General features: G+C 57.9%; 53 protein-coding genes and 6 tRNA genes (2 of these 59 running past the window's edge). 37 read left to right on the forward strand and 22 right to left on the reverse strand.

Features of this window, described 5'->3' with window-relative positions:
- The 3 genes in view from EDC23_RS10805 to truA are tightly spaced (at most 28 nt apart) and all read left to right on the forward strand, a layout consistent with a single transcriptional unit that may run on beyond the window.
- Positions 1-1,541: the 3' portion of a FimV/HubP family polar landmark protein gene (locus tag EDC23_RS10805; protein WP_166668842.1), read on the forward strand. The gene continues 1,534 nt to the left of window position 1, outside the view; 1,541 of the gene's 3,075 nt are visible here — the last part of the coding sequence; its start codon lies off the left edge, out of view; its stop codon occupies positions 1,539-1,541.
- Between the two features lie 7 nt (positions 1,542-1,548).
- Positions 1,549-2,241 (forward strand): hypothetical protein, encoded by a 693-nt coding sequence (locus tag EDC23_RS10810; RefSeq protein ID WP_134084435.1) that lies wholly within the window; start codon positions 1,549-1,551, stop codon positions 2,239-2,241.
- Between the two features lie 28 nt (positions 2,242-2,269).
- Positions 2,270-3,061 carry a tRNA pseudouridine(38-40) synthase TruA gene (gene truA, locus EDC23_RS10815; protein ID WP_134084437.1) on the forward strand — a complete coding sequence of 264 codons (792 nt, stop codon included), beginning with the start codon at positions 2,270-2,272 and terminating at the stop codon, positions 3,059-3,061.
- A gap of 680 nt (positions 3,062-3,741) precedes the next feature.
- On the opposite strand, the gene EDC23_RS10820 is transcribed toward truA, so the two are convergent.
- Both EDC23_RS10820 and EDC23_RS10825 read right to left on the reverse strand, forming a co-directional pair.
- Positions 3,742-4,539, reverse strand: coding sequence for a hypothetical protein (locus EDC23_RS10820; protein ID WP_208321353.1), 798 nt, complete (start codon positions 4,537-4,539; stop codon positions 3,742-3,744).
- A complete protein-coding gene (locus tag EDC23_RS10825) occupies positions 4,536-5,975 on the reverse strand; it encodes a sensor domain-containing diguanylate cyclase (protein WP_134084439.1) in 1,440 nt (479 codons plus the stop codon). Before EDC23_RS10825 ends, EDC23_RS10820 begins: the two co-directional genes overlap by 4 nt.
- Before the next feature lie 447 nt (positions 5,976-6,422).
- Here EDC23_RS10825 and EDC23_RS10830 point away from each other — a divergent pair, with 447 nt between their 5' ends.
- The 10 genes from EDC23_RS10830 to EDC23_RS10875 all read left to right on the forward strand — a co-directional run bounded on the left by EDC23_RS10830 (position 6,423) and on the right by EDC23_RS10875 (position 16,098).
- A complete protein-coding gene (locus EDC23_RS10830; protein WP_134084441.1) occupies positions 6,423-7,049 on the forward strand; it encodes a phosphoribosylanthranilate isomerase in 627 nt (208 codons plus the stop codon).
- Entirely contained in the window at positions 6,994-8,247 is a 1,254-nt protein-coding gene (trpB, locus tag EDC23_RS10835) for a tryptophan synthase subunit beta (RefSeq protein ID WP_134084443.1), read from the forward strand. Before EDC23_RS10830 ends, trpB begins: the two co-directional genes overlap by 56 nt.
- Entirely contained in the window at positions 8,244-9,050 is an 807-nt protein-coding gene (trpA, locus tag EDC23_RS10840) for a tryptophan synthase subunit alpha (protein WP_134084445.1), read from the forward strand. Before trpB ends, trpA begins: the two co-directional genes overlap by 4 nt.
- A 34-nt stretch (positions 9,051-9,084) precedes the next feature.
- A complete protein-coding gene (accD, locus tag EDC23_RS10845; protein ID WP_134084448.1) occupies positions 9,085-9,945 on the forward strand; it encodes an acetyl-CoA carboxylase, carboxyltransferase subunit beta in 861 nt (286 codons plus the stop codon).
- A 93-nt stretch (positions 9,946-10,038) separates the two neighbouring features.
- On the forward strand, positions 10,039-11,310 hold the full coding sequence (folC, locus tag EDC23_RS10850; protein WP_134084450.1) for a bifunctional tetrahydrofolate synthase/dihydrofolate synthase: 1,272 nt from the start codon (positions 10,039-10,041) through the stop codon (positions 11,308-11,310).
- 36 nt (positions 11,311-11,346) lie between these two features.
- The gene (locus tag EDC23_RS10855) at positions 11,347-11,946 is read left to right on the forward strand and encodes an SPOR domain-containing protein (RefSeq protein WP_134084452.1); all 600 of its coding nucleotides are present in this window, start codon (positions 11,347-11,349) and stop codon (positions 11,944-11,946) included.
- Between the two features lie 25 nt (positions 11,947-11,971).
- Positions 11,972-12,463: a CvpA family protein gene (locus EDC23_RS10860; protein ID WP_134084454.1), complete on the forward strand. Its 492-nt coding sequence runs from the start codon at positions 11,972-11,974 to the stop codon at positions 12,461-12,463.
- Between the two features lie 72 nt (positions 12,464-12,535).
- Positions 12,536-14,047, forward strand: a complete 1,512-nt coding sequence (gene purF / locus EDC23_RS10865) for an amidophosphoribosyltransferase (protein ID WP_134084456.1) — start codon at positions 12,536-12,538, stop codon at positions 14,045-14,047.
- A 255-nt stretch (positions 14,048-14,302) separates the two neighbouring features.
- Complete coding sequence (locus EDC23_RS10870; RefSeq protein WP_134084458.1) at positions 14,303-15,484, forward strand: O-succinylhomoserine sulfhydrylase; 1,182 nt, start codon at positions 14,303-14,305, stop codon at positions 15,482-15,484.
- Positions 15,485-15,894: 410 nt separating this feature from the next.
- Positions 15,895-16,098, forward strand: a complete 204-nt coding sequence (locus EDC23_RS10875; protein ID WP_134084460.1) for a hypothetical protein — start codon at positions 15,895-15,897, stop codon at positions 16,096-16,098.
- Here EDC23_RS10875 and EDC23_RS10880 read toward each other — a convergent pair.
- Together EDC23_RS10880 and EDC23_RS10885 are read right to left on the reverse strand one after the other, a co-directional pair.
- Positions 16,039-16,509, reverse strand: coding sequence for an NUDIX hydrolase (locus tag EDC23_RS10880; protein WP_134084462.1), 471 nt, complete (start codon positions 16,507-16,509; stop codon positions 16,039-16,041). The two genes, EDC23_RS10875 and EDC23_RS10880, sit on opposite strands and share 60 nt — an antisense overlap.
- A 63-nt stretch (positions 16,510-16,572) precedes the next feature.
- Positions 16,573-16,773, reverse strand: coding sequence for a hypothetical protein (locus EDC23_RS10885; protein ID WP_134084464.1), 201 nt, complete (start codon positions 16,771-16,773; stop codon positions 16,573-16,575).
- A 158-nt stretch (positions 16,774-16,931) separates the two neighbouring features.
- On the opposite strand from EDC23_RS10885, the gene EDC23_RS10890 reads away from it, so the two are divergent.
- The 3 genes from EDC23_RS10890 to EDC23_RS10900 all read left to right on the forward strand — a co-directional run bounded on the left by EDC23_RS10890 (position 16,932) and on the right by EDC23_RS10900 (position 19,865).
- Positions 16,932-18,179: a glycerate kinase type-2 family protein gene (locus EDC23_RS10890; RefSeq protein WP_134084466.1), complete on the forward strand. Its 1,248-nt coding sequence runs from the start codon at positions 16,932-16,934 to the stop codon at positions 18,177-18,179.
- Positions 18,180-18,270: 91 nt separating this feature from the next.
- Positions 18,271-19,110, forward strand: coding sequence for a ferritin-like domain-containing protein (locus tag EDC23_RS10895; protein WP_134084468.1), 840 nt, complete (start codon positions 18,271-18,273; stop codon positions 19,108-19,110).
- Positions 19,110-19,865: a hypothetical protein gene (locus EDC23_RS10900; RefSeq protein ID WP_166668843.1), complete on the forward strand. Its 756-nt coding sequence runs from the start codon at positions 19,110-19,112 to the stop codon at positions 19,863-19,865. Before EDC23_RS10895 ends, EDC23_RS10900 begins: the two co-directional genes overlap by 1 nt.
- Before the next feature lie 296 nt (positions 19,866-20,161).
- On the opposite strand, the gene EDC23_RS10905 is transcribed toward EDC23_RS10900, so the two are convergent.
- Genes EDC23_RS10905 through EDC23_RS10915 form a run of 3 tightly spaced genes read right to left on the reverse strand, consistent with a single transcriptional unit; the run spans position 20,162 to position 21,993 of the window.
- A complete protein-coding gene (locus tag EDC23_RS10905; protein WP_134084472.1) occupies positions 20,162-20,881 on the reverse strand; it encodes a UDP-2,3-diacylglucosamine diphosphatase in 720 nt (239 codons plus the stop codon).
- 7 nt (positions 20,882-20,888) lie between these two features.
- Positions 20,889-21,380: a peptidylprolyl isomerase gene (locus EDC23_RS10910; protein WP_134084474.1), complete on the reverse strand. Its 492-nt coding sequence runs from the start codon at positions 21,378-21,380 to the stop codon at positions 20,889-20,891.
- Between the two features lie 13 nt (positions 21,381-21,393).
- Positions 21,394-21,993 (reverse strand): peptidylprolyl isomerase, encoded by a 600-nt coding sequence (locus EDC23_RS10915; RefSeq protein WP_208321354.1) that lies wholly within the window; start codon positions 21,991-21,993, stop codon positions 21,394-21,396.
- Between the two features lie 167 nt (positions 21,994-22,160).
- On the opposite strand from EDC23_RS10915, the gene cysS reads away from it, so the two are divergent.
- Both cysS and EDC23_RS10925 read left to right on the forward strand, forming a co-directional pair.
- Complete coding sequence (cysS, locus tag EDC23_RS10920; RefSeq protein WP_134084478.1) at positions 22,161-23,549, forward strand: cysteine--tRNA ligase; 1,389 nt, start codon at positions 22,161-22,163, stop codon at positions 23,547-23,549.
- Positions 23,550-23,602: 53 nt separating this feature from the next.
- Positions 23,603-24,247: a hypothetical protein gene (locus tag EDC23_RS10925; protein ID WP_134084480.1), complete on the forward strand. Its 645-nt coding sequence runs from the start codon at positions 23,603-23,605 to the stop codon at positions 24,245-24,247.
- A 54-nt stretch (positions 24,248-24,301) separates the two neighbouring features.
- Here EDC23_RS10925 and folD read toward each other — a convergent pair whose 3' ends face one another.
- Complete coding sequence (folD, locus tag EDC23_RS10930) at positions 24,302-25,159, reverse strand: bifunctional methylenetetrahydrofolate dehydrogenase/methenyltetrahydrofolate cyclohydrolase FolD (RefSeq protein WP_134084482.1); 858 nt, start codon at positions 25,157-25,159, stop codon at positions 24,302-24,304.
- A 144-nt stretch (positions 25,160-25,303) separates the two neighbouring features.
- Between folD and EDC23_RS10935 the strand changes: the two genes are divergently transcribed.
- The 4 genes from EDC23_RS10935 to EDC23_RS14335 all read left to right on the forward strand — a co-directional run bounded on the left by EDC23_RS10935 (position 25,304) and on the right by EDC23_RS14335 (position 27,281).
- Positions 25,304-25,380, forward strand: a tRNA-Pro gene (locus EDC23_RS10935).
- 589 nt (positions 25,381-25,969) lie between these two features.
- Positions 25,970-26,045 (forward strand) — tRNA-His (locus tag EDC23_RS10940).
- Between the two features lie 390 nt (positions 26,046-26,435).
- Positions 26,436-27,002 (forward strand): Spy/CpxP family protein refolding chaperone, encoded by a 567-nt coding sequence (locus EDC23_RS10945; RefSeq protein ID WP_134084484.1) that lies wholly within the window; start codon positions 26,436-26,438, stop codon positions 27,000-27,002.
- A 144-nt stretch (positions 27,003-27,146) separates the two neighbouring features.
- A complete protein-coding gene (locus tag EDC23_RS14335) occupies positions 27,147-27,281 on the forward strand; it encodes a VOC family protein (protein WP_279585925.1) in 135 nt (44 codons plus the stop codon).
- 321 nt (positions 27,282-27,602) lie between these two features.
- On the opposite strand, the gene hypD is transcribed toward EDC23_RS14335, so the two are convergent.
- From hypD to hypF, 13 genes are all read right to left on the reverse strand, one after another.
- A complete protein-coding gene (hypD, locus tag EDC23_RS10950; RefSeq protein ID WP_134084486.1) occupies positions 27,603-28,697 on the reverse strand; it encodes a hydrogenase formation protein HypD in 1,095 nt (364 codons plus the stop codon).
- A 15-nt stretch (positions 28,698-28,712) separates the two neighbouring features.
- The gene (gene hypB / locus EDC23_RS10955) at positions 28,713-29,543 is read right to left on the reverse strand and encodes a hydrogenase nickel incorporation protein HypB (RefSeq protein ID WP_134084488.1); all 831 of its coding nucleotides are present in this window, start codon (positions 29,541-29,543) and stop codon (positions 28,713-28,715) included.
- A 147-nt stretch (positions 29,544-29,690) separates the two neighbouring features.
- On the reverse strand, positions 29,691-30,065 hold the full coding sequence (gene hypA / locus EDC23_RS10960) for a hydrogenase maturation nickel metallochaperone HypA (RefSeq protein ID WP_134084490.1): 375 nt from the start codon (positions 30,063-30,065) through the stop codon (positions 29,691-29,693).
- Entirely contained in the window at positions 30,058-30,300 is a 243-nt protein-coding gene (locus tag EDC23_RS10965) for a HypC/HybG/HupF family hydrogenase formation chaperone (protein WP_134084493.1), read from the reverse strand. The genes hypA and EDC23_RS10965 overlap by 8 nt, the downstream gene beginning before the upstream one ends.
- Positions 30,301-30,302: 2 nt before the next feature.
- Positions 30,303-30,536 carry a HupE/UreJ family protein gene (locus EDC23_RS10970; protein WP_134084495.1) on the reverse strand — a complete coding sequence of 78 codons (234 nt, stop codon included), beginning with the start codon at positions 30,534-30,536 and terminating at the stop codon, positions 30,303-30,305.
- A gap of 14 nt (positions 30,537-30,550) precedes the next feature.
- A complete protein-coding gene (locus EDC23_RS10975) occupies positions 30,551-32,320 on the reverse strand; it encodes a nickel-dependent hydrogenase large subunit (protein WP_166668844.1) in 1,770 nt (589 codons plus the stop codon).
- Complete coding sequence (locus tag EDC23_RS10980; protein WP_134084499.1) at positions 32,313-32,603, reverse strand: hypothetical protein; 291 nt, start codon at positions 32,601-32,603, stop codon at positions 32,313-32,315. The genes EDC23_RS10975 and EDC23_RS10980 overlap by 8 nt, the downstream gene beginning before the upstream one ends.
- Positions 32,600-33,697 (reverse strand): hydrogenase small subunit, encoded by a 1,098-nt coding sequence (locus EDC23_RS10985; RefSeq protein WP_134084501.1) that lies wholly within the window; start codon positions 33,695-33,697, stop codon positions 32,600-32,602. The genes EDC23_RS10980 and EDC23_RS10985 overlap by 4 nt, the downstream gene beginning before the upstream one ends.
- 10 nt (positions 33,698-33,707) lie before the next feature.
- Positions 33,708-34,136 (reverse strand): hydrogenase expression/formation C-terminal domain-containing protein, encoded by a 429-nt coding sequence (locus tag EDC23_RS10990; protein ID WP_134084503.1) that lies wholly within the window; start codon positions 34,134-34,136, stop codon positions 33,708-33,710.
- Positions 34,133-34,600, reverse strand: a complete 468-nt coding sequence (locus EDC23_RS10995) for a HyaD/HybD family hydrogenase maturation endopeptidase (RefSeq protein WP_134084505.1) — start codon at positions 34,598-34,600, stop codon at positions 34,133-34,135. The genes EDC23_RS10990 and EDC23_RS10995 overlap by 4 nt, the downstream gene beginning before the upstream one ends.
- 7 nt (positions 34,601-34,607) lie before the next feature.
- Positions 34,608-34,874 (reverse strand): c-type cytochrome, encoded by a 267-nt coding sequence (locus EDC23_RS11000; protein WP_134084507.1) that lies wholly within the window; start codon positions 34,872-34,874, stop codon positions 34,608-34,610.
- 312 nt (positions 34,875-35,186) lie between these two features.
- Positions 35,187-36,197: a hydrogenase expression/formation protein HypE gene (hypE, locus tag EDC23_RS11005; RefSeq protein ID WP_134084670.1), complete on the reverse strand. Its 1,011-nt coding sequence runs from the start codon at positions 36,195-36,197 to the stop codon at positions 35,187-35,189.
- Between the two features lie 164 nt (positions 36,198-36,361).
- Complete coding sequence (gene hypF, locus EDC23_RS11010) at positions 36,362-38,611, reverse strand: carbamoyltransferase HypF (RefSeq protein ID WP_134084509.1); 2,250 nt, start codon at positions 38,609-38,611, stop codon at positions 36,362-36,364.
- 383 nt (positions 38,612-38,994) lie between these two features.
- Between hypF and EDC23_RS11015 the strand changes: the two genes are divergently transcribed.
- The 12 genes from EDC23_RS11015 (at position 38,995) to EDC23_RS11070 (ending at position 51,486) form a co-directional block, all read left to right on the forward strand.
- Positions 38,995-40,704, forward strand: coding sequence for a potassium/proton antiporter (locus EDC23_RS11015; protein ID WP_134084511.1), 1,710 nt, complete (start codon positions 38,995-38,997; stop codon positions 40,702-40,704).
- Between the two features lie 195 nt (positions 40,705-40,899).
- Positions 40,900-40,975, forward strand: a tRNA-Lys gene (locus EDC23_RS11020).
- A gap of 81 nt (positions 40,976-41,056) precedes the next feature.
- Positions 41,057-41,141, forward strand: a tRNA-Leu gene (locus EDC23_RS11025).
- A 59-nt stretch (positions 41,142-41,200) separates the two neighbouring features.
- Positions 41,201-42,514 (forward strand): trigger factor, encoded by a 1,314-nt coding sequence (gene tig, locus EDC23_RS11030; protein WP_134084513.1) that lies wholly within the window; start codon positions 41,201-41,203, stop codon positions 42,512-42,514.
- A 29-nt stretch (positions 42,515-42,543) separates the two neighbouring features.
- Complete coding sequence (gene clpP / locus EDC23_RS11035; protein ID WP_279585926.1) at positions 42,544-43,179, forward strand: ATP-dependent Clp endopeptidase proteolytic subunit ClpP; 636 nt, start codon at positions 42,544-42,546, stop codon at positions 43,177-43,179.
- Between the two features lie 138 nt (positions 43,180-43,317).
- Positions 43,318-44,598: an ATP-dependent Clp protease ATP-binding subunit ClpX gene (clpX, locus tag EDC23_RS11040; RefSeq protein WP_134084515.1), complete on the forward strand. Its 1,281-nt coding sequence runs from the start codon at positions 43,318-43,320 to the stop codon at positions 44,596-44,598.
- A 138-nt stretch (positions 44,599-44,736) separates the two neighbouring features.
- Entirely contained in the window at positions 44,737-47,160 is a 2,424-nt protein-coding gene (lon, locus tag EDC23_RS11045) for an endopeptidase La (RefSeq protein WP_134084517.1), read from the forward strand.
- 201 nt (positions 47,161-47,361) lie between these two features.
- Positions 47,362-47,634, forward strand: coding sequence for an HU family DNA-binding protein (locus EDC23_RS11050; protein ID WP_134084519.1), 273 nt, complete (start codon positions 47,362-47,364; stop codon positions 47,632-47,634).
- 13 nt (positions 47,635-47,647) lie between these two features.
- Positions 47,648-47,723: transfer RNA gene (locus EDC23_RS11055), tRNA-Val, on the forward strand.
- A 3-nt stretch (positions 47,724-47,726) separates the two neighbouring features.
- A tRNA-Asp gene (locus EDC23_RS11060) sits at positions 47,727-47,803 on the forward strand.
- 272 nt (positions 47,804-48,075) lie between these two features.
- Positions 48,076-49,995, forward strand: coding sequence for a SurA N-terminal domain-containing protein (locus EDC23_RS11065; RefSeq protein WP_134084521.1), 1,920 nt, complete (start codon positions 48,076-48,078; stop codon positions 49,993-49,995).
- Positions 49,996-50,178: 183 nt separating this feature from the next.
- Positions 50,179-51,486 carry a dicarboxylate/amino acid:cation symporter gene (locus EDC23_RS11070; protein WP_208321356.1) on the forward strand — a complete coding sequence of 436 codons (1,308 nt, stop codon included), beginning with the start codon at positions 50,179-50,181 and terminating at the stop codon, positions 51,484-51,486.
- A 144-nt stretch (positions 51,487-51,630) separates the two neighbouring features.
- Here EDC23_RS11070 and EDC23_RS11075 read toward each other — a convergent pair whose 3' ends face one another.
- The gene (locus EDC23_RS11075; protein WP_134084523.1) at positions 51,631-52,422 is read right to left on the reverse strand and encodes an enoyl-ACP reductase FabI; all 792 of its coding nucleotides are present in this window, start codon (positions 52,420-52,422) and stop codon (positions 51,631-51,633) included.
- Between the two features lie 308 nt (positions 52,423-52,730).
- Here EDC23_RS11075 and EDC23_RS11080 point away from each other — a divergent pair, with 308 nt between their 5' ends.
- The 3 genes in view from EDC23_RS11080 to EDC23_RS11090 are tightly spaced (at most 2 nt apart) and all read left to right on the forward strand, a layout consistent with a single transcriptional unit that may run on beyond the window.
- A complete protein-coding gene (locus EDC23_RS11080) occupies positions 52,731-54,875 on the forward strand; it encodes an ABC transporter substrate-binding protein (protein ID WP_134084525.1) in 2,145 nt (714 codons plus the stop codon).
- Positions 54,876-54,877: 2 nt separating this feature from the next.
- The gene (locus EDC23_RS11085) at positions 54,878-55,858 is read left to right on the forward strand and encodes an ABC transporter permease (protein WP_134084527.1); all 981 of its coding nucleotides are present in this window, start codon (positions 54,878-54,880) and stop codon (positions 55,856-55,858) included.
- Positions 55,858-56,679, forward strand: partial view of an ABC transporter permease gene (locus EDC23_RS11090; RefSeq protein WP_134084529.1) — the 5' portion only. Its footprint extends 687 nt past the window's final position; 822 of the gene's 1,509 nt are visible here — the first part of the coding sequence; it begins with the start codon at positions 55,858-55,860; its stop codon lies beyond the right edge, outside the window. Before EDC23_RS11085 ends, EDC23_RS11090 begins: the two co-directional genes overlap by 1 nt.

Below are 56,679 nucleotides of genomic sequence, written 5' to 3' on the forward strand. Positions count from 1 at the left end.
AGGCCGCCGCGGCAGCGGAAACCGGCGATGATGAACCCAAGGGGATGGTTGCTGAATACCTGGCCATGGCCAGGGATATCTTCAACAGCGCCGTCGGCGTGGTGACCGGCATGTTCAGCGCCTCCGGCAATTCGTTGCTGATGTATGTGGCGGCGCCGGTGTTACTGGTGCTGGTGATTTTGATGCTGATCGTAGTGCGTCGGCGTCGTCTGGCCGAAGGGAGCTACCAGGAGAGCATTCTCTCGGGCGGTCCCTCCACCATGACCAACAGCACGGAAACCGGGGCTGAATCCGGGGAGTCCTCTTTTCTGAGTGACTTTGCAGTCAGTGGTGCCGGCGCCATTCAGACCGAGGATTCGGAAGTGGATCCGTTGACCGAGGCGGATGTGTTCATCGCCTACGGCCGTCATGAGGCCGCCGAGGAGCGTCTGCAGGAAGCGATCGAGCAGGAACCGGGCCGCAAGGAACTCAAGCTCAAGTTGCTGGAGCTGTACAGCACGACCCAGAACACCAGTGCGTTTGAAAATCTGGCCGAGGAGTTTTATGCCAGCCTGGGCGGCGAGGCCGAATCGGATCCCATGTGGGAGAAGGTCGTGGGCATGGGTCGACAGATGGCTCCGGCTAATCCGTTGTTCGCCGCCGGCGCTGCGGCGGCTGCCGCCTCCTCTACGACGGCGAGTGAGGATCCTGGCGCAGGGCTCTCCGATAGCCAGGTGATGGATATCGGACTGGATAGCGGGATTTTCGATAGCAGTGATTTTGCCGACGCGGGTCAGGCCGAGTCCCAGGATTCGGACCTCGGCTTTAACCTCGATTTCGATACCGAGAGCGACACGTCAGGCTCTTCCGAACCGGCTGAGAGTGGTGGCCTGAATCTTAACCTGGATGTTGGTGGCGACACGACAGACTCCGGCCAGAGCCTGGAACCGGATTTCAGTCTGGATATGGACACCGAGTCTCCCGCCGAGAGCGAACCGCAGGGAATGGACTTTAACCTGGGTGGCAGTGATAGTTCGGAGTCCGCGGAAAGCGGACTGGATTTCAATCTCGGCGAGGAGAGCGATACCAGTGAGTCTCCTAATGATCTGGAATTCAATCTCGACGATATGGGCGGTGAATCGACTTCGGACGCCGGTGATCTGAGTCTCGATTTTGATAGCGGAAGCGACGAACAGCCGGCCGCCGGCGGTGATGCGGGGCTGGATTTCAATCTCGGTGACGACGAGACAGGAAGTACGTCGCTGGACTTCAGTCGTGCCGAGGAGAGCGCGGGCGAGGAGACCCTGTCTTTTGACGCCGGCGATCTCGACTTTGGCGGCGCGGATGAAGGCGGGATGGATCTGGATACGAGCCCGGATTCCGGCGAGTCGGACATGCCACTGGGCGGGGGTGATGAAGTGGGCACCAAGCTGGATCTGGCCCGGGCCTATATCGATATGGGCGATCCCGATGGCGCTCGCAACATCCTCGACGAGGTGCTTGAGGAAGGCGATGACTCGCAGAAACAGGAAGCCCAGCAGTTGATTCAGCAGATCACCTGAATCCGTCATGCATCCGGTTATCCGGGTTGTTTGCTTCCTGTTATTTTGCGTGGCGCTGGCGCGCCCCGACGCCGGGCAACTGATCGTCGCTGCTCTGCTGATCGCCGGTCTGTTGTTCACTCTCAGCCTGCCGCAGGTGCGTCAAACCCTGGTGATGGTCCGACGGCTCCGCTGGCTGCTGCTTTCCATTCTGGTCATCTACGGCTGGTTCACCCCGGGCGTCCCGCTGGATCTACCGCTGCCCGATTACCTGCTGCCGACCCGCGACGGACTGGAGGATGGCTTGCCGCGGGTTTTGACGCTGATTCTGATCCTGCTGGCGGCGGGGATTCTGCTGGTTAGTACCTCGCGCCAGCAGTTCATCGCGGCTCTCTACTGGTTATTGTCCCCCTTGCGTTATCTCCACTGGCGGCCGGAACGTCTGGCGGTGCGCCTGGCACTGACCCTGGACTATGTCACTCAGCAGGAGTCGCTGTGGCGGATACCGCCTGCCTCTGCCGCGAGACGGGGGATAAAAGGGCGGATCACGCACATCACAGAACATCTGGCGAGGCTGTTGCCGCAATTGTTGGAACAGGCCGAACAGCCGTCGACCCGGGAGGTGACGCTGGATATACTCCCGCCACCATCGGTGTTGCAATGGGGCTGGCCCGTGCTGCTGGTTGGCGGGCTGCTGGCCGGCGCCCTGATCGAACTGTAATATTCTGGCATTGATTACCGGGGGCGTTGTGCGAATTGCGGCGGGCGTAGAATACGACGGCAGCGCATTTTGTGGCTGGCAATATCAGGATCACTCCCCCAGTGTGCAGGTGGCGGTGGAACAGGCACTGGCAAAGGTGGCCAACCACCCGGTGCGGGTTGCCTGCGCGGGGCGCACCGACACCGGCGTGCACGGGGTAGGGCAGGTGATCCATTTCGACACGGATGCCGAGCGCAGTGAGTTTTCCTGGGTGCGCGGTGCCAACAGTAACTTGCCCTACAGCGTTCGGCTGCTCTGGGCCCGTCCGGTCGACGAGACGTTTCATGCCCGTTTCAGCGCCCGGCGGCGCGCTTACCGTTATGTCATTTTCAATCGCGCGATTCGCCCGGCCTATCTGCATCGGCGGGTCAGCTGGGAATACCGTCCACTGAACGTCGAACCGATGCAGCAGGCGGCGCAATATTTACTCGGCGAACATGACTTCAATGCCTATCGGGCCGTGGCCTGTCAGGCCAGGAGTCCGGTACGCACATTATATCAATTGGATGTGGTGCGCCGCGGCGAGTTTATTATTCTGGATCTGAACGCCAACGCCTTCTTGCATCACATGGTGCGGAACATTGCCGGGGTTTTGATGAGCATCGGTGCCGGGGAGGCCGAACCCGACTGGGCCCGACAGGTGCTTGAGCAACAGGATCGTACCCTCGGCGGCGTGACCGCGCCGCCCGACGGGCTCTATTTCATGGGGGTCGAGTATCCCGCCGAATTTGCCCTGCCCAACATGGTCGGTGCCGATCCGCCCGGGCAGTTCGGGTTTTGAATGAGTGGATAAGGAGTACACCAGGGAGTTCCCCAATCCGTTTATTGCTATTCACGGACTTCGGTGGCGCCATCGAGCCCGCAACAAGGCCATGGTGATTGATTCCCGTAACCGTTTTTCAGCTCAATTGATCTACATCAAATTATTCGGAACGCGTTTTCGGCACTCTGAGCACTGCTAACGGTGTATTCTCCATAGCTGATTTTTCCCGCCGCCCCCCGGCGGGATTTTTTTACCTGACCCCTGTGGTTAGATTCACTCTAAAATTCCATCAGAACGTCCGCGGTGACAGGAATGTCGGGATAATAAAACCGCTCCGGTTTTCCTGCTCGATATTGAATAATCGACGCTTGATTTACGCGGACTTCGGTGACGCCAATCAGCCCTGTAAATAAGACAATGGTGATTGATCCCCGTAACCGTTTTTTAGCTCAATTGATCTGTATCAAATTATCCGGCATGCGTTTTCGGCATTCTGACCACTGCTAACGGTGTATTCTCCATAGCTGATTTTTCCCGCCGCCCCCCGGCGGGATTTTTTATCTTCACCCTCCCGGTAATGGTTCAGGAAAAGCTTAACCACGAAGACACCAGGACACGAAGAAATCTTTATTTTTTGTGTTTTCGTATGTTGTGAACTTTGTGTTATTTCCAGTTAAAGTAAATCAACCTGTGTTTGCTCAAAGGCGCAGCACGACCAGCGCCTGCAGGACGTTATCTTCGGTCTCTTTCTCCCCCAGCTTGTTGTGCCAGTATTGCCATTCGACGCCGACAAACAGGCGATCGGGGGTGTTCCACAGTGTATGGCCCAGGTCATAGCGAAACTGAGGCTGTAGCAGAATCCAGTCATGCACAGTCTGACCGAATTCGTTATCGCGCTCGGCAATGTATTCACCATGTCCCTCGATGCTGAATCGCTGCTTACCTACAGTGAAGGGGTAGGCCCCGTTGAGATCGATCATGTAACTGTTGCTCTCGGCGGGGGCGCCGCCGCCGGCCACGCCGGTACTGTCGTCGAAATATAGAGTGAAATCGGTATTGAAGAAGGCAAAACCGGGGAGGTCCCAGCTCAGCCGGATGCCGGGCAGGTATTTGCGAACCCGCGCCTCCTTTGAATAATTAATACCGGCGAGCAGGCCGATATCGTTGATCGGGCCGGCGCCAACCGTGGTGTCGGCAAGTTTGCCCAGACTGATGTTGAGATAAAGTTCGCTGTAGAGATCGCCGTCATTGAAACCGTCAGGGTGACGATCGTCGAGATAGTCGGCAAAGAAAAAGAGATCGCCGAAGTCCCAGCCACTGGCATGCTGCAGGGTCAGGATGTCAGTATCACTCTGCGTGCCGCCGGCAAACGTGGGGGCGGCCAGCGTACCGCGCTGGTAATGCAGTTCGTTGATCTGCCACTGCGCGGCGGTGGCACGGTTCATCCCGACAAGCCCCGCAATGAGTACACTGGCGAGCGCAAAGCCTCTGATCATGCGATCGTGATCCGATTACGGCCCTGCTTTTTGGAGGTGTAGAGGGCAGTGTCGGCACGTTTGATCAGATCAGGCAGGGTTTCGCCGGGTGCGTATTCGGCCAGTCCGACGCTGATGCTCATGTCCAGATTCACCTTGCCGCAACGGAACGGGTATCGACTGATGGCTTCCCGGATAGTTTCTGCCCGGCGGATGGCATTCTCCGCGTTGCAATCATTCAGCAGAATCACAAACTCGTCACCGCCCCAGCGGCAAAGGGTGTCGGAGGCACGAATATGACCACGGACGAGCTCGGTGAAATTGTACAGAATGGTGTCACCACAGTCATGTCCGTGGGTATCGTTCATGGCTTTGAAATTATCGATATCGAGACTGATCAATGTCACCGGCGTGTTGTTCCGTCGTGCCGAGGATATGTCATGATTGAAGATGATTTCGAACACATGACGATTGGCCGCGCCGGTCAGTTTGTCAGTCGTGGCCATCTCTTCGAGACGGCGCTGGTAACGACGGAAGGTGAACCAGATGATGGTCACTACCAGTGCCGTTATCATAAGCGCAATGATGATATTGGCGAACAGGGCGTCGAGAATCCGGGAATCGGCGCTGGATTCGGCCTGCTCGACGATCAGGTGCCAGTCGAACTCGGGGACCAGGCGACTGTTTACAAACACGGTCTTGCCGTCAGGCCGGGTGTAATTTACCGAGGAACTCGGATTGGCCAGAATATGTGTGGCAACGCGGTCCATACCGGCGCGGTCCTGGAGCCGTTCGGCACCCGTGTAGCCGCTGCCGCGGACGGTTACCTTGCCCTCGCGATCAACAAAGTAGACTTCCCGGCTGTAGCGCTGCTGGTAATTTTCAATCAGATCGGCGACCCGCTTCACTGATAAACCGATACCGGTTACACCGATAAATTTGCCGTTATAGTCGGTCACCTGATAGTTGACGAAGATACTTAATCGATCACGATCCGCCGTGTCGAAATCCAGGTTGATCTCATAGGGATCATTCATCTGGCGCACCCGGAAGTACCATTTGTCGGCAGGATCGTCTCTGGATAGTGTTTTCAGTACGCCAGTGGGGTGATAGTACTTGCGATGTTGCTCGGAAACGAAGAATGCCGTGGTGGTGTCATAGCGCTGCTGAATTTGTTTCAGATAGCGAATGATTTTTTCCGGTTCTTTTTCGCCGTCGAGGGTCCAATCGAGCACGAAAGTATCATGCGCCATGAGCGAGGAGATCAGGATCGAGCGCAGCAGGTCGCGTTCGATCTCCGAATAGATATTGTCGCTGGTCAGCGGTAGCGCTTCTTCGGCGATTTGATTGCGCACTGAATCATGGGCGATCAGGTAGCTGACAATGCTGGTGGCGAGAAAACCGAGCACCAGTAGTGCGACGAGTGCAGCCGTGAAATAGGGTTTTTTATACTGCACAGCCAATTGCCTTATTGAACCGCTGGGGAGTTGTTATTTTCTGGCGTAGAAAAGACCTTGGCCCGAGTATAAACAGCCTGCTTGCGGGGTGTCCAACACCTTCTGGGATACTGTTAACGCTGTAGACGTGTTTGAATGGTATTTTTGATCAAGCCGAGTCAGCTTCGAGGGGTGACCGGGTAACTCACTGTTCATTGATCTTTCGGCCGTTAGTGCTGGATTTCAAGCTTGTCATCTCACAAGAGGCATGAGCGACCCTGATGTACCGGTCGGGTAATCTCTCTTTGAGATGGTGCGGTTGCTGGCGCACGAGTCGATCGGGTTGTCAGTCGCAGAAGCCTTTTTCTTGCAGCTGTGCGCTAAGTACCTGTAAAATCAATGACCTTTGTGTCCGACCGGGTTATTGCCGGGCGGCTATCCACGGGGCTCAAACGGAATCCGACGCGCATGCAAACCAGGGTGAAAATCTGCGGCATTACCCGGCCGCAGGATGCCATAGCGGTGGCCCAGGCCGGTGCCGATGCCATCGGACTGGTGTTTTATCCGCACAGTCCCCGCGCTGTCGAGATCGACCAGGCCCGGGAGATCATTGCTGCCCTGCCGCCGTTTGTGACCACGGTAGGGCTGTTTGTCGACGCCGAAGAGACAACGGTTCGGCGGGTGCTGGCGGCGGTACCGCTGGATCTGCTGCAATTTCACGGCGAGGAATCCCCGGCCGAGTGCCGGCGTTATGCCCGGCCCTATCTCAAGGCGCTGCGCATGCGCGAGCAGGCCGATGTGCTGGCCACCGCGAAGCAGTATCACGATGCCGCCGGGTTGTTGCTGGACACCTACCAGGCCGGCGTGCCGGGCGGGACCGGCGACCGCTTCGACTGGCGCCGGGTGCCCGCGCATCTGGCCATGCCGGTGATTCTGGCGGGGGGGCTGAACGCGGAGAATGTCGCCGAGGCGCTGACCACCGCACGCCCTTACGGGGTGGATGTCAGCGGCGGGGTCGAATCGCAAAAGGGCATCAAGGATGCCTATAAAATCCGATCGTTTATCGCAGAGGTTGAACGCGTTGGCAGAGACTAAACCCAAATATCACTATCCGGACGCCCGCGGCCATTTCGGTCCCTACGGGGGGCAGTTCGTGGCCGAGACCCTGATGGGGCCGCTGGAAGAGCTGCGTGAGGCCTACGAGCGTTACCTGGCCGATGCCGATTTCCAGGCCGAGCTGGACGAAGAGCTGCGCCAGTATGTCGGCCGGCCCAGTCCGCTCTATTACGCCCGGCGCTGGAGTGAAAAACTCGGCGGCGCGCGCATCTATCTCAAGCGCGAGGATCTCAATCACACCGGCGCGCACAAGATTAACAATACCGTCGGCCAGGCCCTGCTGGCGCGGCACATGGGCAAGACCCGGATCATCGCGGAAACCGGCGCCGGTCAGCACGGCGTGGCCACCGCCACCGTGGCGGCCCGGCTGGGGCTCGAATGCGTGGTCTACATGGGTGCCGAAGACGTGCAGCGCCAGTCGATGAACGTCTATCGCATGAAACTGCTGGGCGCCCGGGTGGTGCCGGTGGAGTCGGGCTCGCGCACGCTCAAAGATGCGCTCAACGAGGCGATGCGCGACTGGGTGACCAATGTCGACAATACCTTCTATATCATCGGCACCGTGGCCGGCCCGCACCCGTATCCCGCCATGGTGCGCGATTTTCAGGCGATCATCGGCCGCGAATCCCGCGAGCAGATCCTGGCCCAGGAGGGACGCCTGCCTGACGCACTGGTCGCCTGCGTGGGCGGCGGTTCCAATGCCATCGGCCTGTTCTACCCGTTTATCGATGATGAATCAGTGGCCATGTACGGCGTCGAGGCCGCCGGTTTCGGCCTGGAGACCGGGCAGCATGCCGCGCCGCTGTGTGCCGGCAAGTCGGGCGTGCTGCACGGCAACCGGACCTACCTGATGGAAGACGCCCACGGCCAGATCACTCACACCCACTCGATCTCGGCCGGTCTGGATTATCCCGGGGTCGGCCCCGAACACGCCTGGCTCAAGGATTCGGGGCGGGTCCACTATGTCGCGGTCAATGACGACGAGGCGCTGCAGGGCTTTCACGATCTGACCCGCATCGAGGGCATTTTGCCGGCGCTGGAGTCGAGCCACGCGCTGGCCTATACCACCAAACTGGCGCCGACGCTGGGCAAGGATCAGATCATCGTGGTCAATCTCTCCGGGCGCGGCGACAAGGACATTCACACTGTCGCCACTCACCAGGGGATCAGCCTATGAGCCGTATTGCCGGGTGTTTCGCGGCCGCTCGCGAGGCCGGCCGCAAGGTGTTGATTCCCTATATCACCGCCGGGGATCCCGTCCCCGAACAGACCGTCACCCTGATGCACGCCATGGTGGACGCCGGGGCCGATATCCTCGAGCTGGGGGTGCCGTTCTCCGATCCCATGGCCGAGGGGCCGGTGATCCAGAAGGCCATGGAGCGGGCGCTGACCCACCAGGTCACCCTGGATGACGTGCTCGACATGGTGCGCACTTTCCGCCAGCAGGATGATCGGACGCCGGTGGTGTTGATGGGCTATCTCAATCCCATCGAGGTCAAAGGCTACGCCCGGTTCGCATCCGAGGCGGCCGAAGCGGGCATCGACGGGGTGCTGACCGTGGATCTGCCGCCGGAAGAGGGCGAGGATTATATTCGCAGCCTGGAGGCGCAGGATATCGACCGGATCTTTTTGATCTCGCCGACCACCGATGAAAAACGCATGGCGACGCTCAGCCGGGCCAGCAGCGGATTTGTCTATTATGTGTCGCTCAAGGGGGTGACCGGGGCGGCCAATATTGACACAAAAGCGGTAGGGGATCGCGTTTCGACAATTCATGCGTTGACAGATTTGCCGGTAGGAGTAGGCTTTGGCATTAAAGATGCCAACTCCGCCGCCGCCGTGGCCGCCGTGGCCGATGCCGTGGTGGTCGGCAGTGCGCTGGTGCGGCAAATTGAGGCGAATATGACCTCGGCCGAGAAGATTAATCAGGCTGTGGCGGCGTTGCTGAGCGACATGCGCCGGGCGATGGATGCCCGCTGAAGGCATCACCAACATGACTTAAGGTTGTTCATCGATGAACTGGTTTACCAAGTTATTACCCTCCCGCATCCGTACCGAAGGCGGTAACCGTAAAAGCGTTCCCGAAGGGCTGTGGAGCAAGTGCCAGGCCTGTGGCGCCGTGCTCTACCGGGCCGAGATGGATCGCAACCTGGATGTCTGCCCCAAGTGCGATCACCACATGCGCATCGGCGCCCGCCAGCGTCTGGAACAGTTTCTGGATGCGGAAGGCCGCGAGGAGATTGCCGCCAACCTGAAGCCGGTCGATGCCCTCAAGTTCCGGGATATCAAAAAATATAAAGATCGCCTGACCCAGGCCCAGCGGGCGACCAGCGAACACGATGCGCTGGTGGTGATGCAGGGTACGCTCAAGAGCATGCCGCTGGTGGCCGCCGCGTTCGAATTCAAATTCATGGGCGGCTCCATGGGCTCGGTGGTGGGTGAGCGTTTCGTGCGCGCGGTCAACACCTGTATCGAGCACAACATGCCGCTGGTTTGTTTTTCCGCCAGCGGCGGCGCGCGCATGCAGGAGGCGCTGTTTTCCCTGATGCAGATGGCCAAGACCAGCGCGGCGCTGGCGCGCCTGAATAAAAAGGGCATTCCGTTTATATCGGTGATGACCGATCCGACCATGGGCGGTGTTTCCGCCAGCCTGGCCATGCTCGGGGATATCAACGCCGCCGAGCCCAATGCCCTGATCGGCTTTGCCGGCCCCAGGGTGATCGAGCAGACCGTGCGCGAGACCCTGCCCGAAGGTTTCCAGCGCAGCGAATTCCTGCTCGAACACGGCGCCATCGACATGATCATCGACCGTCGCGAAATGCGCGATCGCCTCGCCAATGTGCTGGCCATGCTCACCCGACAACCCTCGTTGTAAGTGGCTAGGTTCTAGGGGCTAGTTTCTAGGACCTAGCCCCTAGAACCTAGCCCCTGTTCAGGCGGGTGTCATACTCTCGGAATCCACCCTCTTATGCGCTTTGAAACCCTTTCGGAATGGCTCCAGTGGCAGGAAAGTCTGCATCCCGAGGAGATTGAACTGGGGCTGGCGCGGGTCGGGGAGGTGTTTGCCCGGCTTTGCCCTGAACCCCTGCCGTTTACCGTGGTCACGGTCGCCGGGACCAACGGCAAGGGCTCGAGTATCGCGGCCCTGGAAGCGATGTTACGGGTCGGGGGCTACCGGGTCGGCGCCTATACCTCCCCGCATCTGCTGCGCTACAACGAGCGGATTCGGCTCGATGGCGAGGAGGTGAGCGATACGGCGCTGGTCGAGGCCTTTGCGCGGGTGGATCAGGCCCGGGATGACATCTCCCTGACTTACTTTGAATTCGGCACGCTGGCGGCGCTGCGCATCTTCGCCGATGTTCAGCCGGATATTGTGTTACTGGAAGTGGGTCTGGGCGGACGGCTGGATGCGGTCAATATCATCGACCCCGATGTGGCATTGATCACCGCCGTCGGGATCGATCATACCGCCTGGCTGGGCGCGGATCGTGAGACGATCGCGGGCGAAAAAGCCGGGATCATGCGCCCCGGCGGACCGGTCGTGTGCAGCGATCCGCTCCCGCCGGCGGCTATCGTCGATCGGGCCGACAAGCTGGGCGCGCCGCTCTATCAGCTGGGTTGCGAGTTTGACTATCAGCTGAGCGGCGCGTCCTGGCGCTGGCACTGCCGGGCTCCGACGGTCTCCGAGCTGGCGGGTCTGCCCCGGCCGCTGCTGGGGGGCGAGCATCAGTATCGCAATATCGCCGGCGCGCTGATGGTGCTGGCGCTGTTGCAGGCGGATTTTCCGCTCGAGCGGGGGCAGATCGACGCCGGACTGGCCCGGATGCAGTTGCCCGGCCGGTTACAGCTGATCCCCGGCGAGGTGCCGCTGCTGCTGGATGTGGCGCATAACCCCGACGGGGTGGCCCAGCTGGCTGCGGCGCTGCGCGCCGAGCCGGTGGCCGGGCGCAACCGGGCGATTGTGGGGATGATGGCCGACAAGGATCTGCGCGGTGCCCTGACGCCCCTGTTGCCGCTCATCGACGGCTGGTTTCCCGTGGATCTGTCCGCCGTGCCACGGGCCGCGTCCGCCGCCCGACTGGCTGACCTTCTGAAGGAACTGGGTGCCGGGGCCGTGACCCCCTGCAGTAATTTGTCGCAGGCCCTGCAACAGGCCCGCGCCGTCGCTGTGCCCGGGGACCGTATCGTGGTGTTTGGATCGTTTTATACGGTGGCGCAGGCACTGGCCGAGCCCCTATAATACGCCCCTGTTTCCAGTGCCCTGTTCGGGAGTGTCGTGGACGAGAATCAACTCAAGCAACGTATCGTGGGCGCCATCGTACTGGTTGCCCTGGCGGTGATTTTCATTCCCATGTTGCTCAGTAGTGACCGGGACGGCGGGATGGCGATCAGCGGGTCCAACATCCCGTCCAAACCGGACAGTGTGGCCCGGGTCAGAACCCTGGATATCAAGCCGGAGAGTGAGGGCCCGAAGCCGGTCGAGTCCCCGAATTCCCGTACGCCTGTCGATGAACACACACCGGAACCGGATGACACGCCGGCCTCCGACGCTGCAGCCGAAACGCCGGTCAGCGAGGACCCTGAAACGACTCAAGCCGCTACGCCGGTGGACGATACCGATACCAGTACGGATACGGATGCCAGGGCCTGGGCGGTGCAGGTGGGCAGCTTCAGCAAACAGAGTAACGCCGTCGGTCTGCGTGACAGGTTGCGTGACAACGGGTACAGCGTTTTTGTTGAAAAAGTTGAAACAGACGCCGGCGCTACCTATCGGGTGCGGGTCGGCCCGGAGGTTCGCCGCAGCAAGGCCGAGGCGCTGCAAAAAGAACTGCAGGAGAAGCACAAGCTCGAGGGACTGGTGGTCGCTCACCCATGACAGAGTCTGAACGCGTGGCGGGCTGATGCTGGGAGTCGATTACGCGATACTGGGAATCCTGGTGATTTCCACGTTCATCAGCCTGTTACGCGGCTTTGTTCGCGAGGCCCTGTCGCTGGCCGGCTGGATACTGGCGTTCTGGGTCTCGCTGACCTTCGCCACCGGTCTGGCCGGCTTGCTGACCAATACCTTCGAGGATCCGACGTTCAGATTGATTGCGGCCTTTGTCGGGCTGTTTGTTTTGTCCCTGATCGTTTCGGGCGTCGTGAATTTCTTTGCGGTTAAACTGGTGTATCGTACCGGGTTGACCAAAATGGATCGATTTCTGGGCTTGTTGTTCGGACTCGGGCGTGGTGTGTTGATTGTCTCGGTACTGGTCCTGCTTGCAGGGCTGACAACCTTGCCCAAAGAACCCTGGTGGGATGAATCGTTTTTTCTGTTCCGTTTTCAGGAGATTGCCGAAGGGATTCAAAGCCTGTTGCCGGACTCGATTGGCGACAATTTCCGGTTTGAATGACCGACGGCGGAACTATACTTTGACTGTGTAACCCGGGTTCGGGTTGGACAAAACATGAAAGGGTAATCTGGAATGTGCGGAATTATTGGCATGGTGGCGAAGCAGGCGGTCAACCAGTCACTGTATGACGGGCTGACCGTTTTGCAGCATCGCGGTCAGGATGCCGCGGGGATTATGACCTGCGAAGGCGACCGGATGTACATGCGCAAGGACAACGGTCTGGTGCGGGATGTTTTTCATACCCGACACATGTTGCGTCTGCCGGGCAAGATGGGCATCGGCCATGTGCGCTATCCGACCGCCGGCTGCGCCAGTTCGGCTGAGGCGCAGCCTTTTTACGTTAATTCACCTTTTGGTATTGCACTGGCGCATAACGGCAATCTGACCAATGCCGCGGATCTGAAACGGGAACTGTTCGTGTCGGATCGCCGTCACATCAATACCAATTCGGATTCCGAAATTCTGCTCAACGTCTTCGCCCATGAGTTGCAGAACCAGGGGACGCTGGATCTGACCCCCGACGACATCTTTGCCGCGGTCAGCGCCGCCCATCGGCGCTGTCAGGGCGCCTACGCTGTGGTCGGGATGATCACCGGGCGGGGGATTTTTGCTTTCCGGGATCCCTATGGCATTCGGCCAGTGGCTTTTGGTAAACGGCACACCGACAAGGGTACCGAATACCTGATTGCTTCGGAGAGCGTGGCCATCGATGTACTCGGTTTCGAACTGGTACGGGATCTTGCTCCGGGCGAGGCGATTTATATCGATGACGACGGCGAACTCCACACCCGCCAGTGTGCCGACAAGACGGTGTTGTCCCCCTGTATTTTCGAGCATGTGTATTTCGCCCGACCCGATTCACTTATCGACGGAGTCTCGGTCTACAAGGCGCGGTTACGGATGGGTGACTATCTGGCGCGCAAGATTATGCGTGACTGGCCGGAGCATGACATCGATGTGGTGTTGCCGATTCCCGATACCAGCCGTACCTCGGCGTTGCAGCTCTCCTATACGCTCGGCGTCAAATACAGCGAAGGATTTATCAAGAACCGCTACATTGGCCGCACCTTTATCATGCCGGGGCAGAAGCAGCGCAAGAAATCGGTGCACCAGAAACTCAACGCCATTGAACTGGAATTTCGCGGAAAAAATGTACTGCTGGTGGACGACTCCATCGTGCGTGGCACCACCTCGCAGCAGATCATTCAGATGGCCCGCGAAGCGGGGGCCAACAAGGTTTATTTCGCCTCGGCGGCGCCGCCGGTGCGCTATCCCAATGTCTACGGTATCGACATGCCGGCGGCCAGTGAACTGATCGGCCATGGCCGGGACGAGGCACAAATTGCCAGTGAGATCGGCGCGGACAAACTGATCTATCAGGACCTGTCCGATCTGATCGAAGCGGTCAAGAAAAAGGTCCCCAGCATCAAACAGTTCGATACCTCCGTGTTCGACGGCAAATATGTGACCGGTGACGTGAGCGAAGCCTATCTGCAACATATCGAATCGTTGCGTAATGACAAGACACGCAAGCAGGACTTCAACAACGATGGCGAAGTCGTGGAAATGCGCAATAATGTCTAGGCGCTTGACGCTGTTAAAAACCTGACCTATGATTAATTTCACTGCGCCGATTTAACTCAACTTGCGGGCGCGTAATAAATACGGCTAAAGCGAGCGCGGACCCGCTTTGGCTTGAACAGCTTGGCGGGTTTTTTTTATCTGCGAGGTAGAAATAATCTCTCGCAGAGACGCAAAGCCCGCAAAGGATAATATTTTTCTCTGCGCCCTGGCGACCTGGCGAGAGTAAATTTTACAAATCAATGCTGAGGAAAAATCATGACGGATTTTGATGACGAGTGGGCGGTCGAGACACTGGCGGTACGTGCCGGGCAGGTGCGAACGGGTGAAAACGAACATTCGGAACCGATTTTTACCACCTCCAGCTATGTCTTCGCCAATGCGGCCGAGGCGGCGGCGCGCTTCAAGGGGGAGTCACCGGGGAATATCTATTCCCGCTTTACCAACCCGACAGTACGAACTTTCGAGCAACGTCTGGCCGCGATGGAAGGCGGGCAGTGCTGTGTGGCGACCGCCTCCGGCATGTCGGCGATTCTCAGTACCTGTATGGGATTGCTGCAACAGGGTGACCATATTGTTTCCTCGCGCTCGATTTTCGGCACCACGGTAGTATTGTTCGACAAGTATCTGAGCAGGGCCGGCATCGAAACCAGTTATGTCCCGTTGACCGATCTCGAGGCGTGGCAACAGGCGATCCGGCCCAACACCCGGCTGCTGTTTCTGGAAACCCCGTCCAACCCGTTGACCGAGGTGGCCGATATTCAGGCGCTGGCCGATCTGGCGCATGCCAATGATTGCCTGCTGGTGGTGGATAACTGTTTCTGTACGCCGGTGCTTCAGCAACCCTTCAAGCTGGGGGCGGATATCGTGATCCATTCGGCGACCAAGTACATCGACGGGCAGGGCCGTTGTATTGGCGGCGCGGTGGTCGGTGACAACAAGCTGGTCGGCGAAGAGGTATTCGGTTTTTTGCGCAGCGGCGGGCCGAGTCTCAGTCCGTTCAATGCCTGGGTCTTTCTCAAGGGTCTGGAGACTCTGAACGTGCGCATGAAAGCGCACAGCGATAACGCCCAGGAGCTGGCCGAATACCTGCAACAGCACGCCAAAGTCACACGGGTGTTTTATCCCGGCCTGACGGACCATCCGCAACACGAACTGGCCTCGCGTCAGCAGATCGGCTACGGCGGTGTGCTGGCCTTTGAGGTGGCAGGCGGTCAGGAAGCCGCCTGGAAGCTGATCGATCGCACCCGGTTGCTGTCCATTACCGCCAACCTCGGCGATGCCAAAAGCACCATCACCCACCCGGCCACCACCACCCACGGCCGGCTCAGCGACGAACAGCGCGCCGAATCAGGCATTACCCCGGGACTGGTGCGGATCGCCGTCGGGCTGGAAAACGTGGGTGACATCATCGCCGACCTCGAGCGAGGCCTGGTGTAAGAGACCGTTCCGGGAAGCGTGTTATTAACGCGGAGGACGCAGAGGCGCAAAGACGCGGAGGTAAAAAATAATTGGTCGTCTGCATGCAGCCCGATAGCTGATGGTCTTGTTTAGTGAATCCCAGCCAGGGGCTATTTGTGAAAAACAAACTGATTGGCAAATTCCATATCTCTAACTGTCTCAAGACATAAAGAATTTTCTCTGCGACTCCGCGCCTCTGCGCCCTCCGCGTTATTTTCCAGAGCATCGAGAAATGACACTTTCATTTTGTATCACTCTTTCTGCATGTAGGCATTGTCCTACACGATTTTCGGAAAAGTCTGACAATGATTCTGGCAGGCTAGTTGCTAGAATTCGTCTATCCATCAGGATGATGCTGAATGGAATCGAAACCAGAGGGATGTTGCCGTATGAAACCTGACGCTTTCACGGAAAGCCGTCCGGGGATGATCAATGAAGATCATCCGGACCCGTCACCGGATGCTGATGTCGACCAGGAAGCGGATCCACAAGTCAGTTACCCGCGCGAGTTGAACAAGCAGGGGTTGCTGGTATTACTGGGTGTGTCGCTCGGGGTCGTGGCACTGCTGGTCATTGTCATCGCTGTCGTCTGATACAGGCCCGGCGTCCAGCCGGGCCAGAAGCTGGCGGGTCGTGGCGTTGACGTCCAGGCGCGCCAGAACCTGTGGGGTTACCCAGGCGGCGTCGAGCGCGTCGTCGTCGGCCTGCGGTTCGCCGCTGAGATATTCGGCGAGCAGATCCACGATCACGTAGTGATAGCGCAGATTACCCCGCTCGTCCCGTTCGATTACATCAAAACAGAATACCGGCTCTCCGGCCCGGATAACGACGCCGGTTTCTTCTTTAATTTCCCGCTCCGCCGCCTGTTGCAGGGTTTCGCCGGCCTGGACTTTGCCGCCGGGGAGCGCCCATTGCCCGGCATTGGGGGCATTGGCCCGTTGTACCAGTAACACCGCGGTGCCACGCCGGACGATGGCGCCGACCGCCAGTTGGGGATACGACATGGAAAAACTCTCCGCAGCGGTTGCTGCGAAGAGCTTATCAGATTGCCGGCAGGGCGGGGTGGCCTAGTCGGCCTGCCAGTCCTGTCCCGGAAACAGTCGCGCTGACTGGCGATGGTGATGCCGTAGCCACAACACCAGTACGCCGGTCATGCTCATCAGCAGGCCGGAAGCGAAGGGCATGATCCCCTCCAGCCACAACATGGCGGCGACGCCGACACAAAGGTAGAAATAGGGCAGAAGCTCGTAAACGGGTTTGGGAATCATCGGTGATGCCTCTCGCTGGTTTCATTCCTTGAAAGGCCGGGTGTTGACCGGGTGTATTGTCGAATCGGCAATTGTTTCAGCCTAGCACCCTTTCCCGACAATGCCAGAGCGGGACGGCTTTATTGACCCCGGCAGGAAAACGGGTATGGTGTCAGACCATGCAATCCGCCGATACCCATGCCGAATCCCTGCTGCTGCAGCTTTATCACGCCGGCCTGGAGGCGGTTGCCGGCGAGCCGGTGACCGCCCGTTATCTGCGCCAGCGGCTCTGGCAGCCCGACAGGCCGGTGGCGCTGCTGGCCTGTGGCAAGGCGGCGCCGGCCATGGCCCGGGGCGCGGTGGCGGCCCTCGGGCCACGGATTGAACAGGCGCTGCTGGTGACCAAGCACGGTCATCGCGAGTCCGGCTTTCCCGCGCACTGGCAATGTCTGGAAGCCGGCCATCCGCTGCCGGACGAGGCCAGTCTGCAGGCCGGTCAGCGGGTACTCGAGTTTGTCGCGGCGTTGCCGCCCCACATGCCGCTGTTGGCACTGATCTCCGGTGGCAGCTCGGCCCTGCTGGAGGTGCTGCCGCCGGGGGTGAGCCTGGCCGATCTGCGCCGGGTCAATGACTGGTTGCTGGGCAGCGGCGCCGATATTGGGGCCATGAACCGGTTGCGCAAGGCACTCTCCTGCATCAAGGGGGGCAAGCTGGCCGACTATCTGGGTGAGCGGCCGGTACTGAGTCTGATGATGTCCGATGTTCCCGGGGATGATCCGGCGGTGATCGGCTCGGGATTGCTGAGCCCCCGTGCGGCGGAGGTGCCGCCGACACAGTTGCCCGACTGGCTGGCGGCGTTGCTGGCCGGACGGGCCGATTGTCCGCCGGCGGCGGCCTCGACACCGCGGATAGAACAGCAAATTATCGCCAGCAACCGGGAGGCCTGTGAGGCGGTTGCCGACGCGGCCCGGGCCCGGTCGCTGGCGGTGGAACTCCACGAACCGCTGTATGCGCCGGTGCCCGAGGTGACGGCGCAGCTGGCCGGGTTTTTGCGCACGGCAGCGCCCGGCGTGCATATCTGGGGCGGGGAGCCGACCCTGACCCTGCCCGCACAGCCGGGCCGCGGCGGGCGTAATCAGCATCTGGCTTTGAGCCTGGCCCGGGTGCTGGCCGGCGAGCCGGGCATCAGCATCCTGTGCGGCGCCACCGACGGCAGCGACGGTCCCGGTCATGATGCCGGCGCCCTGATCGACGGCACCACGGTGCTTCAGGAGCTCGATTACCCCGGCGGCGCCGCACGGGCCTTGGCAGACGCCGACAGCGGTACCTATCTGGCCGAGGCCGGCGCCTTGATCGACACCGGCCCGACCGGGACCAATGTCATGGATCTGGTTATAGCAATAAAAACAGGGCCGAGGGACGAGTGACGAGGTACGAGGTGACTTTACGCGGGTCGGTTTTGACTTGTTTTCCTTCCGCTGTTCTTTCCCGATCGAGGCAGGCTGTTACAATATCGCTATGAACCAGCCGGATACGCCTCGTCCCTCGTCCCTTGTCCCTCGTCCCTCTGTTTTTGATGAGGCCGAAACCTGTCTGCGCGCCTGTGATCCCGATACCAAACTGCAGTTGACCCGGGCGGTCTCGGCGGCCTGGCAGGCAGGGGCGTTGTCGTGCGAAACCGGCGGGGAGGCGGTGCGTTTGTCCGAGCCGGGACGCCCGGCCCGGCCCGAGCTGGTGGCGCCCCGGGATCTGCCGGCTCGCAGTACGGCCAGTGAGGCGGGCCGGGCGGCGCTGATCCATTCGATCTGTCACATCGAATTCAATGCCATTAATCTGGCCTGGGATGCGGTGTACCGGTTTCGCGGGTTGCCCGGGGCCTATTACACTGACTGGATCAAGGTGGCGCGCGAGGAGGCGTATCATTTCAGCCTGCTGCGCGATCATCTGCGTCACCTGGGCTATGACTATGGCGATTTTCCGGCGCACAACGGCTTGTGGGAGATGTGTCTGCAGACCGCCCATGATCCGCTGGTGCGCATGGCGCTGGTACCGCGGGTGCTGGAAGCACGTGGACTGGATGTGACGCCGGGGATCATGCGCAAGCTGGAACAAAGCGGCGATGATAATGCCGTGGATCTGTTGCGCATCATTCAGCGCGATGAAGTGGGGCATGTGGCCATCGGTTCACGCTGGTTTCGTTATCTGTGTGAACAGCGACAGCTCGAACCGGAAGCCACATTCCGTGAATTATTTGAACAATACATGCCGGGGGGCGGCCGGGGGCCGCTGGACAGGCGCTCACGCCTGCAGGCCGGCTTTTCCGAAGCAGAACTTGATTATATTGAAGGGGTAGGATGATGTTGCACTACAAAGCAGTAATTACCGCCCTGGCAGCGTTGCTGCTGGGTGCCTGTAATAACGCGGAACAGGCGAAACCGGAAGAAGATACATCGGTCAAGATTGATTTTGTTGAATACGAGAAAAATTCCGAACCCTATCCAACCCGATTGATTGTGACCAACAAGTTCATGCGCTTCGATGATGGTGAGGACTCAACCAGTTTCCTCCTGTTTGATCGTGACGGCAATACAATCTATAGCGTAAATGACGATGATCGCACGGTTATGTCAGTGGAAAGCCAGGATATCGATCTGGAGCCCCCGATGGAGCTCAATCTGGAAGAACACAACCTGGGCACCCTGGAAGATGCTCCGGCAATAGAAGGTAAAGAGCCACAGCATTACGAGTTCAGTGCTAATGGTGATATCTGTTATAACGTGGTGGCCGTCGAGGATTTGATGCCCGATGTGGTGGAGGCGATGAAAGCGTTCACCACCATCCTGGCGGATGACAGCAAGGTAACCTTCAACAATATGCCGGCCGACTTACACGATGCTTGTGACATGTCGATGAGCACCTTTGCCGCCGGTCGGCATCTGAAACACGGTTTTCCGATCCAGGAGTGGAGTGTCGATGGTGCTGGCCGCACCCTGGTCGATTATGATAAAGACTATGAACCTGATCCGGCATTGTTTGAAGTGCCGGGAGAGGACTACCAGCATTTTTCCGTTCAGGAGATGCGCGAAGGCAAGGTCACCGGCGGTGGGCATTGAACTATTAACGTTCTCTGAAAAGAAGAAAAACTTTTACCGCAGAGGATTTATGCCCTCCAGGGTACACAGAGAGTTGAACTTGAATCTTGAATTGCCCTGAATATCGGTCCATCGACACTTGGATAAAAGTAGGCCGAGTCAAGCGTAGCGGACCCGGCAATCTTTCAGGGTGCTCGAATCGCTATATCTGTTAAACACCATACAACAGAAGCAATGTTCTCCGTGTCCTCTGCGGTAAACAGTTAATCGATTAAACAAGCAGGTCGAATCAAGCGCAGCGGATCCGGTAATCTTCTTTAAAGCGGTAACCCTTCCAGCCGGCAGCCGCTTGCATCGCACACCAGCACGCTGCCCTGTTCATACCAGTCTCCCAGTACGATGCGCCGGGCCGGCCGGCCATCCAGGTCGAACTCATGGATCGCCGGGCGATGGGTATGACCGTGGATCATCTGTCGCAGGTCGTGATCACGCAGGGTCTGCATCACGGCATCCTGATTGACGTCCATGATCGCTTCATCCTTGCTGCCGGTCTCGAGCTTGCTGGTCTCGCGGTATTGCTTCGCCAGCGCCAGGCGCTCTTCGGGGGACTTGGCCAGCAGGGCTTGCTGCCACTGCGGATCGCGCACCATGCGCCGAAACTCCTGGTAGGGGCGATCGTCGGTGCAGAGAACGTCGCCGTGCAACAGTAAAGTCGGCGTGCCGTACAGGTCGATGGTGGCCGGTTCAGGCAGCAGCGTCGCGCCGCTTTGCCGACAGAACTCCTCGCCCATGAGAAAATCCCGGTTGCCGTACATGACGTACAGTGGCACCTGCCGGGAGAGCTGCTGCATGGCTTCCAATGCTTCCCGATACTCGGGCAGGATCATATCGTCCCCGAGCCAGACCTCGAACAGATCGCCGAGAATATACAGCGCTTCGGCCCGGGGCGCGCGGGTCTGCAGAAACTCGATGAACAGCCGGGTGATCGCCGGGCGTTCATCGCTGAGATGCAGATCCGAGATGAACAGGGTAGTCATGCCGATCTTATTCGACTTCCACCCGCTCGATCACGATATCTTCTTTGGGCACATCCTGGTGATGACCGAAAGAGCCTGTCTCGACCTTGCGGATTTCATCCACGACATCCATGCCTTCGGTCACCTTGCCGAAAACACAATAGCCCCAGCCTTCCCGCGTTTCGGAGCGAAAGTTCAGAAAATCGTTGTTGGCGACATTGATGAAGAACTGAGATGAAGCGGAGTGGGGATCCGGTGTCCGCGCCATGGCTACGGCACCGCGTTCGTTGGCCAGCCCGTTGTTGGCTTCATTCTGAATGGGGGGGTGGCTTTTTTTCTCGCGCATGCCCGGCTCCATGCCGCCGCCCTGGACCATGAAATCCGGAATCACACGATGGAAAATCGTTCCGTCGTAAAAGCCTTCCCGGGCATAGTTGAGAAAGTTTTCCACGGTAACGGGGGCCTTTTCGGCATTGAGTTCCAGCACAATCGTGCCTTTGTTGGTGTGCAACTTGACCATAAATCAGGTTCCTTTAGTCGGAAGAGTCGGATTGCGCCGGGTTGAGCCGCGTAACCTGTTCAATGATGACGGGGGTGTCCGGTACGTCCTGGGGAAACGGGCCGGCGGCTCCGGTCGAGACACTCTTGATTTTGTCGACAACATCCATGCCTTTGACCACCTTGCCGAATACGGCATAACCCCAGCCACGCGGTGTTTTGGCGCTGTGATTGAGAAAATCATTATCGGCCACATTGATAAAGAACTGGGCGCTGGCGGAATGGGGATCGGCTGTGCGCGCCATGGCGACGGTACCAGTTTTGTTTTTCAGCCCGTTATCGGCTTCGTTGACAATGGGCGGACGGGTTTCCTTGCGTTCGTAAGTCGGGGTAAATCCGCCGCCCTGGATCATGAAGTCATCGATTACCCGGTGAAAAAGGGTGTTGTCGTAAAAACCCTCATCCACATACTGGAGAAAATTATCAACGGTTTTGGGGGCTTTTTCCGGGTTCAGTTCCAGAGCGATGGTGCCCATACTGGTTTGTATTTCGACCCGGGGGGCGGATTCCTGGGCAAAGGCGCCGAGCGGGATCAGCAGCAGTGACAGTTTGAGCCAGAGCAGGAGGTGTTTCATAGACAGCATTCCACGGTTGTTGTCGGAAGGCCCATGATAATCGGTTTGCCCGGCGGGTAAAAGGCCGGAAACGGAGGGCGAATTTTGTCTGGGCCGGTGAATTCCGGTACCCTACGCGCTGGCCGTGCGCACGAGGCCGGCGCCAGTGGACGAGTGAGTTGAGTCAAATGCTGCAAATTCATAACAATCTGAGTAAACGCAAGGAACCCTTCAGGCCAATCGATCCGGCCAATGTCCGGATGTACGTCTGCGGCATGACGGTGTATGACATGTGTCACATCGGTCATGCCCGGGTGCTGGTGGTGTTCGACGTGGTTTATCGTTATCTGTGCGAAGTGTTCGGGAGCGACCACGTCACCTATGTGCGCAATATTACCGATATCGACGACAAGATTATCCAGCGCGCCAGGGAAAACGATGAAGGTATCGATTCTCTGACCGGGCGCTATATCGATGAGATGAATCGCGATGCCGAGGCGCTGGGGGTGCTACATCCCAATCAGGAGCCGCGTGCCACCGGGCACATGCAGCAAATTATCGACATGATTGGCACCTTGGTGGAGAAGGGTTACGCCTATGCCGCCGATAACGGCGATGTCTATTATGATGTCAGTCACTTCGAGCATTATGGGCGGCTGTCGGGCAAGCATATCGAGGATCTGCGCGCCGGCGAGCGTATCGCTGTGGATGAAGCCAAGCAGGATCCGCTCGATTTCGTTCTCTGGAAGGCGGCCAAACCGGAGGAGCCGGCCTGGGACTCGCCCTGGGGTCGGGGTCGGCCCGGCTGGCATATCGAATGTTCAGCCATGTCGACCCATTGTCTGGGCCACCATTTTGATATTCACGGTGGTGGACTGGATCTGCAGTTTCCCCATCACGAGAATGAAATTGCCCAGTCGGAAGCGGCGACCGGCGAGACCTTTGTTAATGTCTGGATGCACAATGGCTTTGTGCGCGTCGATGAAGAGAAAATGTCCAAGTCGCTGGGTAACTTTTTTACCATTCGCGATGTATTGCAACAGTATGCGCCGGAAGTGGTGCGCTACTTTATTCTCTCCAGCCATTACCGCAGCCCGTTGAATTATTCGGATCAACATCTGGACAACGCCAAGGCGGCGCTGACCACGTTGTATACGGCACTGCGTGGCTTTGAGGATGTGGCGCCCGCGATCAGTGCCGATATGACCTGTGTGGAACGCTTTCGTGCGGCAATGGATGATGACTTCAATACCCCCGAAGCACAGGTCGTCCTGTTCGAACTGGCTCACGAGATCAATAAACAGACCGATCCGGCTGCCGCGCGACAGACGGCCGCCACGCTCAAATATCTCGGTGCCCTGCTGGGGCTCCTGCAGCAGTCGCCGGAAGCCTTCTTGCAGGGCGAGGGTGCCGGCGAGGGGCCGGACAGCGAGGCCATCGAGGCACTGATCCGGCAACGTACCGATGCGCGGGCCAACAAGGACTGGGCGGAAAGTGACCGGATTCGGGACCTGTTACGTGAACAGGGCGTGATCCTGGAAGATGGTCCCGGCGGCACCACCTGGCGACGCGTGTAAGTTTGCGGCGTTAACGCCGACAAACAGACCGAACCCGCGGTAAGGAGGTGACTGTGCATCAGAAAAAACTGCTACTGTTCGTGGGGCTGATACTGTTATACAGCAATGCAGTTTTCAGTCAGTCGCTCGAGGAAGACAAGACGCATGTCCGGACATGGAACCGCTTTGCGGATCAGACGCTGGCACTGCACAACAAACTGATCGATGAGCTGCCGGTAAAACGTGAAACCGACAGCGGCGGGTATGCGCATCTGCCGGATTTCTATCAGGAAGAGTCCTATTATCACAATGGCAAGCTGATCAGCCGGCTGCAACGCGAGTCCGAAACCGGTAAGCCGCATGTCATCGAGGTTTTCATTCGTGATGATCAGGGCCGGGTGGTGCGGGACTACACCGCAGCCTATTTACCCGAATACCACAACGCACCAACCCAGACCCTGGTGAGTTTGCACGCCTATAATGGCGAACTACATGCCTTTCGCAGTTTCGATGCGTCTGGGGAGCTGGTGGTGGAACGCTGTACCGGCACGCTGGAGGGCAAGGAGGTCAATTTGCTCCAGGACCTGGATCAGATATTCCAGGCCGCACAGTTGGATGAGGAGCTTCAACAGACCCGGGAATACCGCCGCTGTTTTGAAGGCCTGCCGCGGGAACCGGGCAAGTATCTGCGCCCAACCGGCCTTTCAGGCAAGGGCTAGTATCTGGCTCCTGGCGTCTAGATACTAGCCCCTGCCCGAAGGGCATGAAGGGCATCAGGTATCGTGAAAGTTGTTGCAGGCGTCCACGGTATTTTGCAGCAGCATGGCCACGGTCATGGGCCCGACCCCGCCGGGAACCGGCGTGATCCAGGCGGCGTTTTTGCTGGCGCTGGCAAAATCCACGTCACCGATCAGGCTGCCGGTTTCGGTCCGGTTGATACCCACGTCGATCACCGTGGCGCCGGGCTTGATCCATTCGCCGTCAACGACCCCCGGCTTGCCGACGGCCACCACCACGATTTCGGCTTCACGCACTTTCTGTTCCAGATCTTTGGTAAAGCGGTGGCAGACTGTCACCGTGGCACCGGCCAGGAGTAACTCCAGTGCCATCGGGCGGCCGACATGGTTGGAAGCCCCGACCACCAGCGTGTCCTGTCCCATGACCGGCTGGCCGGTACTCTCCAGCAGGGCGATGACGCCGCGTGGAGTACAGGGGCGCAACACCGGCATACGCACCGCCAGACGGCCGATGTTGTAGGGGTGGAAACCGTCCACATCCTTGTCCGGCTTGATGCGTTCGATCACGGTCTCCTGATCGATGTGCGCCGGCAACGGCATCTGTACCAGAATCCCGTCCACCACCGGATTGGCATTCAGTTCGTCGATCAGGGTCAATAACCGGTCCTGCTCGGTGTCCTCCGGCAGGTCATAGGCGTAAGAGTTGATGCCGGCCTCATCACAGCCCTTGCGCTTGTTGCGCACATAGACCTCCGAGGCGGGGTGGTTCCCCACCAGAATCACCGCCAGGCCCGGCGCCCGCTTGTCGGCCGCGAGTCGCTCGTCCACCTGCTGTTTCACCAGTTGGCGGCGGGCGGCGGCAATTGCCTTGCCATCGATAGTCTGGGCTGTCATAGGAGTCGGTCCGATTTCAAGTTAGCGTGGGATTAAAACCCTGTTATGATCGCATGATAGCGGCGTCAGGCCAAGCATTCGGCGAAAATGACAGCAATTTCATTGACCTGCATCGCCCGGGTGCGTATTATCGCCGCCTTTATACGGGGAATAGCGCAGTCTGGTAGCGCGCCTGCTTTGGGAGCAGGATGTCGGGGGTTCAAATCCCTCTTCCCCGACCAGAATCAAGCTTTGCGCCCGTAGCTCATCCGGATAGAGCATCGGCCTTTAAGCCTCGTCTGAAATGACGAACCAGGAGCCTTTGCAGGGAAACCGAACCTGCAGAGTGGATCGCACTGTATCGGGGGAACCTTAACAGTTCGGCTGATGGCAATCCCGAGGAAACCGGTGGTTCGCCCTCTGGGCAATGTGATAAAATCACCGGGATCCGTAGAGGCCATACGTGCGGCACCTGAGACGGTGAAGAGATGGTCCAGACCCCAAACGGAAGCGATTTCCGGCAGCGAAAGCTGTAGCGGGTAAGCTAAGCCGAGGGTAGCAGGTTCGAGTCCTGCCGGGCGCACCAAGTACCTAAAGCAATGGGGTAGAGGTCGTATATGACTCCATTGCGAGATTGAGGCGAGGACGAGAACCTGCGTTATAAATCAGGCAGGTTCGACAAATCGGCAGGGATAGCCGATTTGGACGTCGCGAAGCGACGCCCGCAGGGCGAGGGGCAGGAGCCCCGAGTCAGTCCTGCCGGGCGCGCCATACTCAGGTTCTAGTAACTAGTTACTAGTGTCTAGTATATCGGTACTGTTTAGTTCTATGGTGGCTGTAGCTCAGTTGGTAGAGTGCAGGATTGTGGCTCCTGTTGTCGTGGGTTCGATTCCCATCAGCCACCCCATCTGACCCGCGGGCTGTCTTGTTCAAGACAGCCCGTTTTTATTTCATCTTTCTTCGCATTCCTTAAATAAAATATCTAAAGCTTAATATTTAAAGTAAGTGTGCCGAATATCAGTACAGATATGAGGTGTTGCCGGGCCTTCCAGGACCGTCGAGCCAATCATGGTGTGTCCTGGAAGGCCTGGCAGTACCGCTTAAAACCCAGGCGACAGATATTCGGAGCAGTTGTTTGAGCAGACGTCATCGGGCAAATTATATGAATAATTCCCCGTTCCGGAATAAGCGATAAGAATGTTTCTCTATTTAGCCTGTACATTGACATGGGACAGAAATCTGCTTCGCTTTAAAGTGACAGAATTTACTGTTAATTGAATCTATCAGGAGACGGGAAATGAGCTATCCAAGACTATTAAGCGTATTGGCATTTTGCCTGACCTTGCCGTTTTCTCTGCCTGTCAGTGCGCACGGTGGTCAAGGCATGGGCATGATGGGGCAGATGGATGAGGATGATTACCGGGGCCGTATGATGCAGCAACGCGGAATGATGGGTGGCCAGGGAATGATGGGCGACATGGGCATGATGAATGGCCAGGGAATGATGGGTGGCATGGGCATGATGAATGGCCACGGCATGATGGGCGGCATGGGACCGGTGATGCAGCTGGATCTGGACGATAAGCAGCGCGATGCGATTCGTCAGATGCAGCGGGATATGCAAAAGCAGAACTGGGAGCGCATGGGTGAGATGATGGAATTACGCCATCAGCTGCAGGATGTCATGCAGGCGGAAAATCCGGACCCGGCTGCGGCGGGCAAAATCTACGACAAGATGGCCAAACAACGCAAGCAGATGTTTATGGATCACATGGAGGCCCGCAACAAGGTGATGGAGAAACTGACCGACGAGCAGCGTGAGCAGCTGCGCCAATACCGGGGGCAGGGAATGATGATGGAGTAGCAGCCGGATCCCGGCTATGGAACAGGCCGCTTCGGCGGCCTTTTTCAGGTCTTAATATATATGGTATTTCGTATATGTTATCGTTCCCGATTCAAGTCCTTACCAATTCGAATGGACGCCAAACATGAAGTGAAGGAAACACCCATGAGCCGTTTGCATGTACATATTGCCGTGGCAGATATCGACAAGAACATCGGCTTTCATTCCAGTCTGTTCGGCAGCGAGCCAAACGTGATCAAGCCCGACTATGCCAGGTGGGGGCTGCAAAACCCGAGCTGAACTTTGCCATCTCCACCCGGGGTGGCCACAGCCCAGTCTGGATCATATCGTCATCCAGGCGGGGAATGCGGCGGAGCTGCAAGCCATTCGCCAGCGCCTGGATAGTGCCGACATCAATCCTGAATACACTTTTTACTGTTTGTTGAAGTTAACGCAGAGGGCGCGGAGTCGCAGAGGCGCAGAGAAGATAATTTTTGGGGCGAGTACTCATGTGTTCATCGTTATCTTTCCCGAAGTCATGTCTCCGCTGATTGGTGCTGCTTAAATACTCCGCGACTCCGCGTCCTCCGCGTTTGTTCCAGAGCCAGTCAAAAAAGGGGATCAGGCGGCAGGTTTGCGGACGTTGCTCCACCAGATCCGGCAGGCGCCTTCGTCGGAAACCATGCAGGGGCCGATGGGATTGCGGGGGGTGCAGGCCGCGCCGTACAGCTTGCACTCGGTCGGATAGATCTTGCCCAGCACCACCCGGGCACAGTCACAGCCCGGCGGCATTTCGCCGGCCCGCTTGCGGGCCTCATCCTGATAGCCGGGATATTTCAGCCGGGCATCGTGAGCCGTGTATTTCCGGGTCAGACCAAAACCGGAAGCGGGAATGGTACCGATACCGCGCCAGTTGGCATCGGTGACCTGCATGACCTCGTACAAATGCTTTTTCGCCTGGGCGTTACCCTCTTCGGTGACCAGTTCGGGATAACAGTTGTCCAGAAACGGCTTATCTTCCAGTAATTGCCGCAGGCTGGAATAGAAGGCGGCCAGCAGGCTTTCATTATTAAAACCGGCCACGGCGGCGGGGAGCTGATGCTGCTCGACGACAAAGTGCCACTCCTTCGCGCCCATGACGGTGGCCACATGTCCCGGCGCCACCAGGCAATCGAAACCGGGTTCGTCCGACGCCAGCAACATGGCTACCGCCGGCCAGGTCAGTCGGCCCGAGAGCAGTAGCAACAGGTTGTCCGGCACGCCCTCGGCCAGCATGGCGGCCACCGGCGCGGTGGTGGTTTCAAAGCCGGCGGCGAAGAACACGACATCTTTATCAGGATTGTCCCGGGCGATCCGGACTACATCGGTGGGCGAGGCCACCGGGCGAATGTCGGCGCCTCGGGCTTTGGCCTGTTCCAGCGAGCGCACCTCGCTTTTGCGCACGTTGACCGGGACCCGCAACATATCGCCGAAGGCCACCAGAATGACCTCCTCGTTCAGCGCTATCTGAATGGCCTCATAGACGTCCTCTTCGGGGCAGACGCAAACGGGACAGCCGGGGCCGGGAATCAATTCGATGTTGTCGGGCAGGGCACTGCGCAGGCCGGCCTGGGTGATCGAGCGTTCGTGCCCGCCGCACACGTTCATGATGCGCACTTTCTCCGGCAAGGGCAGTTGCCGGATCTGTTGCAGCCATTGTTGGGCGTTCAGACTCATCAGCGATTATCCATCTCAGGGATGGGCCGCGTCGCCGGCATGCAACCGGGCGCCATCCGCCTGGATTTTGGGCAATACCGTTTCGCCCTGTTCAAGCCGCTGTTGATGGGCGGTCAGTGCGTTATCCAGCCAGTCGAACCATGCTTGCATGCCCTGCTGGCGGGTGGCCGACAGCGACAGCATGGGGGCCGGGTTGGCCAGTTGTCGCAGGCAGTGCTCGGCTTTTTGCGGATCGAAATCATCCAGTACCGCCAGCAGGTCGGTCTTGGTCAGCAGCATCAGATCGGCAGCCCGGAACATGACCGGATACTTGGCCGGCTTGTCGTCCCCTTCGGTCACCGAGAGCAGGGTGATGTTGTGGTGATGGCCGAGATCGAAACTGGCCGGGCAGACCAGGTTGCCGACGTTCTCGATAAAGATCAGATCGTAATCGGCCAGGTTCAGTTGATGCAGGGCATCGTGCACCATGTGGGCATCCAGGTGACAGGCACTGCCGGTAGCGATCTGGATCGCCGTAACCCCTCTGGCGCGGATGCGCTCGGCATCGTTCTCGGTCTCCAGATCCCCTTCGATGACGGCAATGCGATACTGATCGGCCAGGGCATCGATGGTTGCCTCGAGCAGGGCGGTTTTACCGCTGCCGGGGGAGGACATCAGGTTGATGGCCAGAACCCCGTGTTGATCAAAGTGTTGACGGTTATGCAGGGCCTGGTGATCGTTTTCCGACAATAGACTTTGCAGTACCGTCACCGCCGATTTGCCGTCGGCAGTTTTTTCCAGCTTGCCGGCCGGTTGCAGCAGGTGCCGGTTACCGGAAGTAACGTTACAGCCACAGGTATCACACATACCGACTCCTTTTTCAATAAGTTCTAAAGCGAACCACCAAGACACCAAGGCACAAAGATTTAAAGAGACATAAAGCTATTTTTATCTCGGGCTTTTATATCAATTTTTTCTTTGTGTCTTCGTGTCCTGGTGGTAAGCATTGTTTTGTTAACGAGTAGCCGTTTCCTTGTCCGTTGCACGATCCAGTTCGAGGCTGGCCAGCAGCATTTCGTCGCCGCTCAATAAACGGGTTTGCCAGTGCCCGCAATGTCCGCAGATCAGTTTGTTGGCCGAGGTGGCCTCGGACTCGGCGCCGCATTGCCGGCATTCGAGACGAATGGGTAGCAGTTCAATCTCCAGCGTCGCGGCTTCGGCAATGCTGCCGGCCATGGCGATCGGAAAGGCCTGTTGCAGCAATTGCGGCTCGATACCGGACAAGGGGCCGATCTGTACCGTGATCCGGTGCACGGCGTCGGCCCGGTTTTCCTGGGCCACCCGTTCGATCTGGCTTAACATGCTCTGGCAAATCGACAGCTCATGCATTGGATAACGCCGATTCGGCGGCCAGGATTTCGTCGAACAGTTCCCAGCTGGAGCGGGCATCCTGTTCGCTGATCTTTTGGATCGCGTAGCCCACGTGCACCATCACATAATCGCCAGGCTCGACTGCATCGTCCTGCAACATGAACAGGCTGATATCCCGTTCCACGCCTTTGGCTTCGCAACGGGCGGTGTAGCCGTTGATCTCGACAATTTGCATGGGAATGCCAAGGCACATGGTTATTCTCGCTTCATCCGTTGGGGTTGCCGGGCCGGGGCAGATCTGTGCCTGAGATAGACAACAAGCACCACCCCCGCAAACAGCATGAGCAGGTGATCCGGCTGGGTCAGAAGGTGCCACAGACCAGTGGCCAATCCCTGCGGGTGTTCGCCTGAAGGGTGGGCGTGACTGATAGCGCTGACCAGCAGGCCGGTCGTGGTCAAAAGTGACTGTTTGATGGTTCGCTGTCGCATGAATGTTCCCCTTTTTATACGACTTTAACGTTCACCCGTTCCTCTCCCTCAGTATCGGTCACATGCACGGCACAGGCAATACACGGATCGAAGCTGTGAATGGTGCGCAGGATTTCGATCGGTTGTTCGGGATCGTGCAGCTTGTGGCCCTTGAGCGCCGCTTCGTAAGGTCCCTCCTGCCCCTGGGCATCGCGGGGGCCGGCGTTCCAGGTACTGGGCACCACCGCCTGGTAGTTATCGATCTTGCCGTCCTTGATCACGATCCAGTGGGCCAGGGCGCCACGTGGGGCTTCGGTATAGCCGACACCGCGCGCTTCTTTCGGCCAGGTCGAGGGATCCCAGAGCTTCTCGTTATGGGTTTTGACATCGCCGTTACGGATGTTATTCACAAGCTGGTCGTACCAGCCCATCATGCCGTCGGCAAAAATCTTGGTCTCCAGGGTGCGGGCGGCGGTGCGGCCCAGAGTGGAGTACATGGCTTCCAGCGGCAGATCCAGCTGGTTCAGAGCCTTGGTGGCCAGTTCTTTGGTCTGCTCGTGCCCCCTGGCATACAGTAACAGTACCCGGGCCAGGGGGCCGACCTCCATGGCGTGGCCTTTCCAGCGGGGCGACTTCATCCAGGAATAGGATTGATCCACATTCAGATGCTGGTAGGGCGGTTGCGGGCCGTCGTAGTTGAGCTCGGTTTCCCCGTCATAGGGGTGCAGCCCCTGGTCCTTGCCACCCTGATAGTTATACCAGGAGTGAGAGACGTACTCCTTGATCTGGGCGTCATCATTGAGATCGATATCGTGGACGGTAGAGAGATCGCGATTGAGAATGGCACCACGGGGAACCAGGAACGAGCTGATGTCGTCCATGCCGTTGGTGGGGAAGTCGCCGTAACTCATAAAGTTGCCGACCCCTTCCCCCTGTTTGGCCCACTCCTTGTAGTAGCCGGCAATCGCCAGGGTATCTGGCAGATAGACCTGATCCACAAAGCGCTGCATGTTCTCGATAATGTCTTTAATTTTGGACAGCCCGCTCTGGTTCAACGCCGTGGCGCCGTCACCACCGCGATAGCGCGGCCCCTTGCCTTTGCCCTGATGGCCCGGATCGATACTGATGGCCGAGGGTGATCCGCCGACCAGAAAGTTGGGATGCGGGTTTTTGCCGCCGAGGATGGTGTGCAGTTGTACCACGTTACGCTGCCAGGCCAGCGCCTCGAGATAATGGGAGACGACCATCAGGTTAGCTTCGGGCGGCAGCTTGTAGGCGGGATGGCCCCAGTAGCCGTTGGCAAAGATGCCGAGCTGGCCGCTTTCGACAAACTCCTGCAGGCGCTTTTTCATATCCGCGAAGTAACCCGGCGAACTTTTCGGGTTGGCGGGGCTGACCTGTTGCGCCAGTTGCGAGGTCGCTTTGGGATCGGCGTTGAGCGCCGAGACCACGTCCACCCAGTCCAGCGCATGCAGATGATAGAAATGCATCACGTGATCGTGCACATACTGGGCGGCAATCATCAGGTTGCGAATCAGCTGGGCATTGGGCGGGATCTCGTAATTGAGCGCATCTTCCACAGCCCGGACCGAGGCAATGCCGTGTACCAGAGTGCAGACACCGCAAATGCGTTGGGCAAATGCCCAGGCATCGCGGGGATCCCGGCCGCGCAGAATGATCTCGATCCCCCGTACCATGGTGCCGGAGGACCAGGCCTCGGTAATGGTGTCGCCATTGGTCTGCGCCTCGATACGCAAATGGCCTTCGATACGGGTAATCGGATCGACAACGATGCGTTCACTCATGATTTATCTCCTGCCGCATCGGCTGATGTCGTGGCCGGGTAGTGGCCAGCCACTTGCTGAGTCCGATCACTTCAATCTCATTCATCTTTTTATCTTCCAGTCTTTCCTCAAGCAGGCTCAGGTAGTTGTTGTAATCCAACTGTTGTTTTTGACGTTGAAAATTTTGCCTGTACCCAAGAAGCGAGGCTTTCAGAGCGCGAAGACTTATACCGATAATACAAATGACAATGGCCGGCTGGCCGCGCCAAGCCGCGTACCGGGGGAGGAGTTCGAGGACGTTCATGAGGAGAAGCTCTCTATATCACTGCTGGTCACTTTGCAGTGCTTATCCCGAGTGTTCGATTGTTTATGTTTGTTAGACAATCCCAAGGCAGCGCTACCAATGACGCCGGCAGCCACTCCACCGGTGGCGGCACTGTTCAATTCCTCGGGGGAGGAAGACAGGGCTTGATAGAAGCTGCCGGCATCCCAGAAATCGGGTTCAGAGCAGCCGAGACAGGGGTGGCCGGACTCAATCGGAAAGCTGGTCCCGTTGTTCCATTTTTCAGTCGCGCAGGCGTTGTGGGTTGTCGGTCCCTTACAACCCAGTTCATACAGACACCAGCCGTTACGGGCCCCTTCATCATCGAAACTCTTGGCAAACTTGCCCTGATCATAAAAGGGGCGGCGGTAGCAGCGATCGTGAATGGTTTCACCGTAGAATGACAGAGGACGCTTGAGGCTATCGAGTTCCGGCAAGGTACCGAAGGTCAGATAATGGGACAGGACACCGGTAATCACGATCGGTATCGGGGGGCAACCCGGGACATTGACGATGGGTTTGTCCTTGATGATATCCATCACCGATGCCGCCCCGGTCGGGTTGGGATTGGCGTAGGGAATCCCGCCGAAGGCAGCGCAGGTTCCGACGGAGATAATCGCGGCGGCATGTTCGGCGGTCTCCTTGAGAATATCCAGATTGCTCATCCCGGCGATAGTGGAGTAGACCCCGTTATCCTTGAGCGGTATTGAGCCGTCGACCACGATGAGGTATTCATCGGGGTGTTTCTGGATCACTTCTTCACGAATGTGTTCAGCGAAGTGTCCGGCACAGGCCTGAAGGGTGTGATGGTAATCGAGCGAGATGGCATCGAAGATGAGACTTTCCAGACTCGGGCTATGTGAGCGCGTCAGGGATTCGGTGCAGCCGGTACACTCCTGAAACGACAACCAGATGACAGACGGGCGCCGGGCCTTGCCCAATGCGTCGGCGATAGCGCCGGCCATGTTGGGTGACAGGGCCAGCATCGAGGCGGTGGCGGCACAGAACTTGAGAAAGCCGCGTCGGCTGATGCCCTGGCGTTGCAGATGATCGGCGAGTGTTTCATTCTGCTTCATCACCTTCTCCTCATTCGTCGTTGAGGGTGTCCCGAGTGTGGCTGTCGATCAGTCGTTGAAGTTGTTGTCCGGATTGCTGGATATCGTCATTAGCCGTTTTGAGGATAGCCGGCAGGGCCGTAATTTCGATAAATTCGGCGATATTTTCATTCTCGCTGTTCTGGTGGCGGATCCACCAGATACCGGGTAGTGCTGTTTCGTAGATTTCGGTCGGCCCCATGGCATCGATGCGGACCTGGATTTCGCCGTAACCCAGGGCCGCTTTGAGTTGCTCATAATCACCGGGGAACATCGGCAGACTGCGCAAATCGATCGAATCGCTGACGCCCTGTTTGCACAGGGCGTCAAGTTTTGTTTGCAGTTCAGTCAATATTGCCGGGACTTGGCTTGCCGGGGAGAACGGCTCGATACGAACATGGATTTCTTCCAGTTTGCTCATGCTTGCCAGCTCCGGATCTGTTCGATGGCGTGTTTACAGGCGCGGGGAATAGCGGCCGAGACGGCCTCTGTGGGCGTTTCCCCCCAGTCCAGTTTTTCGGGCTGAATGCCGATCAATACGCGCTGACGGGGAAAATGACCGGTCAGGCGACTGATGTGCATCAGATCCAGCAGGCCGACCTCATGGACACTGCGTTTGTTGCCCTTGCCCAGGAAATGGTCCATGTCCTCATTGACAAAGGTTTTAACCGTACCAGGATCGGCGTGCAGCTGGGCGGCATCGATAACGATCAGGTTGTCGGCCTGCTCGATGTCTGTTGCCAGGGTAAAGCTCAGGGTGCCACCATCGATAAATATGGTGTCAGGGAAATCAGAATGTTTGTGTTGCAAGTAATGGATGGCATGCACGCCGACACCTTCGTCGCCAAGCAGGGTGTTACCGATACCAAGAACCAGGGTCTGCATGGCGTATTCAGGATTTCTGTTGTTTGATGTATTCAACAATGCTCCGGAGGGCCGCTTCATCCAGAGTAAAACGGTGTTGTTTGATTGTATCGCTCTGAAGCACATCGGTAATTTTCTCGGGCGCGACAGGGAGTCGGCTGGCAGACTGGTGACAACGGCTGCAGTGTTGCTGAAACAGACGCTCGCCTTCGCCGGCATAAAGCGGGGTATATCCCAGGAAGAGGCTGAGACTAAATACAATGGTTAAGATAACCGACGTAACTTTGTTATTCATCCGGTAACCCTGAATTGTTATTCAATTTTTAACTGGTTGCGATGACGGTTTTGTTAATGAAGGCATCGTTTAACAAGGTTAGCAGCGAAGGGAAGTTTGGCAATTAAAATGAATACGAATCAGGAGCTATTCAGGAAGCTATACTCGCGATTAAAGTAGGTATTTATGTGTCGCTAAAAGAGGGCAGCTGAAAATGACTATTATTGGCCATGGGCGAGACTGCCCTCGCATATGGGGCGCGATAGTCAGGATTTGAACGATTGCATGATTCAATGACAGGCCGGGCGCTTAACAAAACATGTTGATCGACCATCAACATATTCGTGGCAAGGGATCATCTTCCAGTTCTTCGAGTACCCGCTCGCCGCCCAGCTCGGTTTCAAGCACCACACCTGTGTCATGCCGGTTGAGCTGGCCGATGAGAGCGGCACGACCGCCATTGGGCAGTTGTTGCCAGCGCTGTAACAGGGAATCAGCCTGATCGGCTGCGATGATCGCGACCACCCGGCCTTCACAGGCAAGATAGTGGGGATCATAGCCCAGCATTTCACAGACTGTTTTGACCTGATCGCGGATCGGTAACTGCGGCTCGTACACCCGCACGCCCAAGCCGGTGGCGCGGTGGAGCTCGTGTAACACCGTGGCCAGACCGCCACGGGTCGGATCGCGCATATAACGCAAGCCGGAAAACTCGGATGCGGTCCGGGTAAAGGCCAGGACACTGGCCGCATCGGAGCGGACATCGCCGCGCAGGCCGAACTGCTCCCGGGCTAGCATGACCGCAATGCCGTGATCGCCGATGGGACCACTGACCAGAATGCGATCATCAGGCTGGATATGCGAGAACCCGAGTTGCAAACTTTTCGGACGCAGTCCGACGCCGGTGGTGGCGAAATAGACCCCGCTGCCTTCGCCACGGGGGACTACCTTGGTGTCGCCACAAGCGATTTTGACCCCGGCTTCGCCGGCTGCCTTCGCCAGGCTGCATAACAGCCGTTGCAGCAGGGAAACTTCGAGGCCCTCTTCAATGAACAGATTCAGGCTCAGGTAATGTGGCGTGGCGCCACTGACAGCCAGATCGTTCACCGTTCCGTGTACCGCCAGGGAACCGATATCCCCGCCGGGAAACTCCAGTGGTTTGACGGTAAAACCGTCGGTGGTGATCAACAATTCAGCATCGCGCTGATCCAGATCGATCCGGGCCGCATCGTTTTCGATATCCAGCAGTCGATCGCCGAGAGAGTCGGCAATCAATCCCTCGATCAATTCGCGCATCAACCGACCACCGTTACCGTGGGCGAGGGAAATGTGCGTGTCAGTCAGTTTGGTCATGTTTGTTTTTTACCGCAGAGACGAAAACATAATGTTGAATGTTGAATGTTGAATGTTGAATGTTGAATGTTGAGTTAAATCTGGGTAGAGAGGTTTAGTTCAAAATTCAGCATTCAAAACTCAAAATTACTTTACCGCCTCTGCGGTGAAATATTTTATTGCGATTGAAGCCGGGCCCGGGCTTCGATGATTTGACCGTAGCACAGTCCGGCGTCGTTAACCGGGACCTGTTGCGGCAGATATATACGCAGCCCGAATTTTTGTGACTGTTGCATGATCAGCTCACAGAGTAAACGGTTTTGAAAGACGCCGCCGGACAGCCCGATGGCAAAATCGCCGTGTTGCTGTTTCAGTTCGCTGGCCTGGGCGAGTAGGGCCCGGGCGAGGCTGGCGTGAAAGGCGTGGGCGCGATCGGCGGTTGACAGGCTCTCATCAAGTAACATCGCCAGCAGTGGCATCCAGTCGCTGCGCCAGACAGGCCCCTCCGCTACCAACGGCAATTCGATGCCGGGGTGTTCACCCTGCCAGGCCAGTTGCTCCAGCCACATCGGTGCCTGACCTTCGAAACTGGCTCTCTGGCACAGGCCGAGCAGGGCGGCGGCGGCGTCAAACAGACGGCCGACCGCGCTGGTGAGCGGGCTATTGAGCCCTTTTTGCCAGGCGCCGTACAACAGGTCGACCCCGGCGGGCGCGCCGGGCCAGCGCGTGTCGCTCTGCCAGCACACCCCCAGCGCGGTGCGCCACGGCTCCCGGGCGGCCCGTTCCGCGCCGGGCAGGCGAAACGGTTGCCAGCTGCCGACCCGTTGCCAGTCGCCGGGGCGCCCGAGCAACGCTTCCCCGCCCCATAATGTACTGTCCTCGCCGAGTCCCACACCATCCCAGGTAAACACCAGCCAGCGCGACTCCTGCGGGTATTCACCGGCCAGCACGGCGGCATGGGCGTGATGATGCCATACCGGGCAGGTCGGTAACGGTTGTGCCGCGGCCCACTGTGAGCCGAAATAACCCCGATGGTGATCGCAAACCAGGCTGGTTGCCTGTACAGCATAGAGTTGTTGCAGATCGGCGATGGTCCGGGCATAGGTCTCGCGACTGCGCGGTGAGTCCAGATCACCGACATGGGGCGAGATCACGATACGTTGCTCCCAGGCCAGTGCCACGCTGTTTTTCATGTGTCCGCCGCAGGCCAGCAGGGGCCGGGGAAGCGGTTGCGGCAGTTCGAGTTCCAGCGGCGCGGTACCGCGTCCCAGGCGCAGCGGGCGTATCCGTTGCTGAATCAGACGCACCAGCGGATCGTCGGCCGGGCGTACGATGGGGCGGTTGTGATGTAAACGGTTGGGGGTAACGTCGGCCAGCCGGCGATTAACCTCGCCGGCGTCGGTCAGTACCGGTTCGCCGGGAAGGTTGGCCGAGGTGGCCACGATGGGGCGCTCCAGACGCGCTAACAACAGGTAATGCAGCGGACTGTAAGGCAGCATGACACCGAGCTCCTGCATGCCGGGGGCAAGCAAGCCTGGCAGTCGGCTGTCGGGCCGCTTGCGTAACAATACAATGGGCCGCGCGGGCGAGCGTAAAACAGCGGCTTCGGTCGCCTCGACGTGCAATTCCGCCCGGACCGCGTCCAGCTCATCGTCGCCGACAGACGGGAACATCAGCGCCAGGGGTTTGTGCGGACGCTGTTTGCGTTGCCGTAAATGCTCGACCGCCTCGCTATTGGTGGCGTCACAGCACAGATGATAGCCACCAATACCCTTGATCAAAACAAGCTCGCCAAGTTGTAGTAATTCCAGCGTTGTTTGCAGCGCTTGTGATCCCTGCTGCGATTGGTTCAAATTTTCAAAACTCAGTTGCGGTCCGCACTCGGGACAGGCGACCGGCTCGGCGTGAAAACGGCGTTGCATCGGATCGGTATATTCCGAGTGGCAGGCGGGGCACAGTGGAAAATCGGCCATGCCGGTATTGGGCCGGTCATAGGGCAGTTGGCGAATCAGGGTATAACGCGGACCACAACTTGCGCAGTTGATAAACGGGTAGGCGTAACGTCGATCACCGGGGGCATTCAGCTCTCGCAGACAGTCGGGACAGAGAAAGTAATCGGGCGGGACATGGATGTCCGCTTCAGTTGTTGTTCGGGAAGAACGAATGCGAAAGCCGGTCTCATGAGTGGGTTCCAACAGCTGCTCGTCGACGAACACAGGATGGGCTGTCAGTGGCGGGGCATTTTTCAGTAGTTGCACGAAGCGATGAATTGCCTGCTGGTCACCTTCGAGTTGCAGTTGCACACTGCCGTTGAGATTCCTGACCCAGCCGCCAAGCTGTAATCCGGTGGCGAGCTGGTAGATAAAGGGGCGCATGCCGACGCCCTGTACCCGCCCCTTGATGATGAATTCACGACGTTGTTGCATGAGCGGCTTAGCTCGAGGCTGTCTCCTGGTTATCCTATCCTGTAAAATTTACGCTACACTGGCAACAGAGCTGTTGGACGAGCGTTATTTAGACGCCTCGCCAGGGCGCCATGGCCGGTATTCATCATAGGCGTTTTGGCGATACTGTAAAGAACCCTGTTCGTGACACAGCCAGGCAAACGTTTCGAATATTCGATCATTTTGACTTTAGTCGGTATTGCCGGGCCTTGTGGGACAGGATGTAACTACGTCCTGGCAAGGCTGACAGACACTTTATCTGCGTCCGACGGTTCTGGAAGGTGCGGCAGCCCTCATAACTGTATCGGTATTCAAAACGCCAGTTGAGTTGCAGGAACCGACGTAAACCGGGGTATTCGCGTTAAATGGAACTGTTGAACAATCTTCTGTTGATCGCGGCGCTGTTGCTGTTCGGCAGCATCGTAGTCAGTTCCATATCGGCCCGGGTCGGCGCACCCTTGCTGCTGATCTTTTTGATTGTCGGTATGCTGGCCGGTGAGGAAGGACCGGGGAATCTCGTTTTTGATGATGTTGGTACTGCCTATCTGATCGGGTCGGTGGCGCTGGGCATTATTCTGTTAAATGGTGGTCTGCATACCAAGGTGGAGAGTTTTCGGGTCGGTTTGCGGCCGGCCCTGACCCTGGCTACCGTCGGTGTCCTGATCACCAGCGCGCTGGTGGGACTGTTAGCCGCCTGGGTATTTGACCTGCACTGGTTGCAGGGATTGTTGCTCGGGGCCATCATCGGTTCGACCGATGCGGCTGCCGTATTCTCCCTGTTGCATGCCCGGGGGATGAATATCGAACGCCGGGTGGGCGCGACACTGGAGATTGAGTCGGGCAGTAACGATCCGATGGCGGTGTTTCTCACCATCATGTTGATCGAGATCCTGCTTACACAGGGCTCACTGTTCGCCTGGAATACCCTGTTGCTGTTCGCCATTCAGATGGGTATCGGTGCCGTGGCCGGTATACTGGGGGCGCGCCTGCTGGTCTATATGGTCAATCACCTGAGCCTGGCCAACGGCCTGTATCCTCTGCTGGTGACCAGCGGGGGCTTGCTGATCTTCGCGCTGGCCAACAGTCTGGGCGGCAGTGGTTTTCTGGCGATCTACCTGCTCGGGGTTGGTCTGGGCAATCGCAAATTGCATGCAGGACAGAATATCCTGCGTGTCCATGACGGTCTGGCCTGGCTGAGTCAGATTGGCATGTTCCTGATTCTGGGCCTGCTGGTTACCCCCTCCGAACTGTTGCCGCTGGCGGGGGATGCCTTGTTGATCGCACTGGCACTGATTTTTGTTGCCCGGCCGCTGGCGGTGCTGGTGTGTCTGGCCCCCTATCGGTTTGTCTGGCGCGAACAATTGTATATCGCCTGGGTGGGTCTGCGCGGGGCGGTCCCGATCATCCTGGCACTGTTTCCCTTGCTGGCCGGTCTGGAGCAGGCAGAACTCTATTTTAATGTCGCCTTTTTCGTCGTGCTGGTCTCCCTGTTAATGCAGGGTTGGACGGTGGCTCCCGTCGCGCGGCTCTTACGACTGGAGATACCACCCGGCCCCGAGCCGGTGATGCAAATCGATACGTTAATCCCGGGCCACCCGGAATGTGAAATACTGGTCTACAAGCTGGGTTCAACCAGTCCGCTGCGTAATCGTTCACCCGACTATTTTGTTCTGCCCGGTACAGCGCGACTGACCTCGGTGATACGCCATGGTATCTCCTACGACGCGAATGACATTGAGCGCTTTGAACCCGGTGACTATCTGCATATTCTCGCCGCCAGTAACGAGGTCGAGCAGATTAACCGTCTGTTCACCACACTGGAGTATGCTGCGGATCATCAGTTCTTCGGTGATTTTATTCTGGAGCCATCGGCCAGGTTATGCGATCTTTCCACCGCTTATGGGGTGCCCGTGCCGCACGCTTGCGACACGCTGAGTGTTGGTGAGTATCTGACACAGCAGTTTCACAACAAACCCGTGGTGGGCGACAGGGTGAAACTGGACAAGATTGAGCTGGTTGTGCTGGAAATGGAAGCGGGGCAGATTGTCAAAATCGGTTTAAAGATTACTGGATAATTTCATCATGTCGGGATACCCGGGCTGTGCAAACGCATCAGGAACAGCTTGGATGGTCGGGTGAGTTGGAAAACTTCAGCACTTTTGCTCACCGGTTATAATGCAATCAATCAACAGAGCATCCAGATCCGGGAAGCTCTGCCGGCGCAAAGCTTGATAAACAGCCCCTGATTGTGGTTCAATTCGGCCCTTGCAGGGCCGTTAGCTCAGTTGGTAGAGCAGGAGACTCTTAATCTCTTGGTCGTAGGTTCGAATCCTACACGGCCCACCAGTTTCCTGGCCGATTTCCCCGCAAAGCGCACGGATTACACCTCCACCCACGGTCTCTGTATAATCCCCCTGACGAGTATTCGCGGAAGTGGTGAAATTGGTATACACGCCAGATTTAGGATCTGGTGCCGCAAGGCGTGTGGGTTCGAGTCCCACCTTCCGCACCAAACGCCCGGTATTATGATAACTGACTGAATTTAAAGAAATAAACGACGAGGTCAAACACATGCAAGTCTCTGTAGAAACCACCGAAGGCCTGGAGCGCCGGATGACGGTGAATGTCGATGAAGAACGAATCGCCTCGGCGGTTGACGATCGACTCAAAAATATGACCCACACCGTCAAGCTCAAGGGCTTCCGTAAGGGCAAGGTCCCGTTCAAGGTGGTCAAGCAGCAGTATGGCAAACAGGTGCGCGAGGAAGTGGTCGGCGAGGTATTACAATCCACTTTTTACGAGGCCGTCAGTCAGCAGCAGTTGCAGCCGGCCGGGACGCCGAATTTCGATGATCTCAAGCACGAGGCGGGTGAGGGGCTGAGCTATACCGCCACGTTTGAAATTTATCCGGCGATTGAGCTGGCGCCGCTGGCCGAGCAGACCGTGGAAAAACCGGTCACCGAGATCGGCGAGGCCGATATCGACCGGATGATCGAGACCATTCGCAAGCAGAACATGGACTGGCAAACGGTCGACCGGGAGGCCAAAGAGGGTGACCGGGTCAATCTCGATTTCAAGGGGATGATCGACGGCGAGGTTTTCGAAGGCGGCAGCGGCCAGGGCATGCAGGTGGAGCTGGGCTCGGGGCGCATGATTCCCGGTTTCGAGGACGGCCTGCTGGGCGCCCGGGCCGGGGAAGACCGCACCCTCGAGGTGACCTTTCCCGAGAATTACCACGCCGCCGAGATGGCCGGCAAACCGGCTGTCTTTGAGACACATATAAATAGTATCGAGGAGCCGGTGCTGCCCGAGGTGGATGCCGAGTTCGCCAAAAAACTGGGCGTGGAAAGCGGCGATCTGAGCGAGATGCGCAACGAGATCCGCGACAACATGCAGCGCGAGCTGGACACCCGGCTGCGCACTCGCCTCAAGGAGGCGGTGATGGACACCCTGCTGGCGGCCAATCCGATCGAGGCGCCCAAATCCCTGATTGAAAATGAGGAGCGCACACTGTTACAACAGATGCTGCAGAACCTGGCCAGCCAGGGCATGCAACAGCAGGATTTGAGCGGCATCAATCCGGAGATGTTCCGCGAACAGGCCCAGAAACGGGTCACTCTGGGGCTGATTATGTCCGAGATCGTCAAGGCCAATGACCTCAAGGTCTCCCCGGAGGCGGTCAAGGCCCGCGTCGAGGAGATCGCCGCGCCTTATGAGCATCCGGAAGAAGTGGTCAAATGGTATCAGTCGGATCGCCAGCGTATGAGCGAGGTCGAATCGCTGGTATTTGAGGACCAGGTGGTAGACTGGGTACTGGATCAGGCCAGGGTAATTGAGAAGCCGGTCTCATTTGATGAAATAATGACGTCCGAAAACGCGCAATAACAAGCTAGCAGCTTAAAGGATAGGTAGTTGTGACCGATAATCATACCAGGTACACCGAGACCGTCGCGCAAATGGTGCCGATGGTGGTTGAGCAGACGTCCCGGGGCGAGCGCGCCTATGATATTTACTCGCGTTTGCTCAAGGAACGGGTGATCTTTGTGGTGGGACAGGTTGAGGATCATATGGCCAACCTGATCGTGGCCCAGCTGTTGTTCCTCGAGTCCGAAAATCCGGACAAGGATATCCATCTGTATATCAACTCACCCGGTGGCTCGGTGACGGCGGGGCTGTCGATATACGACACCATACAATTTATCAAACCCGACGTAAGCACCATGTGCATCGGCCAGGCCGCGAGTATGGGTGCATTACTGCTGGCCGGCGGGGCGAAAGGCAAGCGTTTCGGTCTGCCGCATTCGCGGACCATGATTCACCAGCCGCTGGGAGGCTTCCAGGGGCAGGCGTCGGATTTCGAGATCCACGCCAAGGAAATTCTGGACGTGCGCGAGCGGTTGAACCGGATTCTGGCCGATCATACCGGCCAGCCACTGGAGCAAATTCAAAAAGATACCGATCGGGACTTTTTCATGAGTGCGTCGCAGTCGGTGGAATACGGACTGATTGATGAAGTTATGGTCAACCGCAGCGGCAATCCGGACGCGTAACCGGTCTGTGCCGGACGCCCCGATTGGGGCTAAAGGCCCGACGGTGATAGGGCGTTAAAACAGCAACTGCTACTTGAAAAATGCGTCAAACCGACGCATTGTATGAAGACCAGTCAGCACACATTTTGAGGTAGGGACATGAGTGACGACACGACCAATTCCGGTGATAACGGCAAGCTGTTGTACTGCTCTTTCTGCGGCAAGAGCCAGCACGAAGTACGCAAGCTTATCGCGGGTCCCTCCGTGTTTGTTTGTGACGAGTGTGTTGAATTGTGCAATGACATTATTCGCGAGGAAGTCCAGGAACAAAGCGGTTCGGTGACCGGCAGCAAGCTGCCCACCCCCCATGAAATCCGTGACAAGCTGGATGAATACGTTATCGGCCAGGAACGCGCCAAGCGGGTTCTGGCGGTGGCCGTCTACAACCACTACAAACGGCTGGAGTCCGGTCAGAAGAAAGACGATGTGGAACTGGCCAAGAGCAACATCCTGCTTATCGGGCCGACCGGCTGCGGCAAGACCCTGCTGGCCGAGACCCTGGCACGGTTGCTGAACGTCCCGTTCACCATCGCCGACGCCACCACGCTGACCGAAGCCGGTTATGTGGGCGAGGATGTGGAAAACATCATCCAGAAGTTGCTGCAAAAATGCGACTACGACGTCGAAAAAGCCCAGACCGGGATCGTCTATATCGACGAGATTGACAAGATCTCCCGCAAGGCGGACAACCCCTCTATTACCCGGGATGTCTCCGGTGAAGGGGTGCAGCAGGCGCTGTTGAAGCTGATCGAAGGCACCGTGGCCTCTGTCCCGCCCCAGGGGGGACGCAAGCATCCGCAACAGGAATTTTTACAGGTCGATACCGGCAATATTCTGTTTATCTGTGGTGGTGCCTTCTCCGGGCTGGACAAGATCATCCGCGATCGCTCCGAGCGTGGCGGGATCGGCTTCGGTGCCGAGGTCAAAACCAAGCATGAGAAGAAGAGCGCCAGCGAAGTGGTCAGCGATGTCGAGCCCGAGGATCTGACCCGTTACGGTCTGATTCCCGAGTTCGTCGGGCGTCTGCCGGTGATCGCCACGCTCAACGAGCTGGACGAGGAAGCCCTGGTGCAGATCCTGACCCAGCCCAAAAACGCGCTGACCAAGCAGTACCAGAAGATGTTCGAGATGGAAGGCGCCGAGCTGGAGTTCCGCGAATCGGCGCTCAAGGCGGTCGCGCACAAGGCCATGGAGCGCAAGAGTGGCGCGCGTGGACTGCGTTCGATTCTGGAGCACATCCTGCTGGATACCATGTACGAGCTGCCCTCGATGGAGGATCTGAACAAGGTGGTCATCGACGATTCGGTGATACGCCAGGAGGGCGATCCCCTGTTCCTTTATGAAAGCTCCGACTCCAGGGCGGCCTCGGCGGAAGACTGAAGAATTAAGGGGTATTTCGATACCCCTTAATTTTGCGGGCATGCGAAAAATGGCGCGGGATGTTGAATTCCCGAGTGCCCAACCCCAGATTAGCCTGTAACGGTCCCCGGGACCCCACGCAAACAAGAGTACCAGATTATGTCAGATATGATTGAAGAGCCGTTGACCGAAATTCCGGTCCTGCCGCTGCGGGACGTGGTGGTCTATCCCCACATGGTCATTCCGCTGTTCGTCGGTCGTGAAAAATCGATCAAGGCGCTGGAAACGGCCATGGAAGACAGCAAACAGATTCTGCTGGTCGCGCAAAAGAGTGCAGCCGAGGATGATCCCAAGGCCGACGATATGTACAGCATCGGTACCGTGGCCAGCATCCTGCAACTGCTTAAACTGCCCGACGGCACTGTCAAAGTGCTGGTCGAAGGCGGCAAACGCACCCAGGTTCTGAACTTCAATGAAGCCGAAGAGGGCTACTTTACCGCCCAGGCCAAGGTGCATGAAGAAGAGACCGTGGATGATCGCGAAGCCGAAGTTCTGGTGCGCTCCCTCACTACCCAGTTTGATCAGTACGTCAAGCTGAACAAGAAGGTCCCGCCGGAGATCCTGACCTCGTTGTCCAGTATCGATGATCCGAATCGTCTGGTGGATACCATTGCCGCGCACATGTCACTGAAGATCGAGGAGAAACAGAAGATCCTCGAGAACTTCTCGCTGCGCGATCGGGTGGAACAGCTGATGGGTCTGATGGAGTCGGAAATCGATCTGCTCCAGGTCGAAAAACGGATCCGCGGTCGCGTCAAGCGCCAGATGGAAAAGAGCCAGCGCGAGTACTATCTGAACGAACAGATGAAAGCGATCCAGAAGGAACTGGGTGAGATGGATGATGTGCCGAACGAGCTCGAGGATCTGGAAAAGAAAATCGAAGAAGCCGGCATGTCCAAGGAAGCCAAGACCAAGGCCAAGGCCGAGTTCAACAAGCTGAAGATGATGTCGCCCATGTCGGCCGAAGCCACCGTGGTGCGCAATTATCTCGACTGGCTGGTGGGTGTCCCGTGGAAGAAACGCACCAAGGTGCGTAACGATCTGGCCCGTGCCGAACAGGTGCTGGAAGAGGACCATTATGGTCTGGAAAAGGTCAAGGAGCGCATCCTCGAATATCTGGCCGTGCAGACCCGGATGAAGAAAATGAAGGGTCCGATCCTCTGTCTTGTGGGGCCGCCGGGTGTGGGCAAGACCTCCATCGGTAAATCCCTGGCCCGCGCCACCAACCGCAAGTTCATCCGTATGGCGCTGGGCGGCGTGCGTGACGAAGCGGAAATCCGCGGTCACCGGCGCACCTACATCGGCTCCATGCCGGGCAAGGTGATCCAGAATCTGTACAAGATCGGCACGCGTAACCCGCTGTTCTTGCTCGATGAGCTCGACAAGATGGCGATGGACTTCCGTGGCGATCCCGCTTCTGCCCTGCTCGAGGTGCTGGATCCGGAACAGAACCACACCTTCAACGATCACTATATGGAGGTCGATTACGATCTCTCCGAAGTGATGTTCGTGGCGACTTCCAACACCATGAATATTCCGGCACCGCTGCTGGATCGGATGGAGGTGATCCGTCTGTCGGGTTATACCGAAGACGAGAAGGTCAACATCGCGCTCAAGTACCTGGTTAGCAAACAGGTGAAGGCCAACGGACTCAAGGAAGGCGAGGTCGATATTACCGAAGAAGCGATTCTGGATATCGTCCGCTATTACACCCGCGAAGCCGGGGTACGTAATCTGGAGCGCGAAATTGCCAAGATCTGCCGCAAGGTGGTCAAGGAGATCCTGAGCGAGCCCTCCGAGGAGACCGTGGTGGTCAAGGCCGACAGCCTGGAAAAATACCTGGGCGTCAAACGCTTCCGTTTCGGCCTGGCCGAGGAAGAGGATCGCATCGGTCATGCGACCGGTCTGGCCTGGACCGAAGTGGGTGGCGAGCTGCTGACCATCGAAACCGCGGTCATGTCCGGCAAGGGCAAGCACAACATCACCGGTCAGCTGGGTGATGTGATGAAGGAGTCCATCCAGGCGGCCCTGTCGGTGGTGCGCAGCCGTGCCAACGTGCTGGGGCTTGAGCCGGACGTCTTCGAGAAAAAAGACATCCATGTGCACGTTCCCGAGGGGGCGATCCCCAAGGATGGTCCCAGTGCAGGGATCGGCATGTGCACCGCCTTGGTCTCCGCGCTGACCGGCATCCCGGTACGCGCCGACGTGGCCATGACCGGTGAAATCACCCTGCGCGGTGAAGTCTTGCCCATCGGTGGCCTCAAGGAGAAACTGCTGGCGGCCCATCGCGGCGGGATCAAGACGGTGTTGATTCCGCACGAAAACGAACGGGATCTGACCGAAATACCGGACAATATCAAGGAAAAACTGGATATCCACACCGTGCGCTGGATCGACGAGGTGCTGCAGGTGGCGCTGACTCGCCAGCCGGAACCCCGGGAAGAGACGGGTGACGAGAAGGCGGCCGAGGTGGTCAAAAACAGCGACAACCCGGATTCGCCCGGCACGTTGCGGCCCCATTAATCCTCCGAAGCGGAGGGGTACTGGCAGGTTGTCAAGGGTTTTATCTGCCCGCAGAGCAATTAAACCGGCAATGATTCCTTGACCGCCTGCCAGTCCCGTTGGTATAAAATTTCCCAAAATAAGTATTACCCAGACCGCCAGTTCCGTGCTGGCGGTGTTTTTTTACCTCAAACAACACCGAAAACAAGGGGGATCCCTACTGTGAATAAAGCCGAACTGATCGATGCAGTTGCCGAAGGTGCCGATATTTCCAAAGCCGCCGCGACCCGTGCTGTTGATACCATGTTTGACAAGATTACCGATACGCTGAAACAGGGTGATCAGGTGACCCTGGTCGGGTTTGGAACTTTCTCCGTAAAAGAGCGCGCCGCGCGTACGGGCCGCAATCCGCGTACCGGGGAGCCGATCCAGATTGCTGCTTCCAAAGTTCCGGGATTTAAGGCTGGCAAAGCGCTTAAAGATGCCGTAAACTAGCGCGCCTTTGCTGGGGTGGTTAGCTCAGCTGGGAGAGCATCGCCCTTACAAGGCGAGGGTCGCAGGTTCGATCCCTGCACCACCCACCATCCGGACCGGTAGTTCAGCTGGTTAGAATGCCGGCCTGTCACGCCGGAGGTCGCGGGTTCGAATCCCGTCCGGTCCGCCAATGCTGAAAAGGGGCGAGCTTTAACGAGCTCGCCCTTTTTTTATGTCTGTCGCACGGCCCGATACGCCCCCACCGCTTTGATAGACTCTGCCGCGCCCGGCCAGAGCCCCGCCAGGAACCCCAATGTCAGCCAATTTGATTTTGAGCGGTCCGCATTCGCTGCGGCGTCTGTTTTCCCGGCGTTTCTGGAACATCGGTATTCGGATCGCATATATTTTCACCCCCGAATGAGAGTAAAATAGCCGTTCAACCAACAACCGATTCATTGAGTTATGCTGCAACTTATACGCGACCGCGCCCAGGGAGTGTTCGTCTGGGTGATTGTCGGTCTGATCATCATTACCTTCGCCCTGTTCGGGCTGAGCAGTTATCTGACCGGCGGCGGCGAGGCTTCCAGTGTGGCCGAAGTCAACGGCACAGAAATCAGTGAGAACCAGCTGTTACGCGCGCAGCGCAATTATCTGCAACGCTTGCAGCAGTTCCAGGGTGAGCAATTTGACACCTCGCTGTTTGACAGCCCCCGGGTTAAACGGGAAGTCCTGCAGGGGCTGATCTCCCGTGAGTTGATCCAGCAGCACATCGACGAAATGGGTTACCAGCCCGGCCCGGAACAGGTAGTGAATGCTATCCGCGAGTTCGAGGTTTTTCAGGAAGAGGGCAGTTTCTCCGGGCAACGCTATAAAATGCTGTTGCGGCAGCAGGGACTGAGTACCGAGCAGTTCGAACGCGATGTGGCCAGCGACCTGGCGAGCGAACAACTGCGCAACGGGATTATCCAGAGCGCCTTCGTGACCGACGCCGAACTGGAGCGTTACCTGCGTCTTAAACACCAGCAGCGGGATATCGGCTATCTGGAGCTGGCGCTGGATCGGTTTCTCGATCGGGTCGAGCTGGATGAGGGGCAAATTGAGGCGTTTTACGAGGACAACCGCAGCCGTTTCAGAAGTCAGGAAAAAGTCACGCTCAATTATCTGGAGCTTGATTTGAAAGAGCAGGCCAGAGAGTACGAAGCGGATGAAGAGGCGGTCCGGGACTATTATGCCAGTCACCGTGATAATTACACCGAACAGGCCGGGCAGCGCCGCGTGAGCCATATTCTGGTGGCGATGAATGACGAACGTTCGCAGAACGAGGCGCGCGACAAGGCGGAACAGTTGCATCAGCAGCTTGAGGACGGGGCGGAGTTTGCCGAACTGGCGAGTCGGCATTCGGATGACTCCGGCTCGGCGGAGCAGGCCGGTGATCTGGGTCGCATCGAGCGAGGCGAGTTCGATCCCGACTTCGAGGAAGTGGCCTTCGAACTGGACGAGGGGGAGATCAGTGCGCCGGTGAAAACCCGCTTTGGTTATCATCTCATCAAGGTCGAATCGGTGCAGCCCGCCCGGGTCAAACCGCTGGCCGAGGTGGAGGACGAGATTCGTGAAGAGCTGCGGATGCGCCAGGCGGAGCAGGATTTCTACGAGAAGGTTAGCGATCTGGAACGCTACAGCTATGAGATGCCCGATTCGTTACAGGGCGTAGCCGAGCAGCTTGGCCTGGAAGTCAAACAGAGCGCGCCGTTGACCCGCGAAGGGGGCGAGGGGGTGCTGGGCAATTCCAGGGTGGTTAATGCGGCCTTCAGTGACGAGGTACTGGAAGAGGGACGTAACAGTGAGGTGCTGGAACTGAGCGATACGCACTTTCTGGTGTTGCGGGTTGACGAGCACGAACCGGCACAGGTCAAATCGCTGGAGGCGGTCAAACCGGAGATTATCCGCTATCTGAGGCAACAACAGGCGCAGGAAATGGCGCTGGAGACCGCGCAGAACCTGCGCAAGGAACTCGAGCAGGGGGCATCGGCCAGCACCCTGGCGAGCCGACATGGGGCGCAGTGGCGCACACCGGGGCTGATCAGCCGTCAACCGGGCGGGGAAGATCGCCTGGACAATACCCTGCGTCAGACGGCTTTTCGTATGCCTCCGCCCGAGGAGGGCCGGCCCTCGGTGACCACCACGGCCCTGCCCAATGGCAATGTGGCGGTGATCCGGTTGCAGGCGATCCAGACCGGGGAGGTTCCCGCCAACAATACGCTGCAGAGCGAACGTCAGCAGCTGAGTGCCGCCTTTGGCGACAGCGAATATAACGCCCTGCTGGAGAGCCTGCGTCGCCAGGCGGATATCGACGTCAGTGACGAACTAAGCGCCGATAATTAATAACCCGGGTTCCTCCGGGGCAGGGTCCGGGACAAGCTATACCCTGGCAGGGCAGCTGCGGGAAGCAAGCCGCCGGCCCGTGCTGCGGTTTCTGCCGGGGTGAAAAACGTTTTAAGGGAATCAGCCCGGCGCAGACCGGGCGGTTCGTATTCACGCTGGCTCAATAACAACGGATAACAGGCCATGCTGAAACTGAAACTTCACTGGCAGATCCTGATCGCGCTGATCCTGGCCGTGGTAGTCGGTGCCTGGGCCGGCCAGGAGGGCCGGCTGTTCGGGGTGCAGCTGTATAGCGTCTTCGACTTTGTCGGCAGCCTGTTTCTCAATGCCCTGAAGATGATCATCGTGCCGTTGATCGTCGCCTCGATCATTGTCGGGATCGCCGGCATCGGCGGCGGCCACGGGCTGGCCCGGCTCGGCGGCAAGACAATCCTCTACTACATGGTCACCAGCCTGGCGGCGATTCTGATCGGTCTGTTTTTCGTCAATCTTCTCTCTCCGGGGCTGATCGACGGTCAGCCGGCCGGTGAGATCCTCGGTCTCAGTCAGCAACAGGCGGACATGGCCAAAGAGACAGTCGGTGAGCGCGGCGCCAGTGACATCGCCGGCGTATTTTTGAGCATGATACCGGCCAATATCGTTGCGGCGGCCGCCAACGGCCAGATGCTGGGGCTGATCTTCTTCAGCCTGCTCTACGGCTTTTACATGACCCGCATCGAGGAAGATTACGCCGAGGCCCAGTATAACTTCTGGAACGGCATGTTCGGCATCATGATGGGCATTACCAATCTGGTGATGAAATTCGCCCCCTTGGGCGTCTTTGCCCTGGTCGCGAAGGTGGTGGCGGAGACCGATCTGGATCAGCTGGGCGAACTGGCGCAGACGCTGGGCCTGTTCACCGCCGCGGTTCTGCTGGCGCTGCTCACCCACGTGCTGGTGGTGTTGCCGCTGCTGCTGCGGTTTGTCGGCAAGGTCCGGCCCCGGCGGCACTACCGCGCCATGGCCCCGGCCTTGCTCACCGCCTTCTCCACCGCCTCCTCGGCCGCCACCCTGCCGTTGACCATGGAGTGTGTGGAGAAAAATGCCGGCGTCTCCAACCGCACCAGCAGCGTGGTGCTGCCGCTGGGGGCGACCATCAATATGGACGGCACGGCGCTGTATGAGTGCGTGGCGGCCCTGTTCATCGCCCAGGCTTACGGTCTGGAGCTGGGGTTTGTTACCCAGTTCACGGTGGTGCTGGTGGCGCTGCTCACCTCCATCGGCGTGGCCGGGATCCCCGCCGCCAGTCTGGTCGCCATCGCCATCATCCTGGGGACCATCGGCCTGCCGCTGGAGGCGCTGGGGCTGATCCTGGCCGTGGACCGCATCCTCGACATGTTCCGCACCTCGGTGAACGTCTTCAGCGACTCCTGCGGCGCGGTGATCATCGCCCGAACCGAGGGGGAGACCGACCTGCTGGTTGACGAACAACCGGCTGTAAAAACGGCATAAATCCTCAGAAGGGCCGAGGGACGAGTTACGAGGGACGAGAAACAGCTCACCACCAAGACACAAAGACACCAAGTAAAATCTATTTTATTTGAATAATTTCTTTGTGCCTTGGTGTCTTGGTGGTGAGTCTTTTGCTGGTTGGGTTTACTCGGCGTCCAGCGGGCGCATGCCGATGGTGCTGTAGCCGGAGTCGACGTAGGTGATCTCGCCGGTAATGCCGTTGGCCAGATCGGAGCAGAGGAAGGCGGCGGTATTGCCGACATCCTCGATGGTGACGTTGCGGCGCAGCGGGGCGGTATTTTCCACTTCGGTGAGCATTTTCTTGAAGTTGCCGATGCCGGCGGCGGCCAGGGTCCGGATCGGTCCGGCGGAGATGGCGTTGACCCGGATACCGTCGGGCCCCAGGCTCTGGGCCATGTAGCGCACATTGGCTTCCAGACTGGCCTTGGCCAGGCCCATGACGTTGTAGTTGGGCATGGCGCGTATGGCGCCCAGGTAGCTGAGGGTCAGCAGGGCGCCGTCACGGCCCTCCATCATGTTGCGCCCGGCCTTGGCCAGGGCCGCGAAGCTGTAGGAGCTGATTTCGTGCGCGGCGCGAAACCCGTCACGGGTGACGGCATCCAGGTAGTCGCCCTCCAGCTCGGTGCGCGGGGCAAAGGCGACCGAATGGACGATGATATCCAGGCCGTCCCAGTAATTGTCGAGCTGATTGAAGACCTCGTTGATCTGCTCATCGCTGCCGACATCACAGGGAATCGTGATTTCCGAATCCAGCTCGGCGGCCATCTTGGCGACCCGGTCCTCCAGTTTGTCGTTTTGATACGTAAAGGCCAGTTCGGCGCCCTCACGGTGCATGGCTTGTGCGATGCCCCAGGCGATGGAGCGGTTGCTGGCGAGGCCCACAATCAGCGCACGTTTACCTTGCAAAAATCCCATTGCGTCACACCTTCTGTTATTTGGAATCGGAAATGGACCGACAGGTATCGAGCCGGACACGCCGGCTGGCCGGGTTACCCTGTAATTGAGCAGTTAAAATACCGCAATTCATCGATGGCGAAAAGAGGAAATTGCGCTCTTGGGGCGCTGTCTTTATCATCAGGGCTGTTGCGGCACACCGGCATTTGCCGGAATCATTTCAAATTAAGGAGGGGCGCGCCTGAATGGTGTGGTTGCGGGCGATAAGAGTGAGACAAGCAGCAGAAGGAGACAGGCGCCGTCGCTTTGGCCGCGCTCTTGTGCTTTTGATGTTGCCCGCTGTGTTGGCCGGCTGTGACGGTTTGTGGAACAATCCCTATCCGGACAGTGAGGCGGATGCCAATATTCTCTATGCCTCCTTCAGCGAACGGCCCAAGCATCTGGATCCGGTGCAGTCCTACAGCTCCAATGAGTATCAGTTCATTGGTCAGATCTACGAACCGCCCCTGCAATACCATTACCTGAAACGCCCTTATGAGCTGGAGCCGCTGACGGCGTCCAAAATGCCAGAGGTGACTTATCGGGATGCAGAGGGCGAGACCCTCCCGGATGATGCGCCGCCGGCGGAAATTGCACACAGTGTCTATGAAATCAGCATCAAGCCGGGTATTGAATACCACCCCCATCCGGCCTTTGCCACGGACGACGCCGGCGAACCGCGCTATCGGGATCTAGAGCGCGAGGATCTCGAGGGAATCAATGTGCTGGGCGATTTTGCGCACACCGGTACCCGCGAACTGACCGCCGGGGACTATGTTTATCAGCTCAAACGTCTGGCTCACCCGCGGGTACACTCACCGATATTCGGGGTGATGAAAGAGTACATCGTCGGTCTTGAGGCATATGCCGAGACGCTACAGGAGGCTTATCGCGAGCAGGCAGCGACACAAGAGGAACCGTTTTATTTTGAACTCGAGGATTATCCGCTGGAAGGCGTGCAACAGATCGACCGCTATACTTACCGGATCAAGGTCAAAGGCAAATATCCGCAACTGCGTTACTGGCTGGCGATGCCGTTTTTTGCTCCCATGCCGCATGAGGCGATAGAGTTTTATTCCCAGCCGGGAATGAAGGAGCGCAACCTCTCGCTGGACTGGTATCCGGTCGGCACCGGCGCCTATTATCTGACTATCAACGATCCCAATCGCAAGATGGTACTGGAGCGCAATCCCCATTTTCATGAACAATACTATCCCACAGAAGGGGAGCCGGGCGATCGGGAAGAGGGGCTGCTTGAAGATGCCGGCAAACAGCTGCCGTTTATCGACAGGGTCGTGTTCAGCCTGGAAAAGGAGAATATTCCCTACTGGAGCAAGTTTCTTCAGGGCTACTATGATTCGTCCGGTGTAATCAGCGAGAGTTTTGATCAGGCGGTTCAGTTCACCTCCGGCGGCGAGGCACGTCTGACGCCGGAGATGCGGGAAAAGGGAATCGAACTGTTGACCGAAGCCCAGGCATCCACCATCTATATAGGCTTCAATATGCTGGACCCGCTGGTAGGGGGCGATTCGCGCCGGGCGCGTCTGCTGCGCCGGGCCATCTCCATCGCGGTTGATATGGAAGAGTATATCTCGATTTTTCTCAACGGCCGGGGTATCGCGGCCCAGGGGCCGCTGCCGCCGGGTATTACCGGCTACAAAGAGGGTCGTGAGGGGATTAATCCCTATGTTTATGAATGGCGGGATGGTCAGGCACAACGTCGATCAATTGACGAAGCGAAAGCCCTGCTGGCCGAAGCCGGCTATCCGAACGGGATTGAAAAAGAGACCGGCAAGCCCTTGCTGATTAACTTCGATATTACCGGGGGTGGTCCGGAAGACAAGGCACGGTTCGATTGGTTACGCAAGCAGCTCAAGAAGATAGATGTCCAGCTGATTATTCGCAACACAGACTACAACCGTTTTCAGGAGAAGATGCGCAAGGGTAATGCACAGTTATTTATGTGGGGCTGGAATGCCGATTATCCGGACCCGGAAAATTTCATGTTTCTGTTACACGGTCCCAATAGCAAGGCGGAGCACAGTGGTGAAAATGCCGCCAATTACGACAATCCCGAGTTCAATCGACTGTTCGACAGGATGCGTAACATGCAGGATAGTCCGAAGCGGGCGGCGATTATTGAACAAATGCTGGCGATCGCCCGGCACGATGCACCCTGGATATGGGGGTATCATCCCAAACAGTTCCTGCTGCATCACGCCTGGTATAAGAATGTCAAACCCAGTCTGATGGCGCACAATACCCTGATGTACAGGCGTATTGATCCGGAACTGCGTCAACAACATCGTCAACAGTGGAATCAGCCGGTTATCTGGCCCGTGGTGTTGCTTGCCGTGATACTGCTGCTCAGCCTGATCCCGGCCATCATCGCCTATCGACGTCGTGAGACGGCCAGCGGACGGGAGCTGAACTAGCCATGTTTGCTTATATTATCCGGCGGCTGTTTTATGCTATCCCGATTCTGATCGGCGTCAACCTGATCACTTTCGCGCTTTTTTTTGTTGTTAACAGTCCGGATGACATGGCGCGTATGCATCTGGGTGACAAGCGGGTTACCCAGGAAGCGATTGAAAAATGGAAAACGGACCGGGGTTATGAAAAACCACTGTTGTACAACAGTGATACTGACGGGCTGAACAAGTTTACCGAGACCATTTTTTTCACCAAATCGGTGCGTCTGTTTGTTTTTGATTTTGGCAGCGCAGATGACGGGCGGGATATTGGCTACGATATCAAGCAACGCATGTGGCCGAGTCTGGCCATTGCTCTTCCGGTATTTCTGGTCGGTCTGTTAATTAACATCACGTTTGCATTGTTACTGGCGTTTTTCCGCGCCACCTATATTGATGTCTGGGGCGTCGTGTTGTGCGTTGTTCTGATGTCCATATCGGCGATGTTTTATATCATCGGCGGGCAGTATCTGATTGGCAAGTTGATGAATCTGGTGCCGATTTCGGGTTTTGATCTGGTTGGAATAGAGACCGTCAAGTTTCTGGTATTGCCGGTGTTGATCGGGGTGGTGATGGGTATTGGCAGCGGAACGCGCTGGTATCGCACGATATTTCTTGAGGAGATCGGTCGTGACTATGTGCGCACCGCCCGGGCCAAAGGACTGTCGGAGCTGCGGGTGTTGTTCAAACATGTGCTGCGCAATGCCCTGATTCCGATCCTCACTGGCGTTGTTGTCGTTATTCCGCTGCTGTTTCTCGGCAGCCTGTTGACCGAATCGTTCTTCGGTATTCCCGGTCTGGGCAGTTATACCATTGATGCAATCCAGGCACAGGACTTTGCCATTGTGCGCGCCATGGTGTTCCTCGGTTCGGTGTTGTATATCATCGGCCTGTTGCTGACCGATATCTCGTATACCGTCGCCGATCCACGGATCAGGTTGAGCTGATGTTATCCCAGACGCCAAAACGTTTCTGGATTTGGCCGGCAGTGATTGTTGCCGGACTGCTGTTGTTATTATGGGGGCTGCCTCAACTGTTGCCGGTCTGTGCCAAATATCAACTGACCGATATACTGATTTTCTGTCTGGTCGCCGGGGTCATCTTTTTAACCGCCTATATTCGTCACAAGCCCCATCTGCTGGAACCCTGGCGACGCGTATTACAGAGCCATCGCGCCATGGCGGCGGCGGTGGTACTGGTCGTTTATGTTGTTATCGGCTTGCTGGATTCGATTCACTTTCAGGAACCCCTGGAGGGGCAGCCTGAAAGCGTCGGCCACTATTCGGTCGATGTGCCCAGTCTGTTCGACTTTATGACCCGCAGCTTGCAGGAACAGACCGAAAAAACCTATTCAGCGCCGCTGGCGACCCATCTTTTTGTCAAAGAGAGTGTGGTGCTGGAGGATGGGACGACGGCTCAACAGCATCGGCGGCTGGAGCACGGAGGCGCACATCTGGCTGATCCGCAAACGGACAAGTGGCCTGATATCGCCTACACGGCTCTGCAGGGATTGGTATGGGGATTGCTGCTCTGGAGCCTGCTGGCGCTGCTGGTCAGTGTCTGGCATGCGCGTACCGCCGGACTGTCGCCGGGCGCAAGCTGGCGGGCAATCTGGCGGGGCCGCAGCCGTTATCCGCTGAATACCCTGCTGGTGACCGCCGGTATTCTGCTGGTGATGCTGGCGATATTGTTTACCCTGAGTCAGAAATATCATGTGTTCGGGACAGACAAGGTCGGTCAGGATGTCTTTTATCTGTCGCTCAAAAGT

This window comes from Thiohalophilus thiocyanatoxydans (genome assembly GCF_004366735.1).
GTDB classification, from domain to species: Bacteria; Pseudomonadota; Gammaproteobacteria; order UBA6429; family Thiohalophilaceae; genus Thiohalophilus; species Thiohalophilus thiocyanatoxydans.

Excerpts from the sequence above, each read along its gene's own strand:
- EDC23_RS10810 (WP_134084435.1), top strand. The coding sequence starts at position 1,549 with ATGCATCCGGTTATCCGGGTTGTTTGCTTCCTGTTATTTTGCGTGGCG.
- EDC23_RS10820 (WP_208321353.1), bottom strand. The coding sequence starts at position 4,539 with ATGATCAGAGGCTTTGCGCTCGCCAGTGTACTCATTGCGGGGCTTGTC.
- EDC23_RS10830 (WP_134084441.1), top strand. The coding sequence starts at position 6,423 with ATGCAAACCAGGGTGAAAATCTGCGGCATTACCCGGCCGCAGGATGCC.
- trpB (WP_134084443.1), top strand. The coding sequence starts at position 6,994 with ATGCCTATAAAATCCGATCGTTTATCGCAGAGGTTGAACGCGTTGGCA.
- trpA (WP_134084445.1), top strand. The coding sequence starts at position 8,244 with ATGAGCCGTATTGCCGGGTGTTTCGCGGCCGCTCGCGAGGCCGGCCGC.
- accD (WP_134084448.1), top strand. The coding sequence starts at position 9,085 with ATGAACTGGTTTACCAAGTTATTACCCTCCCGCATCCGTACCGAAGGC.
- folC (WP_134084450.1), top strand. The coding sequence starts at position 10,039 with ATGCGCTTTGAAACCCTTTCGGAATGGCTCCAGTGGCAGGAAAGTCTG.
- EDC23_RS10860 (WP_134084454.1), top strand. The coding sequence starts at position 11,972 with ATGCTGGGAGTCGATTACGCGATACTGGGAATCCTGGTGATTTCCACG.
- purF (WP_134084456.1), top strand. The coding sequence starts at position 12,536 with ATGTGCGGAATTATTGGCATGGTGGCGAAGCAGGCGGTCAACCAGTCA.
- EDC23_RS10870 (WP_134084458.1), top strand. The coding sequence starts at position 14,303 with ATGACGGATTTTGATGACGAGTGGGCGGTCGAGACACTGGCGGTACGT.
- EDC23_RS10875 (WP_134084460.1), top strand. The coding sequence starts at position 15,895 with ATGAAACCTGACGCTTTCACGGAAAGCCGTCCGGGGATGATCAATGAA.
- EDC23_RS10880 (WP_134084462.1), bottom strand. The coding sequence starts at position 16,509 with ATGTCGTATCCCCAACTGGCGGTCGGCGCCATCGTCCGGCGTGGCACC.
- EDC23_RS10885 (WP_134084464.1), bottom strand. The coding sequence starts at position 16,773 with ATGATTCCCAAACCCGTTTACGAGCTTCTGCCCTATTTCTACCTTTGT.
- EDC23_RS10890 (WP_134084466.1), top strand. The coding sequence starts at position 16,932 with ATGCAATCCGCCGATACCCATGCCGAATCCCTGCTGCTGCAGCTTTAT.
- EDC23_RS10895 (WP_134084468.1), top strand. The coding sequence starts at position 18,271 with ATGAACCAGCCGGATACGCCTCGTCCCTCGTCCCTTGTCCCTCGTCCC.
- EDC23_RS10900 (WP_166668843.1), top strand. The coding sequence starts at position 19,110 with ATGTTGCACTACAAAGCAGTAATTACCGCCCTGGCAGCGTTGCTGCTG.
- EDC23_RS10905 (WP_134084472.1), bottom strand. The coding sequence starts at position 20,881 with ATGACTACCCTGTTCATCTCGGATCTGCATCTCAGCGATGAACGCCCG.
- EDC23_RS10910 (WP_134084474.1), bottom strand. The coding sequence starts at position 21,380 with ATGGTCAAGTTGCACACCAACAAAGGCACGATTGTGCTGGAACTCAAT.
- EDC23_RS10915 (WP_208321354.1), bottom strand. The coding sequence starts at position 21,993 with ATGAAACACCTCCTGCTCTGGCTCAAACTGTCACTGCTGCTGATCCCG.
- cysS (WP_134084478.1), top strand. The coding sequence starts at position 22,161 with ATGCTGCAAATTCATAACAATCTGAGTAAACGCAAGGAACCCTTCAGG.
- folD (WP_134084482.1), bottom strand. The coding sequence starts at position 25,159 with ATGACAGCCCAGACTATCGATGGCAAGGCAATTGCCGCCGCCCGCCGC.
- EDC23_RS10945 (WP_134084484.1), top strand. The coding sequence starts at position 26,436 with ATGAGCTATCCAAGACTATTAAGCGTATTGGCATTTTGCCTGACCTTG.
- EDC23_RS14335 (WP_279585925.1), top strand. The coding sequence starts at position 27,147 with ATGAGCCGTTTGCATGTACATATTGCCGTGGCAGATATCGACAAGAAC.
- hypD (WP_134084486.1), bottom strand. The coding sequence starts at position 28,697 with ATGAGTCTGAACGCCCAACAATGGCTGCAACAGATCCGGCAACTGCCC.
- hypB (WP_134084488.1), bottom strand. The coding sequence starts at position 29,543 with ATGTGTGATACCTGTGGCTGTAACGTTACTTCCGGTAACCGGCACCTG.
- hypA (WP_134084490.1), bottom strand. The coding sequence starts at position 30,065 with ATGCATGAGCTGTCGATTTGCCAGAGCATGTTAAGCCAGATCGAACGG.
- EDC23_RS10965 (WP_134084493.1), bottom strand. The coding sequence starts at position 30,300 with ATGTGCCTTGGCATTCCCATGCAAATTGTCGAGATCAACGGCTACACC.
- EDC23_RS10970 (WP_134084495.1), bottom strand. The coding sequence starts at position 30,536 with ATGCGACAGCGAACCATCAAACAGTCACTTTTGACCACGACCGGCCTG.
- EDC23_RS10975 (WP_166668844.1), bottom strand. The coding sequence starts at position 32,320 with ATGAGTGAACGCATCGTTGTCGATCCGATTACCCGTATCGAAGGCCAT.
- EDC23_RS10980 (WP_134084499.1), bottom strand. The coding sequence starts at position 32,603 with ATGAACGTCCTCGAACTCCTCCCCCGGTACGCGGCTTGGCGCGGCCAG.
- EDC23_RS10985 (WP_134084501.1), bottom strand. The coding sequence starts at position 33,697 with ATGAAGCAGAATGAAACACTCGCCGATCATCTGCAACGCCAGGGCATC.
- EDC23_RS10990 (WP_134084503.1), bottom strand. The coding sequence starts at position 34,136 with ATGAGCAAACTGGAAGAAATCCATGTTCGTATCGAGCCGTTCTCCCCG.
- EDC23_RS10995 (WP_134084505.1), bottom strand. The coding sequence starts at position 34,600 with ATGCAGACCCTGGTTCTTGGTATCGGTAACACCCTGCTTGGCGACGAA.
- EDC23_RS11000 (WP_134084507.1), bottom strand. The coding sequence starts at position 34,874 with ATGAATAACAAAGTTACGTCGGTTATCTTAACCATTGTATTTAGTCTC.
- hypF (WP_134084509.1), bottom strand. The coding sequence starts at position 38,611 with ATGCAACAACGTCGTGAATTCATCATCAAGGGGCGGGTACAGGGCGTC.
- EDC23_RS11015 (WP_134084511.1), top strand. The coding sequence starts at position 38,995 with ATGGAACTGTTGAACAATCTTCTGTTGATCGCGGCGCTGTTGCTGTTC.
- tig (WP_134084513.1), top strand. The coding sequence starts at position 41,201 with ATGCAAGTCTCTGTAGAAACCACCGAAGGCCTGGAGCGCCGGATGACG.
- clpX (WP_134084515.1), top strand. The coding sequence starts at position 43,318 with ATGAGTGACGACACGACCAATTCCGGTGATAACGGCAAGCTGTTGTAC.
- lon (WP_134084517.1), top strand. The coding sequence starts at position 44,737 with ATGTCAGATATGATTGAAGAGCCGTTGACCGAAATTCCGGTCCTGCCG.
- EDC23_RS11065 (WP_134084521.1), top strand. The coding sequence starts at position 48,076 with ATGCTGCAACTTATACGCGACCGCGCCCAGGGAGTGTTCGTCTGGGTG.
- EDC23_RS11070 (WP_208321356.1), top strand. The coding sequence starts at position 50,179 with ATGCTGAAACTGAAACTTCACTGGCAGATCCTGATCGCGCTGATCCTG.
- EDC23_RS11075 (WP_134084523.1), bottom strand. The coding sequence starts at position 52,422 with ATGGGATTTTTGCAAGGTAAACGTGCGCTGATTGTGGGCCTCGCCAGC.
- EDC23_RS11080 (WP_134084525.1), top strand. The coding sequence starts at position 52,731 with ATGTTGCCCGCTGTGTTGGCCGGCTGTGACGGTTTGTGGAACAATCCC.
- EDC23_RS11085 (WP_134084527.1), top strand. The coding sequence starts at position 54,878 with ATGTTTGCTTATATTATCCGGCGGCTGTTTTATGCTATCCCGATTCTG.